The sequence below is a fragment of the Pseudomonas sp. AL10 genome (assembly GCF_029960685.1).
In the GTDB taxonomy this organism is placed as follows: Bacteria; Pseudomonadota; Gammaproteobacteria; order Pseudomonadales; family Pseudomonadaceae; genus Aquipseudomonas; species Aquipseudomonas lactis.
Window position 1 is genome coordinate 1 of sequence record NZ_JASBQZ010000026.1, and the last position, 57,671, is coordinate 57,671.

A 57,671-nucleotide genomic window follows, 5' to 3' on the forward strand; every position below is an offset into this window, starting at 1 on the left:
GCACCTGAACTTCGGTATCGACGTGATCAACCAGATCAAAATCGAAAACCCGCACTTGTGGGATGCCGAGATGAAGGAAGAAGCGACCCAGATGATTCTGCAGGGTACGCAGCTGGAGATCGAATACGCTCGCGACACCATGCCTCGTGGGGTGCTGGGTATGAATGCGGCGATGATGGAAGACTATCTGAAGTTTATCGCTAACCGTCGTTTGACGCAGATTGGTTTGAAGGAAGAGTACCCAGGCACCACCAACCCGTTCCCGTGGATGAGCGAGATCATGGACTTGAAGAAAGAGAAAAACTTCTTCGAGACCCGTGTGATCGAGTACCAGACCGGCGGTGCGCTGAGCTGGGACTGACGTAACGCTGTAGGAGCGAGCTTGCTCGCGAAGAACGTCAACGATAACGCGCTCATCCTGAATGAACGCGGCGCCCTTGGGATCTTCGCGAGCAAGCTCGCTCCTACCGTCAACGGCTTCAGTTCGACACCTGCTCCAGGAAAATCAACTGCAACGGCTCGCTGAGCAACGCATCCGCCGTGGCGGCAAAGCGCTGGAAGTAAGGCGTGGCAAAATGCTCATCCAGTGCCGCCTGGTTCTTGAATGCCTCGCGCATGTAGAACGTGCCGGGTTCGTCGCGTCGCTCGAACAACACGTAATCCAGATTGCCAGGTTCGGCCCGCGTCGGTTCGATCAGGCTCAGCAAGCCAGCTTTTAGAGCGTGCTCTTGGCCAGGTTTGGCCTTGAGTACGGCGAGGGATACCAGGGGTTTGGGCATGGCGATGTCTCTTTGAGTAGGTGGGTTGGAACAGCCGGCAACAGCGGTGAACATCACGGCGTACAGCCAGGCTTTGATCGGTGTTTTCATGGGTGTCGCTCGCAATGGATTGAAGCCATCGTTGCCCACTTGGCGACAAAGAAACACCGACTAAACACGCTTACACTTTCTTCAAAGGCTTTAAAATGCCGCACTCCATCAAGACCCCTTGCGTCGGCCTGTGCTCCACCGTCTACGGTGACCTGGTCTGTCGGGGCTGCAAGCGCTATCACCACGAGGTGATCCAGTGGAATGGCTATAGCGCCGAGGAAAAACAGGCGGTGTGGCTGCGTCTGGAACAACTGCTGGTGCAGGTGATGGCCAGCAAGCTGGAAGTGTTCGACCCGCACTGCCTGCGACAGCAGCTGGAAGCGCGCAAGATTCGTTTTATGCCGCACCAGTCGCCGTATTGCTGGGCATACCAGCTGATCGCACGGGGTGCGCGGGTGATTTCCAGGCTCGATGCCTATGGGTTGGCGTTGCTGCCAGAGTTTCGCGAGCGCCACCTGGCGGATTTGCGCGATGCGATAGATCGAGAGTTTTTTCTGCTGTCCGAGGCACATTACGAACGCTATATCGCCCCGGTATTCTTGAAAGAGTCATTCGGCCCGGCGCTGATTGCCACGCGTTGACCCACAGTTGTGTTTAAAATGCCGCCCGCCCGATGACTGACCCTTAACGATGAACCCAGACGCACTCGCTACCCTGCACGCCCACTTGCTCACTGCCCTGGCTGACGCGCCTGCGGAAACCCGGCGCCTGTTCCATGGCCGTGGCCGCTGCTGGCCGGGCCTGGAACAACTGACGGTGGACTGGCTGCAAGGGGTGGTGCTGGTGGCGTTGTTCAAGGAAACCGAGCACCTGCAGGCCCTGAAGCAGACGCTACTGCACATCGACTGGGCTGCTTTCGGCGCGCACACCGTGGCCCTGCAACACCGCTACCTGCCGCAAAGCACCACCGAATGGCTGGTGGGCGACGCCATCGACGAGCTGACCATCACCGAGGGCGGCCTGCGCTACCTGATCGACCTGGGCAAAAAACAGAACAGCGGGCTGTTCCTCGACATGCGTTACGGGCGCAACTGGGTGCGCGAACAGGCCCAGGGCCAGCGCGTGCTGAATTTGTTTGCCTATACCTGCGGTTTTTCCGTGGCCGCCATCGAAGGCGGCGCCGACCATGTGGTGAACCTGGACATGGCCCGTGGCGCCCTCAGCCGTGGCCGCGACAACCATCGCCTGAATGGGCATGACCTGAGCCGGGTGAGCTTCCTGGGCCACGACCTGTTCAAGTCCTGGGCCAAGGTGACGAACAATGGCCCTTACGACCTGGTGATCATCGACCCGCCCTCCTTCCAGAAAGGCAGTTTCCTGCTGACCAAGGATTACCAGCGCGTGCTGCGCCGCCTGCCGGACTTGCTCAGTGCCCACGGCACCGTACTGGCATGCATGAACGATCCTGCCTTGGGCGAAGATTTCCTGATCGACGGCGTGACCCGCGAAGCACCGGGCCTGCGCTTTGTGCAGCGGCTGGAAAACCCACCGGAATTCCCTGACATTGACCCACAGAGTGGGCTAAAGGCACTGGTGTTCCGTCAGGGCTGATGCCGAAACATCCTACGCTTGCTACGCTAACGGATACGCCGGGCGGTGAACCTTATCCTCCCCTTCCCGGTCGATACCTGCATTCCCTGGCCAGACTCGATGACGCTACGTCGTCGGCTGCCCCGTTTGACCTTTTGGAGAACCGCCCGTGATATCGACCCTGCATGTAGCCAGACTCAAAGCCTGGGGCGCCCACGGCTTTACCGCCACCGGTGTGGTACTGGCCTTTTTGGCCACCCTGGCGCTGCTGGAAAACTCCCCCAAGGCGTGCCTGCTGTGGCTGGGCCTGGCGCTGGTGGTGGATGGCGTCGACGGCTCGCTGGCGCGACGGGTGAATGTCAGCACGGTGCTGCCCAGCTTTGACGGCTCGGTTCTGGACCTGGTGATCGATTACCTCACCTACGTGTTCATTCCAGCACTGTTTATCTACCGCTACATCGACCTGCCCGATTTCACCCACCTGTTTGCAGTGTCGGTGATCCTGGTGTCGTCGCTGTTCTGCTTTTGCAACGTGAACATGAAGAGCAAGGACAACTACTTCGTCGGCTTCCCTGCCGCCTGGAACGTCGTTGCCCTGTGCGTCTATATCATCCAGCCGGATGCCTGGGTCACCTTGCTGACCGTGATCGGCCTGGCGCTGTTGACCGTGACGCCGATGAAGTTCCTGCACCCGTTCCGGGTCAAGCGCTTCATGCCGATCAACATCGCGGTGACCACGATCTGGCTGTTGTGCAGCTTCCTGATGGTGGTGGACTACCCCAACACCAACCCATGGACATTTGGCCTGTGGTCGCTGATGTCGGCCTATTTCCTGGGTATCTGCATCTGGCGCACGGCCGTGGAATGGCTGGGCGCGCACAAATAACGCTCTAGAACGCCCCGTTGTCGTGGGGTACGACATCGGGGAACACCGCCGCTACCTGCCACTGTTCAGCGATCTTTGCATGCGCATCGACTCTGAACAGGTCCCAGAAGGTGTGGGTTTGACCATTGACCCGCCCTTCTGACTGGACCGCGACAAACTCACCTTCAGCCACCATCTTCCTGATCGCGACATACTCCTTGTCGCTCACCGCCAACGCTTGCGTCAGGCAAGCGGCGCCATCGGCAATTTCCGTAATGTGCTGCGCCAACCCATGCTTGCTGATGAACTCGGGCAGGCGCTGATGCTGCTTGTCGACCAGTACCGTCTGGACGAAGGCTTTAGCCGTGTTTGCGCTCTGCTGCGTCATGCCTGCATGTTCAACCGTCGCCGGGCCGTCAAGCTGGGTGCGGCCGGAGGCAGAAATGCGCATCACGGGCACCGACGCATCCCAATGTTCCTGGATCTGATCATCCGCGACGCGGAACATGTCGACGCCGACAACAGCTTCGCCGCCGGTGAATACGCCGTTGAGCCAGTTGCGATGAATACCGTGCAACACCACCAGGTCGCCGTCGCTGAAGATCCGCACCAGCTCGTAGCTGTAGTCGTCTCGCAGGCTTGCCACTAACTGCTCAAGACCTTCTCGGCCGGTTTGCACATAGGGGCTGTGCTGCTTGTAGGTCGGGGCGACCCACTTCTGGATCACGGCCGGGTCCTTGGCGGTCATCAGTTCGGTCCACATCGTGGTTACCACGTCTTTTGCGTTCATGTTTCACCTCGTCTTTGCAATTGGGAACTGCCGCAGTCGCTACTTCGCGTCGCCGTCAACAGCGCGCGCCAGGCCGAAATCGCGCAGCGCGACGTAGGGGTCCCAATGTTCGCGATAGGTTTTGATCTTGCCGCCGTCCAGCGTCACGATCGAAATGTAGTTCTGCTCATAGAGCTTGCCCGAGCCCTTGATGGTGGCCGTGCCGGTGTATTCGTAAACGTAGGTATGCGGGGTCTTCAGCGTATGGATGATCCAATTTTCTACCGGTCCGATATCCAGATTTTCCATATAAGGCACGAGCGAGCTGAAGTAGCGCTTCATGGCCTCGGCTCCACGGACCTCCTTGAAGAACAGGCCAAACTCTATGGGCGCGAACGGAAATTCCCAACCGCCGTCCGGGGTGAAATAGGGAATCATCCGTGTCGGGTTTTCAGTCCAGCCGTTGACTGCATTGCAGACAAAGCGCGCCACTTCCAACGCATCGTCGGGGCCTTTGTAGGTGTGTTTCATGGTCTACCTCCAGGGGTCAGGTCATGCACGGGTGTGAATGGGATGGCTTCAGGTGATGGGGCGCAGTTCTCGCAGGAAGAGCGACAGCGCCAGGCCGATCTCGGCCGGAGAGTCTTCCTGCAGGCTATGAATGCCCGGCACGCTGACCTCGCGTTGATTGGCCCAGGTGCGGGCATAGGCCAGCGCACGCCCGGTGAGCACCGCGCCTGGCTCCCCGACGATCAGCAGCTTGGGCAGTGCCTCGGTCGCCAACCATGCGCCAGACGCCTCGATGATCTTGACGACATTGGCCGGTTCACCCTCGATAGGCAGTTCGCGGGGCCAGGCCAGGGTCGGCCATCGGTCTTCCCGGGTGGCAAAAGGCGCGCGGTAGGCGTCCATTTCCTCGACGCCCAGGGTGCGCAATGTGGTGCGAGGCAGGATCCCTTCGATGAAGAGGTTCTCCTCAAGGATCATCTGCTCGCCTGGTTCCGAGCGCAGGGCTTTGAAGAGGTCCTTGCCTGCGCCGGCGTAGTCGTCCCAGCTTCCCGGAAACACCACACCTTCCATATACACCAGCGCCTGTACACGATCCCGGTTGCGGTTGGCCCAATGCGCTCCCAGTGCAGTGCCCCAGTCATCGGTGACCAACACAACGTTGGTCAACCCCATGGCCTCGAACCAGGCATCGAGATAGCGGGCATGATCCTCGAAGCAATAGGCGCGAGTCGGCGACTTGCCCGAGAGCCCCATACCCACCAGGTCCGGCGCCAGGCATCTGCCGTGTGGCAGCACGTGAGGAATGATATTGCGCCACAGATAGGACCACGTGGGGTTGCCGTGCAGGAAGACGATGGGGTCGCCTGCGCCGACGTCCACGTAGCTCATGTCGGTGTCGAGGACGGCAACTCGCTGGCGTGGATGCGGGTCGCCATATTGCGCAAGATTGTCGGCGGTAAGCAGAGGCATGTCGGGGGCTCCTTGAGTGCCAGCTGATTCGGTGAGTCATCAGCCTAACCAAAGGACAATCATCACAATAGATGCTAGTTTTGAACCCTCTGTTACTTGAAACCGGACAATAGAATGGCCACCCAGGCTGTGCTGGAGGACCTCAACGATCTCTACTATTTCTCCATGGTCGCCGAGCACGGCGGGTTCTCAGCGGCGGGACGGGTGCTGGGCATCCCCAAGTCGCGCCTCAGCGCACGCGTCGCGGCGCTCGAACAACGCCTGGGCGCCCGCTTGTTCCATCGAACCACGCGCCACGTGTCCCTGACCGACCTCGGTGAGCGGTTTTTCATCCACTGCCGCGCCTCGATCACCGAAGCGCTCGCAGCCCAAGAGGTCATCGACATGGCCAGCGCCGCGCCGCGTGGGCTGGTGCGCATCAGTTGCCCGGTGCTGGCGACGCAGGTATTCCTGGCCCCTAACCTGCCGGCGTTCATGACCCTTTACCCCCAAGTGCGCGTACAGGTGCTTGCCACCGATCGCACGGTGGACCTGCAGGCAGAATCGGTGGACATCGCCGTGCGGCTGCGCCGGCCGGAGGACATGGACCCCGACCTGGTCGCCAAACCCCTGGGGATCAGCCGGCGCATCCTGGTCGCCAGCCCGGACTACCTCCATCGCACGGGGTCGCTGTCTCATCCGGACGAGCTGGCACAACGGCCAACGCTCTACTACGAAGCGGCGGATGAGCCGCAGCCACAATGGCTGCTGGTGGGCCCCGATGGTGCGCGCACCACCGCCAAGCTGCGGCCGACCTTGATGTGCAGGGAGCATGAAACGATCCTGAATGCGGCCATCCAGGGGTTGGGCATCGCGATGATGCCGGATGTTGCGTGCCTGCCCGCCCTAGCTCGACAGCAATTGGTGGTGGTGCTGCCAGAATGGAGTGCCCCCGAGCTGACGCTGCACCTGGCGTATTCGGCGCGGCGCGGCATGCTGCCTTCGGTCAGGGCGCTGATTGACTTTCTGTCCGAGCATCTGCCACAGATTGTGATGCAGAACTCGGTTCGGTGAGGCTGGGTGTCTACCCGCTCCCACAGAGGTTCTGTGCCAGGCGCAGATTTTGTGGGCAATACATAACCAATGTGGGAGCTGGCTTGCCTGCGATAGCGGTGGTTCAGTTGAAAATTCAGTGACTGACACTCCGCTATCGCGGGCAAGCCCGCTCCCACATTTGAATCGCCTAGACCCGCCACATCGCAGTAAGATGCTGGCTTTCTGCGGCCCTCCAACAATAAGCCCTGCCCATGCCTTTCGAACTCAGCGTTGACCTCACTACCCTGGCCATCCTGGCCGTTGTCGCTTTTATCGCCGGTTTTATCGACGCCATCGCCGGCGGTGGCGGTTTGTTGACCACGCCCGCCCTGCTCACCGCTGGCATGCCGCCGCATCTGGTACTGGGCACCAACAAACTCAGCTCCACCTTCGGTTCGGCCACCGCCAGCTTTACCTTCTACCGCCGCAAGCTGTTCCACCCACGCCAATGGGTGCACGCCATCGTCGGTACACTGATCGGTGCGCTGACCGGCGCGGTCGTCGCCCATTACTTGCCCGCCGAAACCCTGAACAAGATGCTCCCGGTGATCGTCTTCGCCTGCGGTGTGTACCTGCTGTTCGGTGGCACGCCCAAGGCGCCGCTGGATGCCGAGGCACCGATCAAGAAGAAATGGCAAGCCACCCAGGGCTTTGGCCTGGGCTTCTACGACGGCGTGGCCGGGCCCGGCACGGGGGCGTTCTGGACGGTCAGCACGATGCTGCTGCACCCTATCGACCTGGTGAAGGCCAGCGGCGTGGCGCGCAGCATGAACTTCGTCAGCAACGCGGCGGCGCTGACGGTGTTCATCATCAATGGGTCGGTGGACTGGATTGTCGGCCTGGCGATGGGGGTGTCGGTGATGTGTGGCGCGTTCTTTGGCGCACGCAGCGCGATCAGCGGCGGCGCCAAATTCATTCGCCCGGTGTTTATCACCGTGGTGCTGGGCCTGACCGTACGCCTAGCCTGGCAGCACTGGTTCAGCGTGGCCTAAGCGGCGGGCCACGTAGAGGTCGATGAGGTAACGCGCAATCGAGCGTGACGCCGGCAACGGCGGCAGCTCGTGGATATTGAACCACTGCGCATCTTCGATCTCGTCGGCCTGGGGCACGATATCGCCACCGGCGTATTCGGCATGAAAGCCCAGCATCATCGAGTGAGGGAACGGCCAGCATTGGCTGCCCATGTACTGGATGTTCTTGACCTCCACCTGCACCTCTTCACGCACTTCCCGGATCAGGCAGTCTTCGGCGGATTCACCCGGTTCGGCAAAACCGGCCAGGGTGCTATAGACCCCCGTGACGAAACGCGGCGAACGCGCCAGCAGGATCTCATCGCCACGGGTCACCAGCACGATCATGCTTGGCGAGATACGCGGGTAGCTGCGCAGGTCGCAGGCCTGGCAATACATCGCCCGCTCCCTCGGCACCTGCACCATCGCCTGGCCACAACTGCCACAAAAGCGGTGCTCCCGCGCCCAGGTGCCGATCTGCGCGGCGTAGCCCAGCACTTTGTACAGGGTGTGATCGCCTTGCAGCATAAAGCCGCGCAAGCCCTGCCAACTGCACCCTGGCACATCCGCCACCGAGTCGAGTTCCAGCAGGTACACCGGCTCGCCGTCGAGGTGGCCGATGCCGTGTTCGGCAAACACCGACAGGTCCTGGCGTTTGAGCCATTCGCGCGGGAACAGCGGGCCATTGGTGTCGTGTAAAAAGCCTTCGCGGCTGCGGGCGACGGCCCAGCCGCCAGGGGCGTCGTTGTCCAGCAGCGTTGTAGTAATCCAGCCTGGGGTCATGTCGGTCAATCCACGAATTCGGGTTTCTGCTTACTCATGTGGGCCGCGATGGCCACGCGCAGGTCGTTGGATTGCAACATAGCCGAGTTCCAGGTGGCAACGTATTCCAGGCCGTCATTGACTGTGTGGTCACGCATGTAGCTGATCATGGCCTTGGTGCCGGTCACGGCAATCGGCGACTTCGCGGCGATTTGCTGGGCGAGGTCCATGACACCCGCCAGCAGGCTTTGCTGATCAGCAAACACGCGGTTGACCAGGCCGATGCTACGGGCTTCTTCAGCGCCGAACTGACGGCCGGTGTAGGCCAGTTCACGCAGCATGCCGTCGCCGATAATGCGGGGCAGGCGTTGCAAGGTGCCGACGTCGGCGGCCATGCCGATGTCGATCTCCTTGATTGAGAATTGCGCGTCCTCGGCGGCATAGCGCATGTCGCAGGCACTGATCAGGTCGATGGCGCCGCCGATGCAATAGCCCTGGATCGCCGCCAGCACGGGCTTGCGGCAAGTGTCCACAGCGTTGAACGAGGCTTGCAGCTCGAGAATCTTGCGGCGTAGCAGACGCGCATTGCGCCCCACGTCCTTGCCAAAATCATTGGCGATCGAGGCCAGCATCATCAGGTCGATGCCCGAGGAAAAGTGCTTGCCCGCCCCGCTGAGTACCACGGCACGCACGGCGTCGGTTTCGTCGATCCATTGGAAGATGTCGATGATTTCGGTCCAGAACGCCGCGTTCATGGCGTTGATCTTTTCCGGGCGATTGATCTGCACATGGGCAACGTTGCCGCTGAGTTCGACAACGAAGGCTTGGTATTCGGACATGGCAGTGATCCCTGACTGGCGATTGAGAAAGGCCAGACTATATCAAGGGTGCGCCACGGCGCATCGGCCAAAAGCGGGACTGGCACCGGCGCAGGAAAAGACGCTGGATAAAACCCCGTACACACGCCATCCTTCGCGCTTTAAGCCGCACCGTGCGCGGCGTTCGACGTTTAAAGGAAATTCCATGCAACTTCATCCCCTCGCCCCTGCCGATTTCGACGCCATCGAGGCCACCCTGCTGCAGTACGGCGACGACCATTCAGTGCTGAACATGGCCGAACTCGACGGTTACTTCACCGCGCTGGTCTCAAGCCCCGCCCGAGTGGACGTGGCCGAGTGGTTCCCGGCTATCTGGGGCGGGCAGAACCCGAAATGGGACAACATGGACGAAGCCCAGGCTTTCCTTGATCTGTGCGTGCGTCATATGAATACCCTCGCCGCGCAGTTGGCCACCGACGCCCAGGCATTCAAGGCCCGTTTCGATGACACCGAGCATCAGGGCCAGGTGGTGACCCTGGCCGAGGAATGGTGCTTTGGCTATGTGCGCGGTGTGGCGATCGCCGACTGGCCGCCATTGCCCGCTGTACAAGCCGGGCAACTGGAGCGGATTTCCTGGTGCGCCGAGCAGGACAATTTCGAACTGCCGGCAGACCTGGATGTAAACGCCCATCAACAGCGGGTCAGCGAGATCGAACCGGCTGCGCGTGCGCTGCATGACTACTGGCTGAGCCAGCGTTAAGGCCGTAGGAGCGAGCTTGCTCGCGAAAAACTTACCGGCGCCGCGTTCATTCAGGAAGCACGCTTTATCGTTGACGTTTTTCGCGAGCAAGCTCGCTCCTACAGTTAGGGCAAGTCCCTCACACATTTGGGCACGCAAATCACCCGCTCACTCGACAAGCATGGCGTGTTTGCCTGATGATTCGGGTCCGCACGTCGGCCACTCCACGCCACCTCGCCTTGACCAGGAGCCTTGTACCTTGAGTTCGCAGAAAACCGTGACCGTTACACCGCCCAACTTCCCCCTCACTGGCAAGGTCGCGCCCCCCGGCTCCAAATCCATTACCAACCGTGCGCTGTTGCTGGCGGCACTGGCCAAGGGCACCAGCCGGTTGAGCGGTGCGCTCAAAAGCGATGACACGCGCCATATGTCGGTAGCCCTGCGGCAGATGGGCGTCACCATCGACGAGCCGGACGACACCACCTTTGTCGTCACCAGCCAAGGCTCGCTGCAATTGCCCGCCCAGCCGTTGTTCCTCGGCAACGCCGGCACCGCCATGCGCTTTCTCACGGCTGCCGTGGCCACCGTGCAAGGCACCGTGGTACTGGACGGCGACGAGTACATGCAAAAACGCCCGATCGGCCCGCTGCTGGCTACCCTGGCCCAGAACGGCATCCAGGTCGACAGCCCCACCGGCTGCCCACCGGTGACCGTGCACGGCGTGGGCAAGGTCAAGGCCAAGCGCTTTGAGATTGACGGTGGCTTGTCCAGCCAGTACGTATCGGCCCTGCTGATGCTGGCCGCGTGCGGCGAAGCGCCGATTGAAGTGGCGCTGACCGGCAAGGACATCGGCGCCCGTGGCTACGTGGACCTGACCCTCGATTGCATGCGTGCGTTCGGGGCGCAGGTCGACGCCGTGGACGACACCACCTGGCGCGTGGCCCCCACCGGCTATACCGCCCATGATTACCTGATCGAACCCGACGCTTCCGCCGCCACTTATTTGTGGGCCGCAGAAGTACTGACCGGTGGGCGTATCGACATCGGTGTAGCCGCGCAGGACTTCACCCAGCCCGACGCCAAGGCCCAGGCTGTGATCGCGCAGTTCCCGAACATGCAGGCCACGGTGGTAGGCTCGCAAATGCAGGATGCGATCCCGACCCTGGCGGTGCTCGCCGCGTTCAACAACACGCCGGTGCGTTTTACCGAACTGGCGAACCTGCGCGTCAAGGAATGTGACCGCGTGCAGGCCCTGTACGATGGCCTCAACGAAATTCGCCCGGGCCTGGCGACCATCGAGGGCGATGATCTGCTGGTAGCGAGCGACCCCGCTTTGGCTGGCACCGCCTGCACCGCACTGATCGACACCCACGCCGACCATCGCATCGCCATGTGCTTTGCCCTCGCCGGGCTTAAAGTCTCGGGCATTCGCATTCAAGACCCGGACTGCGTGGCCAAGACCTACCCTGACTACTGGAAAGCCCTGGCCAGCCTGGGCGTTCACCTAAACGACTGACACACAAACCTGTAGGAGCGAGCTTGCTCGCGAAAAACGCACAGGTTCCGCGTTTCTTCAGGAAACACGCGTTATCGTTGACGTTTTTCGCGAGCAAGCTCGCTCCTACAACTCTGCCGGGAGCGTCAATGACCCTTCGCCAACCCTGCCCACCCGGCGCCTGTGTCTGCAACCGTGAACAACTGCTGCAAGCGCCCGGCGCTGACCTGCGCATTCTCCAACTGACGCGCCAGCAGGAAAAAATCCTGCTGGCGCGCCTGGAAAACCTCAAGAGCCTGCAAGACCTCGAACACCTGCAACAGCGGATGTACGACCAACTGGGCATCCGCGTACACATCGCGCCCGGGCATACGGAGGTAAAAAGCATGCGCGGGATCCAGATCGTCATCGACGAACTGCCGGGCATGTGTCGCAAGACCCGCCAGTCGATCCCCGCTTCCATTCGCCGTGGCCTGGAGAAAAACCCAGAGATTGCCTACCGCTTGCTGGACGCCCACGACCTGTTTCGCGACGTCTGAATTATCTCGCCACTGCCTCTCGCTGGAACAACCCCTGCCCCACAGCTCGGGCCTTGTGCAAATGCACCTGGGCGGTGCCACTTTCCGAGTCCAGCAACAGCTCGGAGGTGAGTACCTGCGCCCCGCAATAATCAAAGATGCCGTAGTCGATCTGGGTGTTCATGGCCTTGGCATAACCGTGTCGGTCAAAGGCACTTTCGTCAGCCGCCCCCAGGGCCAGCAGATGCACCTGCAAATGCCGCAGTTTCTTCTGCACCGGTGTATCGGGGCTGTAATCAATCGCCCAGCCATTGACGAATACGCGGTCTACCCAGCCCTTGAGCAATGCGGGCATCGACCACCAGTAGATGGGAAACGCCAGCACCAGCGCATCGGCGCGGTCGATGCGAGCCTGTTCGGCCAGCACGTCGGCTGGCGGCGTGGCGCGGGTACGGTGAACCTGATGATCGGCGGCGGTATAGCGCGGGTCGAAACCTTCGGCGGCAAGGTCGGCTATTTCGAAGGTGTGGCCAGAGGCGCTCAAGCCCGCCCCCACCTCGGCGGCCACACTATGAGTGAGGGATTGCGGGTCGTGATGAGCAACAACGATCAATGCGTGCATGACTTTGACTCCGCTTCGGCTTAATCTACTTTTAGTAAGTTACGTCGAATAAGTTACTTTTGGTATATAAGCATGTCAAGCAGTGAATCCCCTGCCCCACGTCGTCGTTTGTCCCGTGAAGATCGCCTGCGTCAGTTACTCGACGTGGCCTGGCAATTGGTGCGTGACGAAGGCACCGACGCCCTGACCCTGGGCCGCCTGGCCGAGTTGGCGGGCGTCACCAAGCCGGTGGTGTACGACCACTTCGCGACGCGTGCGGGGTTGCTGGCCGCGCTGTATGCAGACTTCGACGCGCGCCAGGACCAGGTATTTGCCAATGCCATCGCCACCAGCAACGCGACCCTTGAGGACCGCGCGTGGGTCATCGCCTCGTCGTATGTCGACTGTGTGCTGTTGCAAGGTCGGGAAATTCCCGGCGTGGTTGCCGCCTTGAGCGGTTCGCCGGAGTTGGAAGCGTCCAAGCGTGAATACGAGGCGATCTTCCTCGATAAGTGCCGGGACGCGCTGTCGCCCTTCACCCACGGCGGCAGCATTTCCCAGGCCGGCCTGCGCGCCATGCTCGGCGCGGCGGAAGCGCTGTCCCACGCGGCGGCCAATGGCGAGATCAGCCGCGAGGAAGCTCAGCAGGAGCTGCTGGAGACTATCCTCGGGATGGTCAGGCGCGTCAGGCCGTAGGCAGACGGCCCTGGACGAACAGTTGCGCCTTGCGCGTCAACTGGTCCAGGTGCCGATCGCGCTGTTTCTCTGCGTCGACCATGGCGCGCTTGCCGTGTTTTTGCAGCAGGTAGGTGTGGATCTGCCGCACTTCCAGCGAACTGTAGATCGAGGCCACATCCAAAACCCCCATCAGCCCATCGGTGCCGTAGTTGCGGGTGTTCATCACAACCTGGGTGCCACGCGCACCGCGCACCTGGAACCCCAAGGCTTCGAACACCGCAACCTTCTCTACCGCACAGGCCAGTTCGGCGTGGGGATAACGCGCCAACACCTCGTCCAGCATGCTGCGCGCCACACCCTGGCGACGAAAGCCGGCCTGCACCGCCATAAACGCGATGCCACAGGCGTGCGGATCATCCTTCACCGGCAGATACAGGCAAAAGCCCACCACTGCGTCGTCTTCCATCGCCACGACCAACTCCACCGCAACGCCCTTTTCGCCATTCAACGCCTCAAGGTACAGGTGTACCTCAAACCCGATGGCGTACTGGTAGATGTTGTAGAGCAGGTTGCTCGGTGCCAGCGCCACGCTGCTGATGTCGGTGAGGTTGTCTACCACCATCTGCAGGATCTGGCTGTTGATCGGTTCGGGGCACGGTGTGGTGTAGCGGGTAAGGCTGAACATGCAAATTCCTGGGGTTTCGCGTCAAGGCAGCGGCGATTGTACCTGTTGCGGGCCGCTCATGGCCCGCACACCTCGCGCAAACAGGTGCGCAGCCAGCGATGGGCCAGGTCGGCGTCCTGTCGCGGGTGCCACAGCATCGCCACGGTAAACGGCGGCAACGTCACCGGCAGCTCAAAGCAGTGCAAGCCTCGAGGCGGCACGGTGATATAGCGCTCGGGCACGCTGGCGATCAGGTCGGTGCCCCGCGCCAGGGCGATGGCCGTGTTGAAACCGGCGACCACGATGCTGACCTGCCGAACCAGACCTTGCACCTCAAGGGCATCGTCGATCTGGCCACGGTCCTGCCCGCGCCGCGACACATAGACGTGTTGTCCCTGGGCGAAACGCGCTGCGCTCAAAGGGCCGCGACTCAGAGGATGGCCCGCGCGCACCACGCCCACCAGGCGGTCACGAAACAGCGCCTGGGTCAGCACCTCGGGGCTGGCGCCGACATCGACCACACCGGTTTCCAGGTCGACACCACCGTCGCGCAGCAACGCACTGTGCTTGTCGCTCTTGTGCACGAAACGCAAGCGCACCCCTGGGGCGTCCTGGGCGATACGCGCGAGCAATGCAGGGCCGAAGCGTTCGACGAACTCCTCACTGGTGCGCAAGGTGAAGGTGCGTACCACTTCACCCAAATCCAGGGTGTGCGCGGGGCGCAATACGGCGTGGGCGTCCTGCACCAATTGGCTGACCTGCTCGCGCAGTTGCAACGCCCGGGGCGTCGGCACCAGGCCGCGCCCCGCACGCACCAGCAACGGATCGCCCGTGGCCGCGCGCAAACGCGCCAAGGCCCGGCTCATGGCCGAAGGGCTCAGGCGCAAGCGCTGGGCGGCGCGAGCGACGCTGCCTTCGGCAAGCAGCACGTCCAGGGTGATGAGTAAATTGAGGTCGGGCATGTGGGCTCCTTATCAGGCGTTGGACGCAGCTATAACCTGCAACCCATGCGTCTTCCGCCATGTTAGGCGACGCCGTAGATTTGTGACAGGTGCATTCACTCAAGGAAACGCGCATGCAAACTTCCACACGCGGCGGCCTGGTCGCCTTGTCGCTGTCCATGTTGCTGGCCGCCCTGGGCACCAGCATTGCCAATGTCGGCCTGCCCAGCCTGGCGCACGCCTTCGGGGCATCGTTTCATGCCGTGCAGTGGGTGGTGCTGGCCTACCTGCTGGCCATCACCGCCGTGATTGTCAGCGCGGGGCGCCTGGGCGACCGTCTGGGGCGCCGGCGCTTGCTGCTGGCCGGGTTGCTGGTGTTTGCCCTGGCCTGCGCCGGGTGTGCCGCCGCGCCAACCCTGTCCTGGCTGATCGGCGCACGGGCATTCCAGGGCCTGGGCGCGGCGATCATGATGGCGATGACCCTGGGCATGGTGGGTGACACCGTCACGAAAGCAAATACCGGCCGAGTCATGGGCTTGCTCGGCACCCTGTCGGCACTCGGCACGGCCATGGGGCCGAGTGTCGGCGGGGTATTGCTCAGCCTGTGGAGTTGGCGCGCGCTGTTTCTGATCGGCCTGCCCTTGGCGGGCGTGGCTGCCGCCCTCGCCTACCGTTATTTGCCGGTGGATGCTGACCGCCGCGACGCTTGGCCAGGCGATACATTCTGGGCGCCCCTGCGCGATGCGCCGTTGCGCGCCGGCTTGGCCATGAGTGCCCTGGTGTCGGCAGTGATCATGGCCACGTTTGTGGTAGGCCCGTTCTACCTGTCCCGTGGCCTGGGCCTCGATCCCGCCTGGATGGGCTTGGCCATGGCCGTGGGGCCCGCAGTCGCGGCGGTTACCGGTGTACCGGCGGGTTACCTGACTGATCGCCTCGGCAGCCAGCGCCTGACGCTCATGGGATTGGGCGTGATGCTGTGCGGGGCCTTGTTGCTGTCGCAGGCGTCCGGGCTAGGCGTTTATCTCGCGGCGCTGATTGTGTTGACGGCCGGCTACAGCCTGTTCCAGGCGGCCAACAACACGGCGGTGATGAGCGATGTACAGGCGACACGCCGAGGCACGGTGTCCGGCCTGCTGAATCTGTCGCGCAACCTGGGCCTGATTTTCGGCGCATCGGCCCTCGGCGCGGTGTTCGCCCGCGCCACCCCGGATGTCAGCCACGCCGCGCCCCAGGCGGTGGCTGCCGGTTTGCACGCCACCTTCGCCATGGCAGCAGGTTTGCTGCTGATAGCCGCACTGATCGCCTGGAAACGTGCGCAAAGGCCGAGCAGCGCGAAGCAGACAAATATTGACAAGCTAAAATCGTAACGACTATTGTCTGACAACCTGATCACCAAGGTTTTCCCATGCTTGAGCTCCAGCGCCCCGATTCGCTTGTCGTGCGGGTTGTCAGCGCCATTCGCGCAGAAATCGAATCCGGCCAACTGGCCCCGGAGTCGCGCCTGCCGACCGAACAGCAATTGGCCGAACAGCTCAACGTCAGCCGCTCCGTGGTGCGTGAAGCCATTGCCCAGCTCAAGGCCGACGGTGTGCTCACCGCTCGCCGTGGTCTGGGTTCGTTTATTTCGCAGACCCCTGCGGGCACGGTGTTTCGGTTTCCGCAGCCCAACGGGCGACGACCTGACCTGGCGCAGATGTTCGAAGTGCGCCTGTGGATCGAAACCCAGGCCGCTTCGATTGCCGCCCAGCGCCGCGACAGCGCCGACCTGCAGCGCATGAAAAGCGCGTTGCAGGCCATGCAGGACAACCGCGACGACTTTGAAGCCGCAGCCCTGGCCGATGTGGAATTCCACCGCGCCATTGCCGACGCCAGCAAGAATGACTACTTCGTGGCCTTCCATGACTTCCTCAGGAGCCAGTTGGCCAGTGCGCGTAAAACCGCGTGGGAGAACTCGGCGTCGCGCTTTGCCACCGGCTCGGCCGATGCAACCGAAGAACATCAACAGCTCTACCAGGCCATCGCCGACGGCGACGCCCAACGCGCTGCTGCCAGTGCCGAGGCGCACCTGCGTGCCGCAGCGCAGCGCCTGCAACTGGAATTGCCGACCACGAACTGATGCAACCTGTGTGAAGCGTGTCCTTGGACACGCCATTTTTTTAACAAAAACATTAGTCTGACAACCTGATAAGCAGACTGAAATGTACAGCCTAGGTACCCCTGCAATGATTCATGACTTTTGCATTATCGGCGGCGGCATCGTCGGCCTGGCCACCGCCATGGAGCTGCTCAAGCGCCAACCCGGCGCGTCGCTGGTGATTCTCGAAAAAGAGTCGGTGCTGGCCAAGCACCAGACCGGCCACAACAGCGGCGTGATCCATGCCGGCATCTACTACGCGCCCGGTAGCCTCAAAGCCGATTTGTGCAAGCGCGGCGCCGAAGCCACCAAGCAGTTCTGCCGTGAACACGGGATCAAATTCGAGGTGTGCGGCAAGCTGCTGGTGGCTTCAAGCCCCCTGGAAATGCAACGCATGGAAGCGCTGTACGCCCGCGCCCAGCTCAATGGCATGCAGGTCGAGCGCTTGAATGCCGAACAGCTGCGCCAGCGTGAACCGAACATCGTCGGCCTCGGCGGCTTGTTTCTCGATGCCACCGGGATTGTCGATTACCGCCAGGTGTGCGAGACCATGGCCCAGGTGATTCGTCGCCACGGTGGGCAGATCTGCCTGGAACGCACCGTCACCGCCATCCACGAAGACACCGATACGGTCACCGTCAACACCGAGGGCGAGACCTGGCAGGCCCGCCACCTGGTGGTGTGCGCCGGCTTGCAGTCAGACCGCCTGGCGCGCCTGGCCGGCATCCGCATCGACCATCAGATCATCCCGTTTCGTGGCGAATACTTCCGCCTGCCCTCCGCCAAGAGCAACATCGTCAACCACCTGATTTATCCGATCCCCGACCCGCAGCTGCCCTTCCTCGGCGTGCACCTGACCCGCATGATCGACGGCAGCGTCACCGTCGGCCCCAATGCTGTGCTGGGCCTGGGCCGCGAGAACTACCGTAAGTTTTCGGTGAACTGGCGCGACGTGGCGCAGTACGCCAGCTTCCCGGGATTCTGGAAAACCCTGTGGCAAAACCTCGGTTCCGGCACCACCGAAATGAAGAACTCGTTATTCAAGTCCGGCTACCTGGAGCAGTGCCGCAAGTACTGCCCGTCCCTGACCCTCGATGACCTGCTGCCCTACGAGGCCGGTATCCGTGCCCAGGCGGTGATGCGTGACGGCAGCCTGGTGCACGACTTTCTGTTCGCCCAAACCTCACGAATGCTGCATGTGTGCAATGCGCCCTCGCCGGCCGCCACCTCAGCCATGCCCATCGGCGCGATGATCGCCGACCGCCTGTTCCACCCCCAGTAAGACCGCACCGCCCGTTCACCCAACAATAACTACAAAGACCCAGAAGGAAGTCCAGCATGTCGGCATCCGCCTCCATCCCCGGTACCGAAACGCCCGAACAAACCCGCAAGCGCCTACGCAAAGTAGCCGCCGCCACCATCTTCGGCTCGATGCTGGAGTGGTACGACTTTTACCTGTACGCCACCATGGCGGCGATTGTGTTTTCGAAGATCTTCTTCGATAACAGCGACCCGAAGACTGCCACGCTAATGGCCTTTTCGACCTTTGCCATCGGCTTTATCGCCCGCCCCTTCGGCGGCATCCTGTTTGGCTACCTGGGCGACAAGTTCGGGCGCAAGCAAGTGCTGGTGCTGACCTTCTGCCTGATGGGCGTGTGCACCACCTTGATCGGCTTGATCCCCAGCTACGCCTCCATCGGCATCTGGGCCCCGATCCTGCTGGTGTTTATCCGCATCATCCAGGGCCTGGGCGCGGGTGCCGAGCTGTCGGGCGCGGCGGTCACCTCCTACGAACACGCCTCCCAGGGCAAGCGTGGCAGCCAGGGCGCCTGGCCGGCACTGGGCCTGAACCTGGGCTTGTTGCTGTCCTCGCTGACCATTTACCTGCTGACCATCAACGGCAACGAGTTCCTGCTGGCCGGCGGCTGGCGTATTCCGTTTATCTGCAGCATCGTGCTGGTGGGCGTCGGCCTGTGGGTGCGCAACAGCATTCCGGAAACCCCGCAGTTCGAGGAGCTGAGCAAGGAAAAAGCCAAGGCCAAGCCATCGCCCCTCAAAGCCTTGTTCAAGAACGACCTCAAGGGCCTCGCCGTGGTGTTTTTTGTCGCGATTGGCTACAACGCCCTGAGCTACATCTTCAAGACCTTCTCCCTGGCGTACCTGACCCAATTCAAAGGCGTGGACGTGCATGTCACCTCGCTGTCGGTGACCATCGCCAGCCTGGTGGCCATCGTCGCCGTGCCCTGCTTCGGCTGGCTGTGTGACAAGTGGAGCAGCAAGACCGTGTTGATGCTCGGCGGGCTGTGCTCGCTGTTGTTCGCCTACCCGTTCCTGGCCCTGCTCAACAGTGGTGAAAGCCTGATGATTTACCTCGCCATCGGGGTGGGCACCGGAATCCTCGCGCCGATGATGTTCGCCCCCCAGGGTTCGTTCCTGAGCCGGCAGTTCCCGACGCAAACGCGCTCATCGGGCTTTGGCACCGGGCGGGAAATCGGCACTGCCATTGCCGGTGGCCTGGCACCGCTGGGTGCGCTGTCGATGGTAGCGGCCTCGGCCACCCACTCCACCGATGGCGTGGTGGTGATCCTCGCGATTTCTGCGTTGTTGGTGGTGGTGTTTGCCCTCTGCGATCAGGGCGCGAAACACTCGACATTCAAGAACTGAGCAAAAAAAGTTCGGACCAACGGGTGCATGGATGCACCTGGATCGCGCATCATGGGCACTTTCAAGCTCAAGGGTAACGTCCATGCGCGTTCTGTCATTGATGATGGGTCTTACGACGCTGGCCGCCACTACGGTGTTCTGCGCCAGCGCGATGGCGAATGAAGAAAGTCAGTTAGTCCAACAGATCAACCAATACCGCAGCCAGGTACAACGCTGCGGTGACCAGGGTTCCCAGGAGCTGCCGCCGCTGGCCAGCGATACACGGCTGGTGTTGCCGGCCTCCAATGTCGGCGATTTGCAGCAGTCGCTGGCGCGGGCTGCGTACCCGATGGTGAACGTGCAGGCCATCAGCCTGTCCGGGCCCAAGGATGCCGAGGCCGCAATGAAAGCGGTACGCGAAAGCTTCTGCCGCGTAGTGCTCGATCCGCAATTTGTCGACATCGGCGTCAGCAACAGCGGCCAGGACTGGCGCATCGTGCTGGCCCGCCCGCTGCTGACCAGTGGCCTGGGCGACTGGCAAACCGAAGGCAGAAAACTGCTCGACTTGATCAACACCGCGCGTGCCGAGCCACGCCAGTGCGGCACCCAGGCGTTCACCGCGACCACACCGCTGTCGTGGAACGACACGCTGGCCAGCGCGGCCAACAGCCACACGCGCAACATGGCCAATGGCAACTTCTTCGACCACCTGGACCACGACGGTCGTACGCCCGGTGACCGCGCCGAACTGGCCGGGTATATCGCGAAGAACATCGGCGAAACCATCGCCGCCGGCCTCGATACGCCGCGCAAGGTCGTCGACGGTTGGCTCGCCAGCCCCGGCCACTGCGCCACCCTGATGAACCCGCAATTTCGCGACTTGGGTGCCGCCTACGCGATGGACCCCAAGAGTGACGCGGGCATCTATTGGACGGGGTTATTCGGTACGCAATGAAGGTTGGGCGCCGGCCCAACCCGGCCAACAATGACGGCGTGCAAATAGACAGTGAAATCAAAGTGCTATCAGGGAGATAATCGCGCTGAACTGAATGCGGTCATTCCGGTCTGTTGCTAGTCGGTCGGGCTCTTCAAAGCTAAACAATACGTGGCAAGCAAGGTGTGAACCCAATGATGAATTGGCTGCAAGACAGCAGCGAAATGGCAGAGCGGGTTCGTCAGCATGATTGGGCCAATACGCCCCTGGGGCCACTTGAACACTGGCCCGACGTGTTGAAGACAACCGTTGCGCTGTCCTTCGCGTCGAGTTTTCCCCAGGCCATCGTCTGGGGGCCTCAGTTGATTACCCTCTACAACGACGCGTTCACGCCGATCCTGGGTAGCAAACCCGACGCTCTGGGCCGCCCGTTCAACGAGATCTGGCACGAGGTGTGGGACGATATCAGCCCTATCGCCGACGCCGCGTTCGACGGGCACGCCACCTATATCGAAAACTTCCCGCTGCTGATCCAACGCAACGAAGCGCCGGAACAAGCCTATTTCACCTTTTGCTACAGCCCGATTCGCAACGCCCAAGGCGTGGTGGTCGGTCTGCTCGACACGGTCACCGAAACCACTGCCACGGTGTTCTTGGCCCGTCGTCTTGAAGTGCTGGACGCCATTAGCAACTGCGTCACCAACGCCACCGACGCCGAAACCATCATGACGTCGACCACCCGCTTGTTGGCCCAGCACCTGCAGGTGTCCATCTGCGCCTACGCCGACATGGACGAAGACCAAGATGGCTTCACCATTCGCGGCGACTGGTCGGCGCAAGGCTCGCCGAGCATCATCGGCCATTACAGCCTGGCGGCGTTTGGCGAGTGCGCGGTCAACTGCCTGCGTGCCGGCGAGCCACTGGTAATACGCAATAATCTGATCGAGTTGCCGCCCCATGACGCCGCGAGCTTCCAGGCACTCGGTGTGACGGCCACCATTTGCATGCCCTTGATCAAAGACGGGCGGCTCACCGCACTGATGGCCGTACACGACAAAGTGCCGCGTTTTTGGTCGTCCTACGACATCGCACTGTTGGGCGAAGTCACCGAACGTTCATGGGCGCATATCGAGCGCGTGCGTGCCGACGCCGCCGTGCGTAAGGGCCTGGCCGCCTATGCGGAACTCAATGCCAGCCTGGAGCAGCGCGTGAATGAGCGTACCCGTGCGCTGGCCGAAGCCGAAGCTGCACTGCGCCAGTCACAAAAACTTGAGGCCATCGGCCAACTGACCGGTGGCGTCGCCCATGACTTCAACAACCTGCTGACCATTATCCGCTCATCCGTGGATTTCCTGCGCCAACCGGGCCTGTCCGAAGAGCGTCGGCAACGTTATATGTGCGCGGTGTCCGACACGGTGGAGCGGGCCAGCAAGCTCACCAGCCAACTGCTCGCTTTTGCCCGTCGCCAACCATTGAACCCGCAGGTGTTCGATGTCGGCCAGCGCGTGCAGAACATCGGCGAGATGCTCGAAAGCGTCACCGGCGCACGCATTCATGTGCAGGTGCAATTGCCCGATCGGCCCTGCTATGCACGCATCGACCCAAGCCAGTTCGAAACCGCGCTGATCAACATCGCCCTCAACGCCCGCGATGCGATGGACGGCCAGGGTACCCTGACCCTCAAAGTCGCCAGCGAGCAAACGCTGCCACGTATTCGCGGGGATGCCGAGTCGTGCATGCCCTACATCGCCATTTCTCTGGCCGATACCGGCACCGGGATTCCCAGCGATACCTTCGAACGCATCTTCGAGCCGTTCTTCACCACCAAGGCCGTGGGCAAAGGCACGGGCCTTGGCCTGTCGCAGGTATTCGGCTTTGCCAAGCAGTCAGGCGGCAATATCGATGTGGCCAGCACCCTTGGCCAGGGTACGGTGTTTACCTTGTACCTGCCGCAGGTCGAAGGCGAAGCGGCGCCGGATCAAGACCCGCATACAGACTTGCCAGCGCCGCAAGAGGCTGCTCATCAGCACGTGCTGATCGTCGAGGACAACCTTGAGGTAGGACGCTTCGCCAGCCAGATCCTCAAGGACCTGGGTTACCAGACCACGTGGGCGACCAATGCCGAACAGGCGCTGAACCTCGCCGGCACAGACGTCCAGGGGTTCGATGCGATTTTCTCCGACGTGGTGATGCCCGGCATGACCGGCGTGGCCATGGCCAAGCTACTGCGCCAGCGCCGCCCGGACCTGCCCGTGGTACTCGTCTCCGGCTACAGCGAGGAACTGGCGGACAGCGGCTATGAAGGCTTTGAGTTCCTCGCCAAGCCCTACTCCGCCGACCAGGTTGCGCGAGTGCTGGCAAAGGCGATGAGCAAGGATCAGTCGACAACCGCCACCTGATTGCGGCCCGATGCCTTGGCCTGGTACAGGGCCTTGTCGGCGCTGTTCATCAAGCCGTTCAAATCCAGAGGCTGAGCGTGGGTCGATGCCACGCCCAAGCTTGCGCTCACCCCTTGTACCGGGTCGGCGGGCAAGTGATAAATCGTCTGGAGCAACTGCTCGGCAATGCTGCGTGCGGTCTCCAATGAGGTATTGGGCAGCAACACCGCAAACTCCTCGCCTCCCAGGCGACCGTAGATATCGGTCTGGCGAAAGGATGCGCTGATCACCGCGCCAATCTGGCGCAACACCTGGTCACCGGCTTGGTGGCCGTAGGTGTCATTGATGGCTTTGAAGTGGTCCATGTCCATCATCAATGCACACAACGGCTGCTGCTCGCGAAGGCACTGGGCATACAGCAACTGAGCCTGTTCGTAGAACGCCCGACGGTTCATCAGCCCGGTCAGTTCATCGGTCTGAGCGGCGCGGGTGGAAATATGATGAGCGCGTTCCATTTGCCTCGTCAGGCGAAAGGCTTTTTCCAGGGCATCGGAGAGTTTGCGCGTGGCACCGGCCACAAACGAAGCAAACACCAGCACCGCCAACGCCACGCCGACCTGCATCGGCGAAGGCTGAAACAGCATCCATACCGTACAGGGAAGCAACACCAGCGCCATCGAGCCCAGCGTCATGTAGCGATAGGCTGAATAACAGGACACCGCGCTGACCGACATGCCCACGGTAAACAGCATCACCAGCACCTGGGATAAGCGGTCATCGACCGGCATCACCGCCAGCGCCCCGCCGCCCCAGATACCCGCCGACAGCATCAGCGTGACCCAGTAGCGGCGTTCCCAACGGGCGGGCGTGCGCGCCGCGTCAGGGCAGCGAAACCATTGCACGAACAGATGCAGGCGCACCAATGACGAGCCCGCCAACAGTACCAACCACACCAGGATGACCTGATGATCGAACCGATCCCAGCACAGCCAGCAGAGCATGACGGCGCCCAGGTAGCTGCCGAAGATCGCCGAGAATGATTGACGAAACAGCTGGTGCAAACGGTCGGTTCGCACCTGCTCTTCGATGAGGTGACCCTGATCTTGCCCAAGGTTATTCATGGGGTTGGCCTGTTTGACCGGCGACGGCAAAGGCGCCATTGTGGCACCTTGCCAGCAAGCCGAACAGCGGCATACGCCGCGCTAGAGCGTTTCAGGCTCTTGAGGTCGCAAAATCAGCACGCCCAGGGGCGGCAGGTTCAAAGACAACGACACCGGTTGCCCATGGCGCGGCTCATCTTGGGTAAACACGGCTCCGCCATTCCCGTAATTGGAGCCGGCGTAGGTATTGGCATCACTGTTGATCACCTCACTCCAGCGCCCGCCAAACGGCACACCGACTGCGTAGCCTTCACGGGGCACCGGGGTGAAGTTGGCAACCACCAACACCGGCTTGCCATCTTTGCTCCAGCGCAGCCAGGCATAGACGCTGTTGATCGCGTCATCACCGATCAGCCATTGGAAGCCCTGGGGCGCATCGTCCTGTTCATGCAACGCCGGTTCTTCGCGGTACAGGCGGTTCAGGTCGCCCACCAGCTTCTGCACGCCACGGTGCTCGGGGTACTGCAGCAAATACCAATCCAGTTGCTGGTCGTGGTTCCACTCGCGCCATTGGCCAAATTCGCAGCCCATGAACAGCAGCTTCTTGCCGGGGTGCATCCACATAAAACTGAGATAGGCGCGCAGGTTGGCAAATTTCTGCCAGCGGTCGCCGGGCATCTTGTCGATCAGCGAGTGCTTGCCGTGTACCACCTCATCATGGGAAATCGGCAGGATGAAGCGCTCGGACCAGGCATACACCAACCCGAAACTCAGCTCGTTGTGATGATGGGCGCGGTACACCGGGTCTTGCTGAATGTAATGCAGGGAGTCGTGCATCCAGCCCATGTTCCATTTGTAGTTGAAGCCCAGGCCACCCTGTTGGGTCGGCTGGCTGACGCCGGGCCAGGCTGTGGACTCCTCGGCAATCACCAAGGCGCCCGGCGCTTCAAGGGCAACCACGTCGTTCAGGTGCCGCAAGAAGTCGATGGCTTCCAGGTTCTCGCGGCCGCCATGACGGTTGGGCACCCATTCACCGGCCTTGCGCGAATAATCGCGATACAGCATGGAGGCCACTGCGTCCACACGCAGGCCGTCCACGTGGAAATGCTTGAGCCAGTGCAAGGCCGACGCGAGCATGAAACCGTGGACCTCGGTGCGGCCCAGGTTGTAGATCAGCGTGTCCCAGTCCTGGTGAAAACCTTCCAGCGGGTTGGCGTATTCGTACAGCGCGGTACCGTCAAATTGCGCCAGGCCGTGGGTATCGGTGGGGAAATGCGCTGGCACCCAATCAAGGATCACGCCGATATCGGCCTGATGGCAGGCATTGACGAACCAGGCGAAGTCTTCCGGCGAGCCAAAGCGCGCGCTGGGGGCAAACTGGGATAACGCTTGATAACCCCACGAGCCACCAAAGGGGTGCTCCATGATCGGCATCAGTTCGATATGGGTGAAGCCCAATTGTTGAACGTAAGGAATCAGCCGCTCGGCCAATTCGCGCCAGCCATATTGCCGAGCCACTTCACCGGCCTCGTCCAGCTCGCACTGCCAGGACCCCACATGCAGCTCGTAGATCGACAACGGCGCGGTGGATTTCTGCTTGTCGCCCCGCGATTGCATCCACTCATGGTCCTGCCAATCCACTTGCAAAGGTGCGGCAACTTTCGAGGCGGTGTCCGGCGGCAGTTGGGTGGCCAGCGCCACGGGGTCGGCCTTGAGCGGCAAAATGCCGTGGGCGCCGAGAATTTCGTACTTATAAGCCGCGCCCGGCTGCAGGCGCGGGATGAAGATTTCCCACACGCCCGAGGGATGGCGCAGGCGCATCGGATGACGGCGCCCGTCCCAGATATTGAAGTCGCCCACCACCGAAACCCGCCGTGCGTTCGGCGCCCAGACGGCAAAGCGCACGCCTTGCACGCCATCGACGCTGACCACCTGCGCCCCCAGGCAGTTGCCCAGGTCACGATGATTGCCTTCGGCAAACAGGTACAGGTCCATCTCCCCCAGCAGCAATTGGCTGAAGCTGTAAGGGTCTTCGGTGATCTGCTCACCGCCGGCCCACTGGATTTTCAGCAGGTAGGGCTGGCGAGTGCTGAAGTGCCCAATAAACAGGCCTGGCACCTGGGTGGCATCGAGGCTGCCAAACGGCTCGCCTGTGTCACGCGCCAGCACCTGAACACTCAGGGCCTCTGGCAGGAATGCGCGGATAAACTGGCCGCCCTGCTCGTCATCATGGGGCCCCAGGATCGAAAACGGATCGGGGTGCTCGGCGCGCACCAGCGCATCGACGTCCTTGGACGCCGGCAATGCAGTCAACTTGGGCTGCAGCGGTTCTCTCTGTGTAAAACTCATGACGTCTCCCCACCGCGTACAGGTTTAGATATAGGTGTCAGCCCGCTCAGCAAGCCGTGCAGCCCTTGCAGGGGCACCGGCAGCCAGGTCGGGCGGTTTTCTGCTTCGTAGGCCACTTCGTACGCGGCCTTTTCCAGGCTGAACAAGGTCAGCGCTGCGTCGTGGCCGTTGGCATCCTGCCAGTCATGCGCCAGTGTAGACGCAGCGGCCTGATAAGCCTGAGTAAATGCCTGCCGGGCTTCATTCAGGTAGCGGTCGGTCACCCGCTTGCGCGCCGCGTTCGCTTCTGGCGTGTGATCCACCCCTTGCACATTCAGCGCCATGGCCGCCGCATAATCGAAGGAACGCAGCACACCGCTCACATCCTTATAAGGGCTGTGCTTGCCGCGCCGCTCATGCAGCGGTCGCGCCGGTTCGCCCTCGAAGTCGATCAAGTAGGCATCGCCCTTGACCACCAATACCTGGCCCAGGTGCAAGTCACCGTGGACGCGAATGCGCAATCCGCCCGCCGTGGCTTTGGCCAACGCCTGGACAAGCGCCGCGATGGCTTTTTTCTGCGCCAGTAACTCACTGACCAACGCCTGGTCGGCGGGGTTCAACTGGCTTTGATGAAGCTTGAGCAACTGCAGGGCGCGCTCGATCTGGGCGCCGACATCCTTGGCCCAGGCTTGGGTGTCCTTGGCTGCGGTGACTTCGGGCTTGAAGGCTTTATCGCTCGTTGGTGCGCCCAATACCACGTGCATTTCACCCAGGCGCTGACCGAGCAAACCGGCAAAATCCGCCAGCTCGCCGAGGGCGTTGTAGTGCTGTTCCTGCTCAGAGATCGCGTCGGCCAGCTCGTCACGGATCGCCCGCTCCAGGTTGTTCTGGGTCCAGCTCCAGGCATCGCCCTGGTTGCTCAGGTAACCCTGGGCAATCATCAGCAGGTTGTCCTGCCCTTGCCCGTCGCGGCGGCTCATAAAGCCTAGCAGCGGCGAAATGTTCGGGTAGCCGGCGGCCGTCAGGTAGGCGCTCATTTCCAGCTCTGGGTGCACACCGGCGCTGACTTTACGAATCAGCTTGAGCACCAGGCTGTCACCCACCACCACCGAGCTGTTGGACTGCTCGGCAGACAGATAACGCACTGACGATTCACGGGTCAGTTGCAGTGCGGCCAGGTGTTCAGTTGCCTCAAACCGCAGATCGCCGTCAGGCGTATTGAGCACGGTGCCGGCCTGCATGGCCTGGATCACCTCAAGGATAAAATGTTCAAGGCTGAAGGCATCGGTTACCAGCCCTACCTGCCGGCTACGTCGCACCCGCGCCAGGGCCAATTGCTGGGGCAAGGCGCTGGTGAACTGGTCTTCGCCGAGGAAGCCCAAGGGCAGTTGGTAACGGTTGACCTGGCCAGCACTGGTTACTTCGATCTCACTGAGCAACACCGGATGTTGCGGGTCGCCAAAACGCACGCCGTAGGCGATGTGTACCGTGTCGATTGCCGTGTCTTTGCCGGCAAACCAGCGACGCTTGGGCAGCCAGGCGGGCAGTGAAGTGTGTTCCAGGCTGGTGCGGCAAGGTTCTTCCAGTAACTCTTCCATGCGTTTTTTCAGTACCAAAGTGGTGAAGTCGGGCATGCTCTGCGCCGGTTCCACATGCCAACTGGGCATCTGGTTTTCCGCGGCCAGCACGAACCAATAGAAACCATAGGGCGCCAGGGTCAGCAGGAAATTCAGCTGGCCGATGGGCGGGAAGGCATTACCGCCGAGCATCTCCACCGGCACCATGCCGGCGAAGGCCGACAGGTCCAGCTCCGCCGCCTGGGCGCTGCGCGACACGTTGGCCACGCACAGGATGATCTCGGTGTGACCGTCTTGGCCGGTGTATTCACGGGTGTAAGCCAGGATGCGCCGGTTAGTCGGCGAGAGCATTTTCAGGCTGCCACGGCCAAACGCCTTGGACTGTTTGCGCACCGCGAGCATGCGCCGAGTCCAGTTGAGCAATGAGTGCGGGTCCTGCGCCTGGGTCTCGACGTTGACCGACAGGTAGCCATATTGCGGGTCCATGATCGGCGGCAGTACCAGGCTGGCCGGGTCGGCACGGGAAAACCCGCCATTGCGGTCGATGGACCATTGCATGGGCGTGCGCACGCCGTCACGGTCGCCCAGGTAGATGTTGTCGCCCATGCCGATTTCATCGCCGTAGTACAAGGTCGGCGTGCCCGGCATCGACAGCAACAGGCTGTTGAGCAATTCCACCCGCCGACGATCGCGCTCCACCAGCGGCGCCAGGCGTCGCCGAATGCCCAGGTTGATACGGGCGCGGCGGTCTGCGGCGTAGTAGTTCCACAGGTAGTCGCGCTCTTTGTCGGTGACCATTTCCAGGGTCAGCTCATCATGGTTGCGCAGGAAAATTGCCCACTGGCAGTTGGCGGGAATCTCCGGGGTCTGGCGCAGAATGTCGGTGATGGGGAAGCGATCTTCCTGGGCCAACGCCATGTACATGCGCGGCATCAGCGGGAAGTGAAACGCCATGTGGCATTCATCGCCGTCGTCGCCCTTTCTGTCGCCAAAGTACAGCTGCGTGTCTTCCGGCCATTGGTTGGCTTCGGCCAGCAGCATGCGGTCGGGGTAATGGGCATCGATCTCGGCGCGGATCTGCTTGAGAACGTCGTGGGTTTCGGCCAGGTTTTCGTTGTTGGTGCCGTCCCGTTCGATCAGGTAGGGGATGGCGTCCAGGCGCAGGCCGTCGATGCCCAGGTCGAGCCAATAGCGCATCACCGACAGCACCGCTTTCATGACCTGCGGGTTATCGAAGTTGAGGTCCGGTTGGTGCGAGTAAAAGCGGTGCCAGAAGTACTGGCCGGCCACCGGGTCCCAGGTCCAGTTGGACTTTTCGGTGTCGAGGAAAATAATGCGTGTGCCGTCGTATTTCTGGTCATCGTCCGACCACACGTAGAAGTCCCGTGCCGCCGAGCCTGGTTTGGCCTTGCGCGCACGCTGGAACCAGGGGTGCTGGTCGGAGGTGTGGTTGATCACCAGTTCAGTGATCACCCGCAGCCCGCGTTGGTGGGCCTGGGCAATAAAGCGCTTGGCGTCGGCCATCGTCCCGTAGTCGCTGTGCACGCCGCGGTATTCGGCAATGTCGTAGCCGTCATCACGGCGCGGCGAGGGGTAGAACGGCAGCAGCCAGATGGTGTTCACGCCCAGGTCAGCGATGTAGTCAAGTTTGGCGATCAGCCCGGCAAAGTCGCCAATGCCGTCGTTGTTGGAGTCGAAATAGGATTTGACGTGAACCTGGTAGATCACCGCGTCTTTGTACCAGAGCGGGTCTTTGATAAAGGTGGCTGCCTTGGGTTTCTTGGCCATTGCAAACTCCTGAAAATACAAAGTTCTCGAGGATCGTTCCCACGCTCCGCGTGGGAATGCAGCCCCGGACGCTCCGCGTCCCAAGCGCGACGCAGAGCGTCAAGTGAGGCATTCCCACGCAGAGCGTCACGTGAGGCGTTCCCACGCAGAGCGTCACGTGAGGCGTTCCCACGCAGAGCGTGGGAACGAGCACTCAGGATGGGCTGATGCGCCAGATGCCGAACGGCATCTGCGGCTCCAGCCGGGTCCACTGGGTCTTGCCGTACCAGGTCCAGCGGTGGCCGTTCATCAAGTCTTCGCCCTGGGTCTGGGCATCGTCGGGCAAGCCCATCTCCCACAGTGGCAATTCGAAGTGGGCTTCCTGGGCGTTGTGCGGGTCGAGGTTGACGGCGACCAGAATGAAATTGCTGCCGTCTTCGCTGCGCTTGCCGAAATACAGGATGTTGTCGTTCCAGGCGTTGTAGAGCTTGAGCCCCAGGTGGGTTTGCAACGCCGGGTTCTGGCGACGGATGCGGTTGAGCTGGGCGATCTCGGCGATGATGTTGCCGGGCGCGGTAAAGTCGCGGGGGCGGATTTCGTACTTCTCCGAATCGAGGTATTCCTCTTTGCCCGGCACCGGCGCGGCTTCGCACAACTCAAAGCCTGAATACATCCCCCACAGCCCCGAACCCATGGTGGCCAGCGCGGCGCGGATCAGGAAGCCTGCACGGCCGGACTCATGCAGGAAACCCGGATTGACATCCGGCGTGTTGACGAAGAAATTCGGTCGGTAGCACTCACGCCAGGGCGACTGGTTCAGTTGGGTGAGGTATTCGCTCAGCTCAGCCTTGGTGTTGCGCCACGTGAAGTAGGTGTAGCTCTGGGAATAGCCGACCTTGCCCAGGCGCGCCATCATCGCCGGGGTGGTGAAGGCTTCGGCGAGGAAGATCACCTCCGGGTACTTGGCGCGCACGTCGCTGATCAGCCATTGCCAGAACGGCAGCGGCTTGGTGTGCGGGTTGTCGACGCGAAAGGTCTTCACGCCCTCTTCCACCCAGCCCACCACGATATCGCGCAGTTCGGTCCACAGACTCGGGATGGCGTCGGCCGCGTAGAAATCGACGTTAACGATGTCCTGGTATTTTTTCGGTGGGTTTTCCGCGTACTTGATCGTGCCGTCCGGGCGCCAGTTGAACCAGCCCGGATGCTCCTTGAGCCATGGATGGTCCTGGGAGCACTGGATGGCGAAGTCCAAGGCGATTTCCAGGCCGTGGTCGGCAGCGGCCTGGACCAACCGGCGAAAATCATCGCGCGTGCCCAACAGCGGGTGGATCGCCTCGTGACCACCCTCCTCACTGCCGATGGCATAGGGGCTGCCGGGATCATCGGGGCCGGCGATGAGCGAGTTGTTCTTGCCCTTGCGGTGGCTACGGCCAATAGGGTGGATCGGCGGGAAGTACAGCACGTCAAAGCCCATGTCATGGATCATCGGCAAGCGTGCGTGGACGTCGTTAAACGTGCCGTGCCGTGCAGGATCGTCGGTGATCGAGCGCGGAAACAGCTCGTACCAACTGGCAAATTGTGCGGCCTCACGCTCCACGTCAATCGGGTACGCGGGGCTGACGCTCAAATAGGCCCGATGGTCGGCCTGGGTCATCAGGTGTGCACTGTCTTCGTGCAGGAACAACGCCACCTGCTCGGTTTCCAACAGGCCGGAGAGCTCATGGTGCAACAACATCAAGCGGTCACGCAGTTCATTGTCACTGCGTTCGGCGGCCTGCAAGACCAGGCTGCGGCCCTCCTGTAACTCCAGGCTGACCGGCACGCCAGCTTCATGCTTCTTGCGCAGTTCGTAACAGAAGCTGGCAAAGGTGTCGATCCAGGCTTCGATGCAGTACTCATGGCGGCCTTGACGGGCGACGGTAAACGCGCCCTCCCAACCATTGTTGCCGATATCCAGCATGACCACGCTGTGCCAGCTTTCATCTCCCAGCGCGCGCCAGCGGATCAACACCGCCAGTTTATCGTGGCCATCGGCGAACACTTTGCTGGTCACATGGACCCGCTGACCCACCACCGCCTTGACGGCAAACTCACCGTTGTCGATGACCGGCATGGTGCTTTCGATCGCGATCCTGGGTAACAGCAGCGCCTGGGACAACGGCAGCACGGAGTCTTCTGGAACCAGTGTTTCAGCAGTCATCGAGCATCTTCCCCTTACGCCCTGTGGACGCTCTTGGCTTGATCCGAATTCAGAAACGGCGACGCTCTCCCTGAGCAGGGCCGTATAAGGTCCGAGCCTGGGCGCTGTTCAAAAGTTCAGGTGGATATACCGCCACTGGGCGGGAATCATTTCCCGCAGGCAAGGGTCCACCGATAGAGCAAAGCACAAACGAGGCCATACCAATGAATATCCCGATACCCCCTGAACCCGAAGATCCAAATATCGACGAGCCCCCGCTGCCGCCCACAGAACCCCGACCCGTTCCTGAACAAGAGCCCCCTGAAAACGAGCCACCGCCCGTGCAGGAACCCCCCGCAACGATGCCGCCCGTTATCGTCTGATTTACAGGCCCGCGAACGCTTGCTTGCGAACCAAATATCGCGGGCAGGCGATGCTGAGTTTTCCCACTCGCTTTACAGACATCACCGAGATCACCCCCTCGAAGGCCAAGATAGATTCATTACTCGTGCGCTGACCCGCCTTTTTGCTGGCCGCAGACTATACCGTCCGTAACGCGAGTACCTTCTATGTCCATTTCGCTACTGCCACCAACGCCCGATATGCATGGCCTACAACAACGTCCGGTCAGCGATGATCGACAGAAACTGAACGATTTATTAAGGGCCGGCCCCAGCGGAATCATGCGCAGGAAAGAGCCTGACAGGCATCCATCGGACCTCCCCAGGGCGCCGCAAGCTTCTACCCCGCCCAACCCTAGCCCCTCGACAAGCCTAAAACAGCAGGCGCCCGGTACCGATGCGCCCGAGGAGCAAGCCTCAACTGCGCCCACCACTGCACCGACTACAGACGTGGAGCCGCAGGCGCCCGGTGCAGACGCCCCCCGGCTCGCCCAACTTCGTGCGCTCGCCAGCCGGGAGAGTATTACCCAGATGCTGCGCGAGCCAAACTCGCAGGAGAGCGCCCAGAAGTTGGCCGAGATCGGTAGCCTGTTAAGCAAGGAAAATGTCAAGTCGATGCTGCATGGCCCGGATGCAGACGAAGCGCGCAAACTGATTACCAAAGTGAAGGAGCGTCTAGGTCAGTCAAGCCTGCAGATGATTCATGAGCAATCCTCGCATATCGAGCGACCGGGCTTGAGCCCTCAAGAGATCCGCGCCCGCACCGCCAGTTCTGACCCCGAGGAGAGTTTCAGCCAATCCATGCAAGTCTTAGATGAGCTACGCGTTGAGGAATCCTATGCCCAACAGCGAGTGCGCCAGAGTACGCCACTCGCCTCGGCCCTCTTCGAGATCGGCAAGGAAGTGGACCTCGGCGAGCCGACCCCGCAACCGGACAATTCATCGGCTGAGGCAGACAGCCTCAAACCCGACAACAACAGCAACAGCAACAGCAACAGCAACAGCAACGATTCCAGGATTGACATTGGTCAGACCTTCACCTTCCACAGTATCCGCGACTCGAACTTCGATGCGCCTCAGGAGGTGATGGATTTTGACCACAACAGAGACAAGCTCGATGTAACGGCCATTCGCAAGCAACTCGGCAACAAACCTTTGAAATCGGTAGAAAATTTCTCAGGCGCCAGTGGCGAAGTGCAGGTTCACTACAACCCGGCCAATAATACGAGCGTGGTAATGATTTCCGGCAACCCGGGAGAGCCGCCCTTCGTGGTGAAAGTCTTCGGTGAGGTCAGGTACAGCAACCTCACCACCTGACCCTGTCACTCATCCTTGTCCAGCAGCTTGACGACCCGGGGCATCACACTGAATACCACCAACGCCAGCAGCGTACTGAGTACCGCTGTCGATTCACGGCCCATGCCCGCCGCCACGCCAATGGCGGCGGTCATCCACAACCCCGCCGCCGTGGTCAGGCCCTTCACATGCTGGCCCTCCTCGTCTTCCTTGCCCTTGAGGATGGTGCCAGCACCGAGAAAGCCAATGCCCGCAATCACCCCTTGAACCACACGGCTCATGGCATCTGCCTGGTTGCCGGACATCTGCGGCACCAGCACGAACAGCGCGGCGCCCAGTGCCACCAGCATATGAGTACGCACCCCGGCCGCCTTGCCCTTGTGTTCACGCTCAAACCCCAGGATGCCGCCGAGGATCGCCGCGATCAGCAGGCGCACGGTCACTTGGGTGAGTTGCCGGGCATCGCCGATGTCCGCGAATTCGGCTTGCAGGGTTTGCCACACCAGATGCCACCAGGCGTCCATGGATGCGCTCCTTTTTATTATGGATAGATAAAGGATGGACAGCGCAGACCGCCAGTCAGTTGCCTGGAACCGGCCCGCATGGCGGCCGCCTAACGCTGCATAGCCCACAAAACGGAGATTGTCATGACCGTACGCATCGAAAATCATCTGTGCTACTTCACACTCGACGACAACGGCCAGGAACAAAGCCTGCCAGCCACCCGGGTGACCATCCTTACCGACAATGACAAAGCCATGTCCTGTGTGGACTTGGCTGGCAAACGGATATACATCACTGAAGCTGAGGCCGACAAACTTACGGTTGAAGGGGCCACGGACAGCCGTAACCATGTGAAGGCGGCAGCACCTGGTTCGGTAATTTAATTGATCTGTATCATCGAACCCACTGACTCCCTGCCCCCCTAGGCCCTGGGGGTGCAGCACATTGACGCACACGAACGCGCCAAACCTATCTGATCCGCTTTTTATCATTCCACCTGAGTCTGTTATGCAAACAGCCCGTCGCCCATAGTTCATCGGCCTGATGGAGGCTGATGAGCGAACGACCATGAGCGAACGAATCCCAACCGTGGAAACCTTTGAGCCCATTCACCCAAAGAAGGTGAAGGCCACATCCAGCGACAACCTGATCCATACCCGCAGTTTTACCGGGCTGTTTCGCACCTTGCGCGTGGGCGGTGCCGGCCTGCTGTTCCTGGCTTTTTTCGGCACCGTGTGGCTGAACTGGGGTGGGCGCCAAGCCGTACTGTGGGACCTGGCCGAGAGCAAATTTCACATCTTTGGTGCGACGTTCTGGCCTCAGGACTTCATCCTGCTTTCAGCGCTGTTGATCATCTGTGCCTTCGGCCTCTTTGCAATCACGGTGTTTGCCGGCCGCGTCTGGTGCGGCTACACCTGCCCGCAAAGCTCGTTCACCTGGCTGTTCATGTGGTGTGAAAAGGTCACCGAGGGTGAACGCAACCAGCGCATCAAACTGCAGGCCGCACCCTGGAGCCTGAATAAGCTGGCACGCCGCTCGGCCAAACACACGATGTGGCTGGGCATCAGTGTGTTGACCGGGCTGACGTTTGTGGGCTATTTCACCCCCATCCGTCCCTTGGCCGCTGAATTGCTGACGTGGCAGATGGGCGGCGTGAGCCTGTTCTGGGTACTGTTTTTCACCGGCGCCACCTACATCAATGCCGGTTGGCTGCGCGAAGCGGTGTGCATGCACATGTGCCCCTATGCACGGTTCCAGAGCGTGATGTTTGATAAAGACACCCTGACCATTTCCTACGACGCCGCCCGTGGCGAGCAGCGTGGCCCGCGTAAACGTGACGTGCAGCCAGCCGAAGTTGGCCTGGGCGATTGCATCGACTGCCAACTGTGCGTGCAGGTATGCCCCACCGGCATCGACATCCGCGACGGCCTGCAAATGGAATGCATCGGCTGCGCAGCCTGTATCGACGCCTGTGATTCGATCATGGACAAAATGGGCTATGCCCATGGTTTGGTCAGTTACACCAGTGAGCATCAATTGCAGGGGGGCAAGACTCACCTGCTGCGGCCACGCCTGATCGGCTACAGTGCCGTGCTGCTGGTGATGATCGCGGCATTGGTGGTGGCGCTGATTGAACGGCCGATGGTGTCGCTGGATGTGACCAAGGACCGTGGTATGTTCCGCGAAAACAGCCAGGGCTTGATCGAGAACATCTACAGCCTCAAGGTGATCAACAAGACCCAGCAGCGCCAGGACTACCGCCTGGAACTGGTGGACGCCGAGGGCTTCCAGTTGCAAGGCAAGACCCAGGTCAGCCTGGCGCCCGGGGAAATTGTCGATGTGCCGGTGTCGGTGGCGTTGCTGGCGGACACACCGGCCAGCAGTTCCCAAACTATCCGTTTTAAAGTGACGGATGTGGATGAGCCGTGGATTTATACCGCTGCCGACAGCCGCTTCGTTGCGCCCTTGAATCGCTGATATTTCATCAACAATAAAGATCAAATGTGGGAGCTGGCTTGCCTGCGAAAGCGGTAGTGCAGTAACAGATGCACTGACTGACACACCGCCTTTGCAGGCAAGCCAGCTCCCACAGTTCGCCTTGCGTACACATTCAAAAAGCAAATTAGGCCGCCATGAAACGCTACGAAAAATTCGCCGACGACATCGCAGAACTGATCCGCTCCGGCGTCCTCGGCCCCGGCCAGCGCGTGCCATCGGTGCGCTATGCCAGCCAGGCCTACGGCGTCAGCCCGTCCACCGTGTTCCAGGCCTATTACTTGCTGGAGCGTCGTGGCCTGATTCGCGCCCGCCCCCGCTCTGGCTACTTCGTCAACACCCATGCGCCCAGGCCGTTTTCCGAACCGGTGGTGAGTGAGCAGGTGCATGAGTCCACCGATGTGGGCGTGAGCGAGCTGGTGTTCTCGGTACTGGACTCGATCAAAGATCCCAACACCGTGCCCTTCGGCTCGGCCTTCCCCAGCCCCATGCTGTTCCCGCTGCCGCGCCTGGCTCGCTCCCTGGCCAGTGCCAGCCGCGAAATGGACCCACGCCTGGTGGTCACCGACATGTCGCCAGGCAACCCGCAACTGCGCCGGCAGATTGCCCTGCGCTATATGGTCGGCGGCCTGATGCTGCCAATGGAGGAGCTGCTGATCACCAACGGCGCCCTCGAAGCGCTCAACCTGTGCCTGCAGGCCGTGACCGAACCGGGCGACCTGGTCGCCATCGAAGCGCCGGCGTTCTACGCCTGCTTGCAAGTGCTTGAACGCTTGAAGCTCAAGGCCGTGGAGATTCCGGTGCATCCGCGTGACGGTATCGACCTGAACGCCTTGGCCCAAAGCCTTGAGCGCTATCCGATCAAGGCTTGCTGGACCATGACCAGCTTCCAGAACCCCATGGGCGCCACGCTGCCTGAGGAGAAAAAACAGGCGCTGGTGGAGCTGTTGCGCAGCCATCAAGTGCCGTTAATCGAAGATGATGTATATGCCGAGCTGTATTACGGGCAACAAGCCCCAAAGCCGGCCAAGGCCTTCGATACCGAAGGGCTGGTGATGCACTGCGGCTCTTTTGCCAAGAGCCTGGCACCGGGTTACCGCGTGGGCTGGGTCGCCGCCGGGCGCTTCGCGCAGAAGGTCGAGCGGTTGAAACTGATGACCTCACTGTGCCCATCGATGCCGGCCCAGGCGGCGATTGCCGATTACCTGCAACACGGCGGCTATGACCGGCACCTGCGCAAACTGCGCTACGCCCTGGAAGAACAGCAAAGCGCCATGCTGGCGGCCATCGCCCGCTACTTTCCGGCGCAAACCCGGGTCAGCCAGCCGGCAGGAGGCTATTTTCTGTGGTTGGAATTGCCGGAGCAGACCGACTCGCTGAAACTGTTCCAGATGGCCCTGGCCCAGGGCATCAGCATTGCGCCGGGGCCGATCTTTTCCGCGACCCAGCGCTTCAGAAACTGCATACGCTTGAACTATGGCAGCCCGTGGAACGAAGCCTCGGAGAAGGCCATGGAGACATTGGGGCGGATTGTGCGCTCGTTCTAAATGGAACCTACCGTCGCGTCTTAACGACTCAGAGGCCTCCACAGACCGAATAACGAGACCTGCGTGATCACCTGGAAAAACTGCTCGCTGCCAACACGTGTGCCTCGCAACCTGAGGCCTTTTCCCGTCCCTCGCCACTATATGCGCTGGGCGGAACAACAGCAGGTGCGCCAGATGACAGGCCCGAACGGACGCCCTGCCGGTGATCATCGCTCGGCAGAGGCGATCATCGAGCACAGTAGCGTGACAAAAAACTTCCTCAAAGGCTGCGATTTCTATCAGGTCGTCGATGACCTCAAGCGACAGGTCGGTGACTGGACAAACGCTAATCCAGACCCCAAAGCTCGAGCCAATGCGGCCTACGACCTAGATAAAGTGCTGCGTTTTCTCGATAACGTCGATGACCGAACCCTCAATGGCAGCGATAGCCGTAATGGCCATATCGAGGGTTTTTCCAACTGCGGCTATCGCGTGGTGAAGCACTCCGAAGCCGACCTGCTCCGGCAATTCTCATGGTACGGCTACGAGGTGCTGCGCACGCTGCGGACCTGATCGGCCAGCGCCTTAACGGCCACCGCCCAGGTCAATGAACGTTCCGGTGGAATACGACGCCTTGTCCGACAGTAACCAGATAATGGCCTCCGCCACTTCATCCGGGCGCCCGCCACGCGCCATCGGGATTCCGGACTCCAGCTTGCTGACCCGGTCCGGGTCGCCGCTCAAAGCATGAAAATCGGTAAAGATATAGCCAGGGCGTACCGCGTTGACACGGATGCCCTCACCTGCGACCTCTTTCGATAGGCCGATAGTGAAGGTATCCAGCGCCCCCTTGGAGGCAGCGTAGTCAACATACTCACCCGGCGAGCCCAGCCGCGCCGCCACCGACGACACGTTGACGATACTGCCGCCCTGCCCGCCATGGCGGGGCGACATGCGCAACACCGCGTGCTTGGCACACAGGATCGGGCCCAGCACATTGGTCTTGAGGATTTTGAGGATACGAAACTCGGACATCTCATCGACCCGTGACTTGTGCCCCACGGTGCCAGCGTTGTTGACCAGCGCAGTGACCCGACCCAATTCCGCATCAACGCGATTGAACAGGCCGATCACTTCATCCTCATTGCTGACATCGGCCCGCACGGCAATCGCCTGGGCGCCCAACGCACGCACCTGTTCAAGTACACGGTGGGCCGCGCCTTCATCCGCCTGGTAGTTGATGCAGATGCGATAGCCCTGGCGAGCGGCGAGCAATGCTGTCTGGGCGCCAATGCCACGGCTGCCCCCCGTGATGATGACGACTTTGTCCATGGCTGCGGCCTCCTGATTCAACCGGATGTTTAAGGTTGGATCCAAGAATACCTTTCACTTAATGCTTTTGTCAGGCGCTACCGGCTCTTCGGTGCGCCGGATATTGGCCATGAAGCTGTCGGCTGGCAACGGGTGCCCCAACAAGAAACCTTGCAAGGCGTCACATCCCAGGCGGGTGAGGAAGTCCTGCTGCATATCGGTCTCCACGCCTTCAGCGACAATTCGCAGGCCCAGGGCCTGGCCCAGGGCCACGATGGCCGAGACGATGGCCGCGTCGTCGCTGTCGTGTTCCAGATCACGCACAAAACCACGGTCGATCTTCAACTCGTTGGCCGGCAGGCGCTTGAGGTACATCAGGCTGGAGTAACCGGTGCCAAAGTCATCGATGGACAGGTCCACGCCCATATCCGAGAGCTGCTGCAACACCGTCATGCTCGCGTCGGCATCGCTCATGGCGGTGGTCTCGGTGATTTCCAGCGTGAGGCTGTTGGCCGGCAATTGATGACGCTCCAGCGCGGCCGCTACGCTATTGACCAAGCCGGCGTGGCAGAACTGCAACGCCGACAGGTTGACGGCGATGCGCCAGCTCTCATAACCCTGGGCGTACCACAGGCGCATCTGGCGACAGGCTTCATCGAGTACCCACTCGCCGATGGGAATGATCAGCCCGGTTTTCTCCGCCAATGCGATAAACGTAGCGGGCATCAGCAAGCCCTGTTGCGGATGCTCCCAGCGCAACAGCGCCTCGGCCCCTACGGCAAGACCACTGACGGCGTCGAACTTGGGTTGGTAATGCAAACGAAACTGCCCCTGCTCCAGGGCATTGCGCAGATCCTGCAGCAATTGCAGTTGTTTGCGCGCATTGGTGTTCATCGACACATCGAAGAAGCTGTAGCCGTTCTTGCCCATGCCCTTGGCGTGATACATCGCCGCGTCGGCGTTCATCAGCAGTTCCTGGGGGTTATTACCGTTGCCCGGGAACATGGCGATACCGATGCTCGCCGAAATCTGCAACTCATGTTCGGCCACCGTGAAGGTGCGATTGATCAGGCTCACCTGGCGCTCGGCCAAGCCCATGGCATCGTCGGGCTGGGTGAGCTGCACCAGCAACACAAACTCATCACCGCCGATGCGGGCCAGGGTGTCCTGGCTGCGCAAATCCTCGCGCAAGCGCAAGCCGACCTCGCGCAGCAACTGGTCGCCCAGGTGATGGCCAAAGGCATCGTTGACCGGCTTGAAACCATCCAGGTCGATAAACATCAAGGCAAAGCAACCGCCCCGCTCGTTCACCGCCTGGATGCCTTGTTGAATGCGATCAGCCAACAACGTGCGATTGGGCAGGCCGGTGAGCATGTCATGCAGGGCCAGGTGGGTAAGTTCCTGATTGGCCAGGGTCAGGGAATCGGCGAGTACGGCGGTGCGCGCTTCCAGCCGCGCATCCAGCACCGAGGTCAAGAGCGCAATGACCAGCACCGCCAGCGAAGTGACCAAGACCAGGTTATCCAGGCCCTTGCCGCTCAAGCCGGTCAAGGCGGCGCCGCAGAAGCTGCCATCGGCAAAGCGCGCCGCAGCCATCCCGGTGTAGTGCATCCCCACGATAGCCACGCCCATCACCACGGCGGCGCCACCCCGTGCCAGCCGTACAAAAGGTGTGTTGCGCCGTAGGTTGAAGGCAATCCACAGGGCGGCGCCGGACGCCACCACCGCGATCACCAACGAAGCGCCGAACAAGGTCGGGTCGTAATCAATGCCGGGTGTCATGCGCATCGCGGCCATGCCGGTGTAGTGCATGCTGGCGATACCGGCGCCCATCACCAGCGAGCCAAATGCCAGTTGCCAGGCCGGTAAGCGTGGCTGGCTGACCAGCCATAACGCAAACCCGCTGGATAACACGGCGATCAACAGCGAAAACAGGGTAATGGCTACGTCAAAGCCCAGGGCAAACGGCAGGCGCAGGGCCAGCATCCCGATAAAGTGCATGGACCAGATGCCGATGCCCATCGCCACTGCGCCGCCAGTAATCCATAGGTAAACAGCCCGCCCCTTGGCGGTTGCGATACGCCCGGCAAGGTCCAAGGCGGTGTAGGACGCCAGGATGGCCACGCACAGGGAAATCACGACAAGGGAGGTTGAATAGCTACCGATCAGCATGGGACGTCTCGCAGGCGACCGGCGCAAAGCCCGTGCCGGGTGGCAAATCGGGCGATTGTAGCGAGTATGAATCCGAGGCAGGTGATTAATTGATCCGTTAGCCATTACGCAGTTTTTGGCGTCAATCGGCTGGCTTCAGCAGGTGTTTTCAACGACGTCACGGACATCAAAATGCGGGGTTTGCGCAAATCCCCTGTGGGAGCGGGCTTGCCCGCGAAAGCGGTGTGTCAGTCACCCCATCTGCTACTGCACTAACGCTTTCGCAGGCAAGCCAGCTCCCACAGGGAGCTGTGCTTAACTGACTGACATTGGGGCAAGCCCACACATTGGGTCTTGCTCCCACAGAATGCGCGGCGCACCCGGTTATTCCTTTTCAGCCAGGGAGGTCTGGCCGTCCCAACCTCCGCCCAAGGCGGCGATCAATTGCACACTGGCCACCAGCCGCGATTGCAGCAAGGTCAACACGGTGCGCTCGTTGCTCAGGGCCGTCGCCTGCACCGTGACCACATCCAGATAGGCAATCAACCCGGCCTTGTATTGGTTTTCGGTCAAGCGCAAGGATTCACGCGCCGCTTCCAGCGCTTCATTGCTGACCACCGCCTCATCGGCGAGCACCTTGAGCTGGACCATGTAGTTTTCCACCTCACGAAAACCGTCCAGCACGGTCTGGCGGTACTTGGCCACGGTCTCGTCATAGCTGGCCACGGTACGGTCAACTTCCGCCGAGCGCTGGCCGCCATCGAACAGGGTCATGGCCAGTTTCGGCCCCACCGACCAGAAGCGGTTCGGCAGGCTGATCCAATCTTCATAGGTACTGCTGGAGTAGCCCCCCGCCAAGCTCAAGGTCAGGTCAGGGTAATAGGCCGCCTTGGCCACGCCAATATTGGCGTTGGCGGCGATCACCGAGCGTTCGGCCGAGGCGATATCGGGGCGACGCTCCAGCAATTGGGACGGCAGGCTCACCGGTATCTGCGGCAGGGCCGGGATGTCTTTGCTCACCGCCAAGTTGAAGTTGGCTGGCGCCTCGCCGATCAACACCGCAATGGCGTTTTCCAGCTGGGCGCGCTGCCAGATCAGGTCAATCAGGCTGGCCTGGGTGGTCTTGAGCTGAGTTTGCGCCTGGGCGATGGCATCCTTGCCGGCCACACCGGCACGGTACTGGTTTTCGGTCATTTTCAACGAGCGCTGGTAGGTGTCCAACGTGGCTTGCAGCAGGCGCGTCTGCTCGTCCATGACCCGCAATTGCAGGTAGCTTTGCACCAGTTCCGACTGTTGGCTCAGGCGCATTGCGGCCAGGTCGGCCGAGCTTGCCTCGGCGCTGGCTTCGTTGGCCTCCAGGCCACGGCGCAATTTGCCCCAGATATCGGCTTCCCAACTCACGCCTAACTGGGCGTTAAGGGTGTCGCGAATTCCGCTACTGGAACTGCTGAGACTGGCACTGCTGCTGCCGGTGCCCTGGCTGGCGCGGGTTTTGCCAACGCTCAGGTCAACGCTGGGGTAAAACGCCCCGCGTGAGCTGCGCACCAGGGCCTTTGCCTGACGAAAACGCGCTTCGGCCTGGGCGACGGTCTGGTTGGAGGCGTTGAGGCGCACCACCAGGTCGTTGAGTTGACGGTCACCGTACAGCTCCCACCAGGCGCCGCGGGCCAGGGAGTCGCTGGGGTTGGCCTGGCGCCAGCCCTGGGCCTCCTTGAATTGCACCGGCTCGATGACCTCCGGGCGTTTGTAGTCAGGGCCAATGGCGCAGGCGCTGAGCAACATAGCCAGGCCCACTGTAGGAGCGAGCTTGCTCGCGAACGCCGTCAACGATAACGCGCTCATTCTTGATGAGCGCGGCGCATGGGCGTTCTTCGCGAGCAAGCTCGCTCCTACAGGGGTTGCAGGGGCGTTGGTTGGGTCGGTCATAGCGCAGTGTCCAGGGCAGCATCGGTACGCACGCCGCGCCAGGCGTTGAAGCGGTGGCGCGCGCGGTCCAGGTAAAGGTAAACCACCGGGGTGGTGTAAAGGGTCAGGATCTGGCTGAACACCAGGCCGCCAATGATGGTCAGGCCCAGCGGGTGACGCATTTCCGCGCCGTCGCCGCTGCCGAGCAGCAACGGCAAGGCACCGAGGATCGCGGCCAGGGTCGTCATCAGGATCGGCCGCAGCCGCAACAGGCAAGCACTGCGGATCGACTCCAGCGGGCTCATGCCGTCGTTGCGTTCCAGTTGCAGCGCTAGGTCGATCATCAGGATCGCGTTTTTCTTCACCACGCCGATCAACAGGAACAAGCCCAGCAAGGAGATCAGGCTGAACTCGCCGCCCAGCAAGTAGATCGCCAACAACGCACCGACACCGGCCGACGGCAACGTAGACAAGATGGTCAGCGGGTGAATGTAGCTTTCATACAAAATACCCAGCACCAGGTACACCGCCACCAGCGCGCCGAGAATCATGAACGGCTGGCCTTTCTGGGTCGCGGCGAACGCATCGGCAGTGCCTGCCATCTTGGCGATCACGTCTTCGGGCAGCCCGACCTTGGCAATCGCACGCTCGATGGCCGCCGTGCCCTGCTCCACCGTGACCCCGGGCGCCATGTCGAAGGCGATATTCTCCGAAGCAAACTGGCCTTCATGGCTGACGCGGTCGTCGGCCAGGCTGTTCTCATAATGGGCAATGGTCGACAACGGCACCCGTGCGCCGTCGGCGGTGATCACCTGCATCTGGTTGAGGGTGATCGGGTCCTGGGCGTATTTGGGGTTGACCTCCATCACCACCTGGTACTGGTTGAGGCTGTCGTAGATGGTGGAAATCTGCCGCTGGCTGTAAGCGTTGTTGAGCACCGCCGTGACCATGTCCATGTCGATACCCAGGCGCTTGGCCTGGTCGCGGTCGACAATCAGCGTGACCTGGGCCGCGCCCCGGCCTTCGCGGGCGTCGATGGCGGTCAGCTCTGGCAATTCACGCATGGCTGCCACCACTTTCGGGTACCACAGGCGCAGCGCGGCCAAGTCACCGCTTTGCAGGATGTAGGAATACTGCGCGCTGGTCTGGTCGCGGCTGCCACCAAATTGCAGGTCCTGGTCGGCCATCAGGAACAAACGCCCGCCCGGCACCAGCGGTACCTCTTTGCGCAGGCGCTCGATCACTGCCTGGGCGGAGATCTTGCGTTCACTGATCGGCTTGAGGCGCACCAGCATCACCGCGTTGTTGGTGCCGTTATTACCGCCGATAAAACCGGCCACGCTGAGCACCGCCGGGTCCTTGAGCACCGCCTGGCGAAAGATCTCCATCTTGGGCTGCATCACGCTGAACGACAGGCCATCGTCACCGCGCACAAAACCGATCAACTGGCCGGTGTCCTGCTGGGGCATGAAGGTTTTGGGCACCACCACGTACAGCGCGATATTCACGCCCACGGTGACCAACAGGCTGAGCAAGGTCAGGCGCCGATGGCGCAGCACCCAGTCCAGGCTGGTGGCGTAGCCGGCGACCATACGGTCGTTGACCTTCTGGCTCCAGCGCTGCAAACCGGTCTGCCGGTCCTTCACATGCGGCTTCAACCAGCGGGCGCACAGCATGGGCGTCAGGGTCAGCGAAACAATCAGCGAGACGATGATCGCCGCCGACAAGGTGATGGAAAACTCACGGAACAGGTTGGTGACGATCCCGCCCATGAACAGAATGGACAGGAACACCGCCACCAGCGACACGTTCATTGACAGCAAGGTAAAGCCGACTTCCTGGGCGCCCAGGTAGGCGGCTTTCATCGGTGGCACGCCCTCGTCGATGTGCCGGGAAATGTTCTCCAGCACCACGATGGCATCGTCCACCACCAGCCCGGTGGCGAGGATCAGCGCCATCAGCGAAAAGTTGTTCAGCGAAAAACCGTACAGGTACATCACCGCAAAAGTGCCCACCAACGACACCGGCACCGCCAGGGTCGGGATCAGCGAAGCACGGAAGTTACCCAAGAACAGGTACACCACCAGGATCACCAGCCCCACGGCAATCAGCAGGGTCATTTCCGCTTCATGCAGGGTGGCGGTGATCACGGGCGAGCGGTCCATGGCCAGGCTGAGCTTGACGCTGGACGGCAACACCGCCTGCAACGCCGGCAACTGCGCCTTGATCTGCCGTACGGTTTCGATGATGTTGGCGCCGGACTGGCGGTTGATCACCAGCAACACCGCCGAATCATTGTTGAAGAAGCCGCTGTTGTAGCGGTCTTCAACGCCATCAGTGATCTTCGCCACGTCCTTGAGGCGCAGGGCGGCGCCGTCTTGGTAGCGAATCAGCAGGGGCTCATAGTCCTTGGCTTTTTCCAACTGATCGTTGGCCTGGATCTGCCAGTTGCGCTCGCTGTCTTCCAGGGAGCCTTTGGGCCGGCGCTGGTTGGCGTTGGCGATGGTGTTGCGCACATCGTCCAGGGCGACGCCGTACTGATCGAGGGCCTTGGGTTCCAGCTCGATGCGCACCGCCGGCAGCGAACTGCCGCCGATCTGCACTTCGCCCACGCCCGGCACCTGGGACAGGCTCTGGGACAGGATGGTCGAGGCCAGGTCATACAACTGCCCTTTCTGCAGCACGTCGGAGGTCAGCGACAGCACCATGATCGGCGCCTGGGACGGGTTGATCTTCTTGTAGGTGGGCATGCTGCGCATGCCGCTGGGCAGCAGGTTGCGCGATGCGTTGATGGCCGCCTGCACTTCCCGCGCCGCGCCGTTGATGTCGCGGTCGGAATCGAACGCCAGAATCACCCGGGTAGAGCCCTGGCTCGAGGAACTGCTCATGGTGGTGATACCGGCAATCGCGCCGAATGAGCGCTCCAGCGGCGTGGCCACCGTGGAAGCCATCACCTCGGGGCTGGCACCGGGCAAGCTGGCCGACACCACAATCACCGGGAAGTCGATCTGCGGCAATGGCGACACCGGCAACAGGTTGAAGCTCACGCCACCGAGCAACATGATCGCCAGGCTCAGCAGCATGGTGGCTACCGGCCGGCGGATGAAAGGTCCGGACAGGTTCATGGCTCAACCGGCTCCAGGCGTTGCGGCTCTTTGCGCCAGCGCCGGCCAAGACGATCGAAGTACAGGTAGATCACCGGCGTGGTGAACAGCGTCAGCACCTGGCTTACCAGCAAGCCACCGACCATCACCAGGCCCAGGGGCTGGCGCAGTTCGGCGCCGGAGCCACTGGCGAGCATCAACGGCACCGCACCGAACAAGGCCGCCAGGGTGGTCATCAGGATCGGCCGGAAGCGCAACAGCGCGGCCTGGTAGATCGCCGTCTGTGGGTCCAGGCCCTGGTTGCGTTCGGCGTCGAGGGCGAAGTCGATCATCATGATCGCATTCTTTTTCACGATACCGATCAACAGGATGATGCCGATGATCGCGATCATGCCCAGGTCATTGCCGCTGAGCAGCAACGCCAGCAAGGCCCCCACTGCCGCCGACGGCAAGGTCGAGAGGATAGTGATCGGGTGGATATAGCTCTCATAGAGCACACCGAGCACGATGTACATGGTGACCACCGCCGCCAGGATCAACAGCAAGGTGCTCGACAACGAGGCTTCGAACGCCTGGGCCGCCCCCTGGAACTGGGTTTGCACGCCCACCGGCATGCCGATGTCCTTCTGGGTCTGGTTGATCAGCTCCACGCCTTTGCCCAGCGCCACGCCGGGCGCCAGGTTGAACGACATCATCACCGCCGGGAACTGGCCGATATGGGCAATCGCCAATTGCGCCTGGCGCTGTTCCACATGGGCCAGGCTCGACAGGCGTACCTGGCCACCGTCGGTGGTTTTCACATGGATCTGGTTGAGGGCCGCCGGGCCGAGGGTTTCGCCGGACTGGGCCTGCAACACCACCCGGTACTGGCTGGCCTGGGTGTAGATGGTGGAGATCTGGCGCTGGCCGAAGGCGTCATACAGCGCATCGGTGATGGTCGAAACACTCACGCCCAGGCGCGAGGCCGCATCGCGATCAATCACCAGGTACACCTGCAAGCCCTTGTCCTGCAGGTCACTGGCGACGTCGGTGAGTTCCGGCAACTGGCTGAGGGCGTGCACCAGCTTGCCGCTCCACAATGCCAACAACTCGGCGTCCGGCGAGGACATGCTGAACTGGTACTGGGTACGGCTGACCCGGTCCTCGATGGTGAGGTCCTGCACCGGCTGCATGAACAGGCGGATGCCCACCAGCTTGTCGATCTGCGGTTGCAGGCGGGTGATCACCTGGGCGGCGCTCAAGTCGCGCTGGCCGTGGGCCTTGAGGTTGATCAGCAAGCGGCCGCTGTTGAGGGTGGCGTTATCGCCGTCCACACCAATGTAGGACGACAGGCTCTCGACCGCAGGGTCGGCGAGGATGATCTTCGCCAACTCCTGCTGGCGTTGGCTCATGGCCGCAAAGGAAATCGACTGCGGCGCTTCGGAAATGCCCTGGATCACCCCGGTGTCCTGCACCGGGAAAAAGCCCTTGGGCACCACCAGGTACAGCACCACCGTAAGGCCCAGGGTGGCGATGGCCACCAGCAACGTCAGCGGCTGGTGCTTGAGCACCCATTGCAGCTTGCGGCCGTAGGCTTCAATCAGCCAATCAATCCAGGCGCCGCTGGCTTTGTAGAAGCGGCCCTGCTCTTCTTCCTTGGGTTCGCGCTTGAGCAGGCGCGCGCACATCATGGGCGTGAGGGTCAGGGACACTACCAGGGAAATCAGGATCGCCACTGCCAGGGTGATAGCAAATTCGCGGAACAGCCGCCCGACCACATCAGCCATGAACAGCAGCGGGATCAACACCGCAATCAGCGACAAGGTCAGGGATATCAGGGTGAAACCGATCTGCTTGGCGCCCTTGAGCGCGGCCGCCATCGGCGTCTCGCCTTCCTCGATATAGCGCGAGATGTTTTCCAGCATCACGATGGCGTCGTCCACCACAAACCCGGTGGCGATGGTCAGGGCCATCAGTGTCAGGTTATTGATGGAGAATCCGGCCAGGTACATCACGCCAAAGGTGCCCACCAGGGACAGCGGCACGGCGATGGACGGAATGATCGTGGCGCTGACGCGGCGCAGGAACAGGAACGTCACCATCACCACCAGGGCAATGGCGATCAGCAATTCGTGCTGCACGTCTTTGACCGAGGCGCGGATGGTCTGGGTGCGGTCGGTGAGCACCGTCACGTCCAGGCCGGCCGGCAGGTTGTCGGTGATGCTGGGCAGCAGGGCCTTGATGCGGTCCACCACCTCGATCACGTTGGCGCCTGGCTGGCGCTGGATATTGAGCAGCACGGCCTGGTTCTCGTTGGCCCAGGCGGCAAGACGTTCGTTTTCGGCACCGTCGACGATCTGCGCCACATCCTTGAGCCGCAGCGGCGCACCATTGTTGTAGGCCAGGATCAGTTCGGCATATTGCTCAGGCGAAACCAACTGGTCGTTGGCATCGAGCATCGACACGCGGGTGGGGCCGTCAAAGTTACCCTTGGGCTGGTTGACGTTGGAGGCGGCGATCAGGGCGCGCACGTCCGAGAGATTCAAGCCATTGGCCGCCAGGGCCTCGGGGTTGACCTTGATGCGCACGGCCTGGCGCTGACCACCGGCGATGCTGACCATGCCGACGCCGCTGATCTGCGCGATTTTCTGCGCCATGCGCGTGTCGACCAAGTCATTGAGCTTGGGCAACAACATGGTCTTGGAGGTGATTGCCAGGGTCAGCACCGGGGTATCCGCCGGGTTGACCTTGTTGTACACCGGCGGCGCCGGCAAATCCTTGGGCAGCAGGTTGGTGGCGGCGTTGATCGCAGCCTGCACCTGTTGCTCGGCGACATCCATATTGATGTCGAGGTTGAAACGCAGGGTCAGTACCGAGGCACCGCCGGAGCTGGTAGACGCCATCTGGGTCAGCCCGGGCATCTGCCCGAACTGACGCTCCAGCGGTGCGGTGACCGCGCTGGTCATCACATCGGGGCTGGCGCCGGGGTACAGGGTCATCACCCGGATGGTCGGGTAATCCACCTGGGGCAACGCCGATACCGGCAGCAGGCGGTACGAAATGATGCCGGCCAGGACAATGGCCAGCATGCTCAGCGTGGTGGCGACCGGGCGAAGGATGAACAGGCGCGACAGGTTCATGAACCGACCTTTTGCGCCTTGCCGGCGTCAGCACCGGTCTCCCCTTTCGCTGCGGGCTTGCCTTGCAGGTGTTCGGTCGGGGTGGTCGGCACCTCGCTGCTGGCGTTGACCACTTCGATCTCGCTGCCGTCCTTGAGGCGGTCGGTGCCTTCCAGCACCACGCGGTCGCCAGCGGCCAGGCCTTCCTTGATCACGGTGTTTTCGCCGTCGGTGTCGCCCACCACCAGCGGCTGGACCTTGACCTTCTTGTCGCCGTCGAGCTTGTAGACAAAGGTGCCATTGTTGCCGAACTGGATCGCCGCGGAGGGCGCCAGCACTACGTTGTTCAAGGTGTCGGCCAGCAGGTGCACATTGACGAACTGGTTGGGGAACAGCGCCTGGTCCTTGTTATCGAAACGCGCCTTGAATTTCAGCGTGCCGGTAGTCACGTCAATCTGGTTGTCCAGGCTTTGCAGTACACCGACCGCCTGTTTTTTCACGTCGCTACGGTCCCAGGCTTCCACGGGCAACTTGTTGCCTGCGTGATAACGGGCCAACACGGTTTCCAGGGTATTTTCCGGCAGGGTGAAGGCCACGCTGATCGGCTGGGTCTGGGTGATCACCGCCAGGGCGGTGGTGTCGTTGGCGGCGACGAGGTTGCCGACGTCAAGCTGGCGCAAACCGACGCGGCCACTGATGGGCGCGCGGATCTTGGTGAATTCCAGGTTGAGCTTGGCGTCGTCCACCGCGCCCTGGTTGGTCTTGACCGTGCCCTGGTATTGCAGAACCAGCGCTTCGGCGGTGTCCAGAGTTTGCTTGGCGATACTGTCCTGGGCGTACAGGTCGCGGTAACGCTGTACATCGACCTGGGCGTTCTTCAACTGGGCCTGGTTCTGCAGCAAGGTGCCCTGGGCCTGGAGCAAAGCGTTCTGGTAGCTGCGCGGGTCGATTTCTGCCAGCAGGTCGCCGGCCTTGACCATCTGCCCTTCCTCGAAGGCGATCTTGACCAGCTCACCGCCCACCCGGCTGCGCACATTAATGGTGTTCAGCGCCGTGACCGTACCCAGGGCCTTGTAGTACACCGGAAATTCCCCCAGCACCGCCGGCGCCACACGCACCGGTACCGGCCCGGTGGAACCACCGAAGCCCGGGCGCGCCATGCCGGTCTTGCCCGTGTGCCCCGCCGGAGCATCTTTATGGGCTGCGCCACTGGGCCAGAATTTCCAGCACAGGCCGGCGATAACCAGCAGCACGAGCAGGCCAAACAGCCAGCGGCGGGAGTTGCGGGAGGAGGATTGCATGGAGTGATCAACCATTGGGGGTGAGAGCTTCTTCTTCGGGAGGCTGAAAGATAAGCACTGGGGTGCGTTTAGAAAAGCACCTTTACCGGCTATTTACCTTAGGCTTACAACGTTTAACTTTTTGATCTTAGTCCACCGGCTATTTCGCTAAGCCGCTGACGCTCAAATAAAAACGGCCTGGACTAGGCCAGGCCGCGATCATGCATCATACGTGTTACTGCCAAACGACAGTCATACGTAGAAACAGTTACTTCAACACAGCCAGGGCGGCGTCGTAGTTTGGCTCTTCAGCGATTTCCTTGACCAACTCGCTGTGCAGCACGTTGTCGTTTTCGTCCAGCACCACGACAGCGCGAGCGGTCAGGCCCTGCAGCGGGCCGTCAGCGATGGAAACACCATAGTCAACGGCGAAGTCGGCGTTGCGGAAATCCGACAGGTTCTTAACGTTTTCCAGGCCTTCGGAACCACAGAAACGCGCTTGGGCGAATGGCAGGTCGGAGGAGATGCACAGCACCACGGTGTTGGCCACATCGTTGGCCTGGGCGTTGAACTTGCGCACCGAAGTGGCACAGGTTGGGGTGTCAACGCTTGGGAAGATGTTCAGCACTTTGCGCTTGCCGGCAAAGGTAGCCAGGGTGGCGTTGGACAGATCGCCGGCGGTCAGGGTGAAGTCTGCAGCTTTGGCGCCGACTTTCGGCAGTTCGCCTTCAACCTGGACCGGGTTGCCTTTAAGGGTGACTTGAGCCATGAACGGAATCCTTATGCTGGGTTTGGTTAAACGAATTCGAGAGGCGGAAGTTAACCACAAAGTGCCGAAGCTACCTACCGCCAGACACAAATTGTCATGTCCTCACGCATGATCAATACCGACACCGTCTGGAATCGGGCGCGAACACGTGCTTACCCGCCGAAATTGCGCTGATTTAGATTCAGTTCGATAGACAGGAAATGCCGGGCACCGGAGGTGCCCGGCAAGACGTTGGCGCTCGCGAGCTAGATGCTTACGGCATGCGTCGCTATTGCCCGATCATCGGGTCCGGACATATCAAAGATAAACTCTGCCCTGAACGTTACCGTCTGAGTCCCGCTCGGAATCGCTACTGACTTGTAGTTTGACCAAGTATGCCACTGCCCATCCTGCTTACGGTCATCGGGCGAGTCCAGGTCCCATACCGTGTTGTTGCCGACCTTGACCTCGTAATTAATATTGGCTTTGTTACGTGAACTATCGCCGCTGATCATGTACTCCTCGGTGGTCAACGTCAGCGTGTTACCTGAGCGCTGAAACCTGATACGCAAATTGCCGCTATAGCCGGTAACACCCCTTGTCAATGTGACGTTATGCCAATCAGCTTTAACCGCGTTCCCCTTGTTGGTTTGTTCATGGTCATCCATGGTAGGCACCTCCTAAAAACGATTTGATGAGTTTCCGACCGCCCTACATCCGGAAAGCTGTAGCGAACCTAACACCCTGCACAAGCCGCGATAACTGTGAACGTTGACAGGCCACAAGCTCATTTCGCAATTAAAAACCACGCATTAATCAGCATTTGCTCGCAAGGCTTGTTGCGACGCAAAAGTATGATTTAATCATTCGCTTTTTAAGGCCCGCCGACGGCACGAAGGACTCATTTCATGCATCAACCCGCCACCAAAGTCCTGGTCATTGGCTACGTCTGGCCCGAGCCCCGCTCCTCGGCAGCGGGCGGGCATATGATGCAAATCCTTGAGAGCTTTCTTACGCAAGGTTGGGACATTACCTTCAGCAGCCCCGCCACCATTGGCGAGCACAAGGCCGACCTGCCCGCACTCGGAATCGCCGAACGCGCCATCGAACTGAATAACAGCAGTTTCGATGACTTTGTCCGCGAACTGGCCCCGGACATCGTATTGTTCGACCGTTTCATGATGGAGGAGCAATTCGGCTGGCGCGTGGAACAATGCTGCCCCGACGCCCTGCGGGTGCTGGAGACCTCCGACCTGCAAAGCCTGCGGGACGCTCGCCACCAGCGTTTCAAGGAGCAGGTGAAAGCCAACCCCGACAGCGACGACTTCAGCGCCCTGTTCGCGCCGGCATTGGAGGACGAGTTCCAGCGCATGGCCGATACCGACTTGGCCAAACGCGAAATCGCCGCCATCTACCGCTGTGACATCAGCCTGATGATCTCCGACGTGGAAATCCGCCTGCTCACCGAACAGTTCAAGGTGCCGGCCGCCCTGCTCCACTGGTGCCCGTTGATGCTGCAACCGCCCACCGACGCATTTGCGCCCTTTGAAGACCGTGCGCATTTCCTCAGCATCGGTAACTTCCGCCACGCGCCCAACTGGGATGCGGTGCTTTGGATGAAGCACAGCCTGTGGCCGCTGATTCGCCAACAACTGCCGGGCGCGCAGTTGCACATCTACGGTGCCTACACGCCGCCCAAGGCCACGGCCCTGCACAACCCGGCGCAGGGTTTCCATGTGATGAACTGGGCCGAAGATGCGCTGCAAGTCATGACGGCCGCGCGTATCTGCCTGGCACCACTGCGCTTTGGCGCCGGCATCAAGGGCAAGTTGGTGGACGCCATGCTGTGCGGCACGCCCAATGTCACCACCCCCATCGGTGCCGAGGCCATGGGCGATGACCAACCCTGGCCCGGCGTAATCGCACAGGACGCCCCGGCCCTGGCCGCCGCTGCCGTGGCCCTTTACCAAAGCCGCGAGCGCTGGACCCAGGCCCAGGAACAAGGGCGCCAACTGCTGGCCCGGCGCTATGACCAGGACGTGCACGGGCCCGCCTTGGTGGAATGCCTGGAACGTTGCCGCAGCAACCTTGCGGCCCATCGCCGGGACAACTTCACCGGCAGCATGCTGCGCCACCACGCGCATAAAAGTACCCAGTACATGTCCCAGTGGATCGAGGCCAAAAACCGCACCCTATAAACACTGGCGCTGGCGAGGTCGCGCGCGACGGGGCATTATCCTACGCAGCAACCACAATAAAGCGACGGCAGCATGACCCGAGCAACGCGCATCACCGACCCTTCCTACGAGTTGATGGACGACCACAACGGCCTGTCCATCATTTATCGCCAGCACGGCTTCCCCTGCCCCCTGGTGCGCTGGCATTTCCACAAGGAATACGAACTGCACCTGATCGTCGCCAGCTCCGGCAAGGTGTTTATCGGCGACTACATCGGCAACTTCTACCCCGAAAGCCTGTTCCTCACGGGCCCCAACCTGCCGCATAACTGGATCAGCCAGGTGGAAGAAGACGAAATCGTGCCCAAGCGCGACATGCTGGTGAACTTCACCGATGAATTGTTCGAACACGGCAGCCACATCTTCACCGAACTCAAAAGCCTGGCGCCGCTGCTTGAACGTGCGCAATACGGCATCGAATTTCGCTGCAAAAAAACCATCGCCCACGCCATGACCCTGATGCAACGTATCGAAGACGCCCAAGGCATGGCACGCCTGGGGCACTTCTTCATCCTGCTGGAAGTATTAAGCGCCTGTGAGGACTACCAGTTACTGTCCGGCGTCACCACGCCACAGCAAGCCGACGAACACAGCATCGACCGCACCAACCGCGCGGTGGACTACATCTTTGCCCACTACGCCCGGGAGCTGCCGCTGGAAGAAGTGGCGGAGTACCTGGGGATGAAGCCAACGTATTTTTCCAGGGTGTTCAAACAGGCGACCGGGCGCACTTTTATTGAATTCGTCAATCGGCTGCGCATCAGCAAGTCCTGTGAATTGCTGGCCGATGGGGACAAGGCGGTGACGGATGTGTGCTTTGAGTCGGGGTTCAATAATATTTCCAACTTCAATCGGCGGTTTCAGCAGCTTAAGGGGATGACGCCGTCTCACTATCGGCGGTTGGCGGTGCAGCGGTTGACGGAGCAAAATCTGGCTTAAGCGGGGCATCCACTGGTCAGAACTGTCGATTCTGACAGTGTCGTACAGCCAGGAGGTTAGCCATGCTGGGGTTCTGGCATCCGAGCGGAATTCGCCATGAAAAAGTCGACGACTGTTTTTGCTATCAACGAATCCACACGTTTCGATATCCCAGGGGACACTTGGAGCTGGACCGGTGAGGGCGAGATATATGAGGACGATTACGACAATCAATACCGCTGGTTCTCCAGAGCGGTAGCCAGAGATTGGGGCCGGGCATTGACCGGACTTGAAGACATTCAGTTGACCATTCGGCTACGTGGCGAGCAAACGGGCGAAACACTCATTGCCACTCATCCGGGAGGCTCGGAAGAACTGCATAATATAACGCCTGGAAAGCCTGCCCTTTACCGGTTCTACCTCCGGTCCACAGTGACCGGCGAAGTTTCAGTGCGCCTTAATTTCAAATCCAACCGGATCATGGTGATCGATACGATCAATGTGATAGGGCCGGTCAGTCCGTGGCGCCGTATACTTGGACGTTTTTTCCGCTTGTTCAACAGTCATAAGGCATAAAGGGGGCGCATTTATTTCGGCTTAAATAAATGCGTGCCCTTTTTCAGTATTCCACGCTTTTCTACGTTAAAGATAAATTTTGCTGCTGTACTAAGGATGACCTCGGTTGATTAACGAAAAAACCAACGTTTTAATCTGCATTGTGGATGTGTACTGAAAGGACACTTTCAGATTTGGGAAGTTAATCTGATCCAGCGAATAAGTATCAAAGCCACCCAATACGGTATCCAAAGGCAGCTTCGTCAGGCCTTGTGATTCCATGGGCATACCGAAAGCTGCTCGCACCTCTGACTTGGATGCTAATAACGCGAAAGGCTTGGGAAGTTCACCCTTGTACTCTGTTGAACCTTCAACAGTAGAGCGCAGGGTGATAAAGAGTCGCTCGTACCTCCTCGTCTCAGCCCAGAAGCTTAACTCCAGGCCGTCAGCTGATTTTTTCAGCGATAACCAATCACGCCCGTTATAGAGCTCAGTGAGTGGCAGGTCTGGAATAATCCCATGAAAAATTAAATCCTCATAGAGCCATCCTAGATGTTTGATCCAACGCTCAATTGTCACGACGCCCATCAATACCATCCTTATTTTTGACTGTTATCGTCTATCTGAGAAAGAGCGAATTCTGTTCTTGGCCACACGTAAAATCATGGGAGACTTGCTGGAGCAAACAGCTAATTGCCACTGGCGATCATGTTGGCAATTCGACGCTCCATAGCTATAGCAAGCCTCTGTGAGAGCTCAATCGTGTCCGGAATCAATCAAAGAGAAACTGATATTGTTAACTCTAAGATTTTCCAGATAGCTGAGAGCTACCATCACGTTGGGATGTACCTTTTGGTCCAAGTAATATATGTCTGCTCCGCCCCGCACGCCCAATCCACCGGGCAGTTTTACGGAGGGCTTGGATTTAGTGGGCACACCTAAAACCTCACGTACGTATCGTTGATCCATATCTAACTTGAACGGTTGAGGTAATTGCCCGGCATAGACAGGCTGCCCGACTGTTTGAATCAGGACGATCATTACTTGTTCCAGCCGTTTTGTTTCTGCCCAGAACCATAATTTCACGCCGGGTTCTGGATTTTGAATCAGCTCCTCGTTATCAGACGTATCAAAGAGCCGCTTGAGCAGTAAATCCTGAATGAGCCCTTCGCTCACCAATTTTTGATAAGGAAAACCAAGCCCTCCAACTAAACGACTGATCGCACCGGCGCCCACCAGTACCCTCCTGAGTTTGGTTAATGTCATCGCTGCTGACGAGAGGCTCCAATACCGAACTCATCACCTGCACTTGATTAAAATCAAAGAAGCACTATCTGCGCTTGGCGTTGCAGCGGCTAACTGAGCAGAAACCGGCTCGAAACAAGTCAAACTAACTGGCTTATTCTCCGCTGCACAATGCAAAAGTTAGCGTTTCGACCATCATTTCGGCATTGTAGCTGAAACCTACACGGACGCCGGGATGGGTTTCTTGATGCAGTCGATATGCGTCCCATCCACCACTTTTTTTGCTACCACTACCGGGCAGTTTGCTAGGACCTATAGATTTATATGGCATACCTAGTTCGCTACGAACGCTGAACTGATTCATCTGGCTAACGAAGGGGGACGGTAGACCCCCTTTGTAAACGTGATCGTTTTCGTCGCGTTGAATAAGCGTTAATAATACCTTCTCAAATATCACATTTTTTTTGCAAACCAGAGCTCTACGCCTTCGACCGGAAACTGGACCCACTCTTCGTTTTCCGCGGTATCCAACAACGGCATCAATGAGCCTCTGAAAATCAAGCCCTCACTGATCAATTCGGCGTAAGTGCGTCCCAGCCGACTGATCAACTTGTTAATCGCTGCAGCATCCATTAATACCACCCTTGTTTCTGATTGATATCGTGCCGGCGAGAATGATCAACCTCTATGCCTTGGCGACTTGCTTGATCGAATGACTAATCTCCACAGGCGAACATTGTCTCCTATCGAGGATTAAGGACAGCACAGAGCAAGCGATCACCAGTTTGCAACTGGCGATCATATTGGCAGTTCACCTGCTCCATGCTTGAGGCAACACGCTTCTAATTTATCACCGAGAAACTGATATTGTTTACAGCATAGCTTTCAAGATAACCAATTATAACTTTTGCATTCGGATGCCATTCGTTGGACAACTTATATGCATCCCACCCTCCCCGTATACCCAGCCCCCCTGGAAGCCTGGCACGACCTCTCGAATCCATAGGTTCTCCCAAAGCACTACGCACACTTTGCTGATTAATCAACAGGGAAAATGGAGCGGGTAACCCTCCAGCATAAACCGGTTGCCCGACCGTCGGGATGAGTGTGATCAGAATCTGCTTCAGGGACTTGGTCCTGTCATTGAAGAGCAACTCCACTCCCTCTACTGGACGCATGGTCGGCCAATCGCTGTCCTCAAATGGCTTCATCAGCGGTTGATTGGGAACCTTCCCACTTGCTACAAGTTCGGTAAAACCGAGTCCTAAACTCTCCACCCACAACTTAATCGTTGGCGCGTCCATTAATACCACCCCATTTCTTTATTGATTTTATGCATCTTGGTCCGCGCATCTTCAAGGTCCGCTTCTTTGAACCCTTCCTCAAGCATGTAGGGCTTTATTGCATTAAAATTTCGCTCTACCGCACCTCGTAAATCAGCTGCATCCACCTGTCGTTTGAATTTTGTGTTTCTGCCTCCGAAGGTCTCACTGTATTTCTGATGAACACGAGATGGTATCGCGATGCTCACAGCGTTTTTCA

Annotated in this window: 51 protein-coding genes (1 of these 51 running past the window's edge); 24 read left to right on the forward strand and 27 right to left on the reverse strand. The window is 60.5% G+C overall.

Features of this window, described 5'->3' with window-relative positions; genetic code table 11:
* On the forward strand, nt 1-361 hold a 361-nt coding region (locus tag QK296_RS20345), incomplete at its 5' end, for a ribonucleotide-diphosphate reductase subunit beta (protein WP_282391228.1).
* A gap of 118 nt (nt 362-479) precedes the next feature.
* Here the strand turns inward: QK296_RS20345 and QK296_RS20350 are convergent.
* On the reverse strand, nt 480-779 hold the full coding sequence (locus QK296_RS20350) for a putative quinol monooxygenase (protein WP_032901053.1): 300 nt from the start codon (nt 777-779) through the stop codon (nt 480-482).
* A 185-nt stretch (nt 780-964) separates the two neighbouring features.
* Between QK296_RS20350 and QK296_RS20355 the strand changes: the two genes are divergently transcribed.
* From QK296_RS20355 to pcsA, 3 genes are all read left to right on the forward strand, one after another.
* On the forward strand, nt 965-1,450 hold the full coding sequence (locus QK296_RS20355) for a DUF1289 domain-containing protein (RefSeq protein WP_003191019.1): 486 nt from the start codon (nt 965-967) through the stop codon (nt 1,448-1,450).
* Nucleotides 1,451-1,499: 49 nt separating this feature from the next.
* Entirely contained in the window at nt 1,500-2,420 is a 921-nt protein-coding gene (locus QK296_RS20360; protein ID WP_282391229.1) for a class I SAM-dependent methyltransferase, read from the forward strand.
* Between the two features lie 148 nt (nt 2,421-2,568).
* On the forward strand, nt 2,569-3,285 hold the full coding sequence (gene pcsA / locus QK296_RS20365) for a phosphatidylcholine synthase (RefSeq protein WP_003191017.1): 717 nt from the start codon (nt 2,569-2,571) through the stop codon (nt 3,283-3,285).
* A 4-nt stretch (nt 3,286-3,289) separates the two neighbouring features.
* Here pcsA and QK296_RS20370 read toward each other — a convergent pair whose 3' ends face one another.
* From QK296_RS20370 to QK296_RS20380, 3 genes are read right to left on the reverse strand one after another with little or no spacing between them, the layout of a single operon-like run.
* Nucleotides 3,290-4,054, reverse strand: a complete 765-nt coding sequence (locus QK296_RS20370) for a nuclear transport factor 2 family protein (RefSeq protein WP_282391230.1) — start codon at nt 4,052-4,054, stop codon at nt 3,290-3,292.
* Nucleotides 4,055-4,093: 39 nt separating this feature from the next.
* The gene (locus QK296_RS20375; protein ID WP_137203826.1) at nt 4,094-4,564 is read right to left on the reverse strand and encodes a nuclear transport factor 2 family protein; all 471 of its coding nucleotides are present in this window, start codon (nt 4,562-4,564) and stop codon (nt 4,094-4,096) included.
* A 48-nt stretch (nt 4,565-4,612) separates the two neighbouring features.
* The gene (locus QK296_RS20380; RefSeq protein ID WP_282391231.1) at nt 4,613-5,512 is read right to left on the reverse strand and encodes a haloalkane dehalogenase; all 900 of its coding nucleotides are present in this window, start codon (nt 5,510-5,512) and stop codon (nt 4,613-4,615) included.
* A 114-nt stretch (nt 5,513-5,626) separates the two neighbouring features.
* Here QK296_RS20380 and QK296_RS20385 point away from each other — a divergent pair, with 114 nt between their 5' ends.
* Nucleotides 5,627-6,565: a LysR substrate-binding domain-containing protein gene (locus QK296_RS20385; RefSeq protein WP_003191013.1), complete on the forward strand. Its 939-nt coding sequence runs from the start codon at nt 5,627-5,629 to the stop codon at nt 6,563-6,565.
* 233 nt (nt 6,566-6,798) lie between these two features.
* Entirely contained in the window at nt 6,799-7,578 is a 780-nt protein-coding gene (locus QK296_RS20390) for a TSUP family transporter (RefSeq protein WP_003191011.1), read from the forward strand.
* Here the strand turns inward: QK296_RS20390 and nudC are convergent.
* Together nudC and QK296_RS20400 are read right to left on the reverse strand one after the other, a co-directional pair.
* Nucleotides 7,546-8,379, reverse strand: coding sequence for an NAD(+) diphosphatase (gene nudC / locus QK296_RS20395; RefSeq protein WP_003191009.1), 834 nt, complete (start codon nt 8,377-8,379; stop codon nt 7,546-7,548). The two genes, QK296_RS20390 and nudC, sit on opposite strands and share 33 nt — an antisense overlap.
* Nucleotides 8,380-8,384: 5 nt before the next feature.
* Nucleotides 8,385-9,197 (reverse strand): crotonase/enoyl-CoA hydratase family protein, encoded by an 813-nt coding sequence (locus QK296_RS20400; RefSeq protein ID WP_003191008.1) that lies wholly within the window; start codon nt 9,195-9,197, stop codon nt 8,385-8,387.
* Between the two features lie 184 nt (nt 9,198-9,381).
* On the opposite strand from QK296_RS20400, the gene QK296_RS20405 reads away from it, so the two are divergent.
* From QK296_RS20405 to QK296_RS20415, 3 genes are all read left to right on the forward strand, one after another.
* Nucleotides 9,382-9,936, forward strand: coding sequence for a UPF0149 family protein (locus QK296_RS20405; protein ID WP_034135518.1), 555 nt, complete (start codon nt 9,382-9,384; stop codon nt 9,934-9,936).
* A 238-nt stretch (nt 9,937-10,174) separates the two neighbouring features.
* Entirely contained in the window at nt 10,175-11,431 is a 1,257-nt protein-coding gene (locus QK296_RS20410; RefSeq protein ID WP_282391232.1) for a 3-phosphoshikimate 1-carboxyvinyltransferase, read from the forward strand.
* Between the two features lie 128 nt (nt 11,432-11,559).
* Nucleotides 11,560-11,949: a hypothetical protein gene (locus tag QK296_RS20415; RefSeq protein WP_282391233.1), complete on the forward strand. Its 390-nt coding sequence runs from the start codon at nt 11,560-11,562 to the stop codon at nt 11,947-11,949.
* 1 nt (nt 11,950) lies between these two features.
* On the opposite strand, the gene QK296_RS20420 is transcribed toward QK296_RS20415, so the two are convergent.
* Nucleotides 11,951-12,550 (reverse strand): NAD(P)H-dependent oxidoreductase, encoded by a 600-nt coding sequence (locus QK296_RS20420; RefSeq protein WP_282391234.1) that lies wholly within the window; start codon nt 12,548-12,550, stop codon nt 11,951-11,953.
* A gap of 72 nt (nt 12,551-12,622) precedes the next feature.
* Between QK296_RS20420 and QK296_RS20425 the strand changes: the two genes are divergently transcribed.
* Nucleotides 12,623-13,225, forward strand: a complete 603-nt coding sequence (locus tag QK296_RS20425) for a TetR/AcrR family transcriptional regulator (RefSeq protein WP_034135514.1) — start codon at nt 12,623-12,625, stop codon at nt 13,223-13,225.
* Here the strand turns inward: QK296_RS20425 and QK296_RS20430 are convergent.
* On the reverse strand, nt 13,215-13,892 hold the full coding sequence (locus QK296_RS20430; RefSeq protein WP_034135513.1) for a GNAT family N-acetyltransferase: 678 nt from the start codon (nt 13,890-13,892) through the stop codon (nt 13,215-13,217). The genes QK296_RS20425 and QK296_RS20430 overlap by 11 nt on opposite strands.
* Before the next feature lie 56 nt (nt 13,893-13,948).
* On the reverse strand, nt 13,949-14,833 hold the full coding sequence (locus QK296_RS20435; protein ID WP_282391235.1) for a LysR family transcriptional regulator: 885 nt from the start codon (nt 14,831-14,833) through the stop codon (nt 13,949-13,951).
* 113 nt (nt 14,834-14,946) lie between these two features.
* Here QK296_RS20435 and QK296_RS20440 point away from each other — a divergent pair, with 113 nt between their 5' ends.
* The 6 genes from QK296_RS20440 to QK296_RS20465 all read left to right on the forward strand — a co-directional run bounded on the left by QK296_RS20440 (nt 14,947) and on the right by QK296_RS20465 (nt 22,922).
* On the forward strand, nt 14,947-16,179 hold the full coding sequence (locus tag QK296_RS20440; RefSeq protein ID WP_003190997.1) for an MFS transporter: 1,233 nt from the start codon (nt 14,947-14,949) through the stop codon (nt 16,177-16,179).
* A 38-nt stretch (nt 16,180-16,217) separates the two neighbouring features.
* Nucleotides 16,218-16,928 carry a FadR/GntR family transcriptional regulator gene (locus QK296_RS20445; protein ID WP_003190996.1) on the forward strand — a complete coding sequence of 237 codons (711 nt, stop codon included), beginning with the start codon at nt 16,218-16,220 and terminating at the stop codon, nt 16,926-16,928.
* 106 nt (nt 16,929-17,034) lie between these two features.
* Entirely contained in the window at nt 17,035-18,228 is a 1,194-nt protein-coding gene (gene lhgO / locus QK296_RS20450; RefSeq protein WP_003190995.1) for an L-2-hydroxyglutarate oxidase, read from the forward strand.
* A 56-nt stretch (nt 18,229-18,284) separates the two neighbouring features.
* Nucleotides 18,285-19,610, forward strand: coding sequence for an MFS transporter (locus tag QK296_RS20455; RefSeq protein ID WP_003190993.1), 1,326 nt, complete (start codon nt 18,285-18,287; stop codon nt 19,608-19,610).
* Between the two features lie 82 nt (nt 19,611-19,692).
* Nucleotides 19,693-20,544, forward strand: a complete 852-nt coding sequence (locus tag QK296_RS20460) for a CAP domain-containing protein (protein WP_034135509.1) — start codon at nt 19,693-19,695, stop codon at nt 20,542-20,544.
* Between the two features lie 173 nt (nt 20,545-20,717).
* A complete protein-coding gene (locus QK296_RS20465) occupies nt 20,718-22,922 on the forward strand; it encodes an ATP-binding protein (RefSeq protein WP_282391236.1) in 2,205 nt (734 codons plus the stop codon).
* Here QK296_RS20465 and QK296_RS20470 read toward each other — a convergent pair.
* From QK296_RS20470 to QK296_RS20485, 4 genes are all read right to left on the reverse strand, one after another.
* Nucleotides 22,901-24,061 (reverse strand): sensor domain-containing diguanylate cyclase, encoded by a 1,161-nt coding sequence (locus QK296_RS20470; RefSeq protein WP_032901616.1) that lies wholly within the window; start codon nt 24,059-24,061, stop codon nt 22,901-22,903. The two genes, QK296_RS20465 and QK296_RS20470, sit on opposite strands and share 22 nt — an antisense overlap.
* A 42-nt stretch (nt 24,062-24,103) precedes the next feature.
* The gene (gene glgB / locus QK296_RS20475; protein WP_282391237.1) at nt 24,104-26,350 is read right to left on the reverse strand and encodes a 1,4-alpha-glucan branching protein GlgB; all 2,247 of its coding nucleotides are present in this window, start codon (nt 26,348-26,350) and stop codon (nt 24,104-24,106) included.
* Nucleotides 26,347-29,694, reverse strand: coding sequence for a maltose alpha-D-glucosyltransferase (treS, locus tag QK296_RS20480; RefSeq protein WP_282391238.1), 3,348 nt, complete (start codon nt 29,692-29,694; stop codon nt 26,347-26,349). Before treS ends, glgB begins: the two co-directional genes overlap by 4 nt.
* Before the next feature lie 193 nt (nt 29,695-29,887).
* The gene (locus tag QK296_RS20485) at nt 29,888-31,876 is read right to left on the reverse strand and encodes an alpha-1,4-glucan--maltose-1-phosphate maltosyltransferase (protein ID WP_282391239.1); all 1,989 of its coding nucleotides are present in this window, start codon (nt 31,874-31,876) and stop codon (nt 29,888-29,890) included.
* 548 nt (nt 31,877-32,424) lie between these two features.
* Here QK296_RS20485 and QK296_RS20490 point away from each other — a divergent pair.
* Nucleotides 32,425-33,573 (forward strand): M10 family metallopeptidase C-terminal domain-containing protein, encoded by a 1,149-nt coding sequence (locus QK296_RS20490; protein ID WP_282391240.1) that lies wholly within the window; start codon nt 32,425-32,427, stop codon nt 33,571-33,573.
* A 5-nt stretch (nt 33,574-33,578) separates the two neighbouring features.
* Here QK296_RS20490 and QK296_RS20495 read toward each other — a convergent pair whose 3' ends face one another.
* Entirely contained in the window at nt 33,579-34,076 is a 498-nt protein-coding gene (locus QK296_RS20495) for an MgtC/SapB family protein (protein WP_003190981.1), read from the reverse strand.
* 123 nt (nt 34,077-34,199) lie between these two features.
* Between QK296_RS20495 and QK296_RS20500 the strand changes: the two genes are divergently transcribed.
* The 4 genes from QK296_RS20500 (at nt 34,200) to QK296_RS20515 (ending at nt 38,150) form a co-directional block, all read left to right on the forward strand.
* Nucleotides 34,200-34,439, forward strand: a complete 240-nt coding sequence (locus QK296_RS20500) for a DUF3203 family protein (protein WP_057709922.1) — start codon at nt 34,200-34,202, stop codon at nt 34,437-34,439.
* Nucleotides 34,440-34,623: 184 nt separating this feature from the next.
* Entirely contained in the window at nt 34,624-36,033 is a 1,410-nt protein-coding gene (gene ccoG / locus QK296_RS20505; protein ID WP_094775045.1) for a cytochrome c oxidase accessory protein CcoG, read from the forward strand.
* Between the two features lie 155 nt (nt 36,034-36,188).
* Entirely contained in the window at nt 36,189-37,598 is a 1,410-nt protein-coding gene (gene mapR / locus QK296_RS20510) for a GntR family transcriptional regulator MpaR (protein ID WP_282391241.1), read from the forward strand.
* Between the two features lie 63 nt (nt 37,599-37,661).
* On the forward strand, nt 37,662-38,150 hold the full coding sequence (locus QK296_RS20515; protein ID WP_244175822.1) for a hypothetical protein: 489 nt from the start codon (nt 37,662-37,664) through the stop codon (nt 38,148-38,150).
* A gap of 12 nt (nt 38,151-38,162) precedes the next feature.
* Here QK296_RS20515 and QK296_RS20520 read toward each other — a convergent pair whose 3' ends face one another.
* From QK296_RS20520 to QK296_RS20555, 8 genes are all read right to left on the reverse strand, one after another.
* Nucleotides 38,163-38,909: an SDR family oxidoreductase gene (locus QK296_RS20520; protein ID WP_034135501.1), complete on the reverse strand. Its 747-nt coding sequence runs from the start codon at nt 38,907-38,909 to the stop codon at nt 38,163-38,165.
* 54 nt (nt 38,910-38,963) lie between these two features.
* Nucleotides 38,964-41,060, reverse strand: a complete 2,097-nt coding sequence (locus tag QK296_RS20525; protein WP_282391242.1) for an EAL domain-containing protein — start codon at nt 41,058-41,060, stop codon at nt 38,964-38,966.
* A gap of 363 nt (nt 41,061-41,423) precedes the next feature.
* Nucleotides 41,424-42,965, reverse strand: coding sequence for an efflux transporter outer membrane subunit (locus QK296_RS20530; RefSeq protein ID WP_094775048.1), 1,542 nt, complete (start codon nt 42,963-42,965; stop codon nt 41,424-41,426).
* Nucleotides 42,962-46,069 carry an efflux RND transporter permease subunit gene (locus QK296_RS20535; protein ID WP_003190971.1) on the reverse strand — a complete coding sequence of 1,036 codons (3,108 nt, stop codon included), beginning with the start codon at nt 46,067-46,069 and terminating at the stop codon, nt 42,962-42,964. Before QK296_RS20535 ends, QK296_RS20530 begins: the two co-directional genes overlap by 4 nt.
* Nucleotides 46,066-49,167: an MdtB/MuxB family multidrug efflux RND transporter permease subunit gene (locus QK296_RS20540; protein ID WP_003190970.1), complete on the reverse strand. Its 3,102-nt coding sequence runs from the start codon at nt 49,165-49,167 to the stop codon at nt 46,066-46,068. Before QK296_RS20540 ends, QK296_RS20535 begins: the two co-directional genes overlap by 4 nt.
* Nucleotides 49,164-50,462 carry an MdtA/MuxA family multidrug efflux RND transporter periplasmic adaptor subunit gene (locus tag QK296_RS20545; RefSeq protein WP_003190969.1) on the reverse strand — a complete coding sequence of 433 codons (1,299 nt, stop codon included), beginning with the start codon at nt 50,460-50,462 and terminating at the stop codon, nt 49,164-49,166. Before QK296_RS20545 ends, QK296_RS20540 begins: the two co-directional genes overlap by 4 nt.
* A gap of 232 nt (nt 50,463-50,694) precedes the next feature.
* Nucleotides 50,695-51,195, reverse strand: a complete 501-nt coding sequence (gene tpx / locus QK296_RS20550; RefSeq protein WP_003190967.1) for a thiol peroxidase — start codon at nt 51,193-51,195, stop codon at nt 50,695-50,697.
* Between the two features lie 245 nt (nt 51,196-51,440).
* On the reverse strand, nt 51,441-51,842 hold the full coding sequence (locus QK296_RS20555) for a hypothetical protein (protein WP_032900599.1): 402 nt from the start codon (nt 51,840-51,842) through the stop codon (nt 51,441-51,443).
* A gap of 240 nt (nt 51,843-52,082) precedes the next feature.
* Here QK296_RS20555 and QK296_RS20560 point away from each other — a divergent pair, with 240 nt between their 5' ends.
* From QK296_RS20560 to QK296_RS20570, 3 genes are all read left to right on the forward strand, one after another.
* Nucleotides 52,083-53,372, forward strand: coding sequence for a glycosyltransferase (locus QK296_RS20560; RefSeq protein WP_137203840.1), 1,290 nt, complete (start codon nt 52,083-52,085; stop codon nt 53,370-53,372).
* A gap of 72 nt (nt 53,373-53,444) precedes the next feature.
* Nucleotides 53,445-54,350, forward strand: coding sequence for an AraC family transcriptional regulator (locus QK296_RS20565; RefSeq protein WP_094775050.1), 906 nt, complete (start codon nt 53,445-53,447; stop codon nt 54,348-54,350).
* 96 nt (nt 54,351-54,446) lie between these two features.
* Nucleotides 54,447-54,905: a hypothetical protein gene (locus QK296_RS20570; protein WP_032900598.1), complete on the forward strand. Its 459-nt coding sequence runs from the start codon at nt 54,447-54,449 to the stop codon at nt 54,903-54,905.
* A gap of 90 nt (nt 54,906-54,995) precedes the next feature.
* On the opposite strand, the gene QK296_RS20575 is transcribed toward QK296_RS20570, so the two are convergent.
* The 5 genes from QK296_RS20575 to QK296_RS20595 all read right to left on the reverse strand — a co-directional run.
* Complete coding sequence (locus QK296_RS20575) at nt 54,996-55,472, reverse strand: DUF6392 family protein (protein WP_032900597.1); 477 nt, start codon at nt 55,470-55,472, stop codon at nt 54,996-54,998.
* A gap of 168 nt (nt 55,473-55,640) precedes the next feature.
* Nucleotides 55,641-56,120: a DUF6392 family protein gene (locus QK296_RS20580; protein WP_003190963.1), complete on the reverse strand. Its 480-nt coding sequence runs from the start codon at nt 56,118-56,120 to the stop codon at nt 55,641-55,643.
* Between the two features lie 462 nt (nt 56,121-56,582).
* The gene (locus QK296_RS20585) at nt 56,583-56,762 is read right to left on the reverse strand and encodes a hypothetical protein (RefSeq protein WP_050547337.1); all 180 of its coding nucleotides are present in this window, start codon (nt 56,760-56,762) and stop codon (nt 56,583-56,585) included.
* Nucleotides 56,763-56,971: 209 nt separating this feature from the next.
* Nucleotides 56,972-57,433: a DUF6392 family protein gene (locus QK296_RS20590; protein ID WP_032900596.1), complete on the reverse strand. Its 462-nt coding sequence runs from the start codon at nt 57,431-57,433 to the stop codon at nt 56,972-56,974.
* Nucleotides 57,433-57,671: the 3' portion of an S-type pyocin domain-containing protein gene (locus QK296_RS20595; RefSeq protein ID WP_192001812.1), read on the reverse strand. It continues 1,225 nt past the right edge of the window; only the last 239 of its 1,464 coding nucleotides appear in the window; its start codon lies off the right edge, out of view; the stop codon is at nt 57,433-57,435. The genes QK296_RS20590 and QK296_RS20595 overlap by 1 nt, the downstream gene beginning before the upstream one ends.

What these genes read in the sequence shown, in the direction of transcription:
- QK296_RS20350 (WP_032901053.1), bottom strand. Translation starts at nt 779, where the DNA reads ATGCCCAAACCCCTGGTATCCCTCGCCGTACTCAAGGCCAAACCTGGC.
- QK296_RS20355 (WP_003191019.1), top strand. Translation starts at nt 965, where the DNA reads ATGCCGCACTCCATCAAGACCCCTTGCGTCGGCCTGTGCTCCACCGTC.
- QK296_RS20360 (WP_282391229.1), top strand. Translation starts at nt 1,500, where the DNA reads ATGAACCCAGACGCACTCGCTACCCTGCACGCCCACTTGCTCACTGCC.
- QK296_RS20370 (WP_282391230.1), bottom strand. Translation starts at nt 4,054, where the DNA reads ATGAACGCAAAAGACGTGGTAACCACGATGTGGACCGAACTGATGACC.
- QK296_RS20375 (WP_137203826.1), bottom strand. Translation starts at nt 4,564, where the DNA reads ATGAAACACACCTACAAAGGCCCCGACGATGCGTTGGAAGTGGCGCGC.
- QK296_RS20380 (WP_282391231.1), bottom strand. Translation starts at nt 5,512, where the DNA reads ATGCCTCTGCTTACCGCCGACAATCTTGCGCAATATGGCGACCCGCAT.
- QK296_RS20385 (WP_003191013.1), top strand. Translation starts at nt 5,627, where the DNA reads ATGGCCACCCAGGCTGTGCTGGAGGACCTCAACGATCTCTACTATTTC.
- QK296_RS20390 (WP_003191011.1), top strand. Translation starts at nt 6,799, where the DNA reads ATGCCTTTCGAACTCAGCGTTGACCTCACTACCCTGGCCATCCTGGCC.
- nudC (WP_003191009.1), bottom strand. Translation starts at nt 8,379, where the DNA reads ATGACCCCAGGCTGGATTACTACAACGCTGCTGGACAACGACGCCCCT.
- QK296_RS20400 (WP_003191008.1), bottom strand. Translation starts at nt 9,197, where the DNA reads ATGTCCGAATACCAAGCCTTCGTTGTCGAACTCAGCGGCAACGTTGCC.
- QK296_RS20405 (WP_034135518.1), top strand. Translation starts at nt 9,382, where the DNA reads ATGCAACTTCATCCCCTCGCCCCTGCCGATTTCGACGCCATCGAGGCC.
- QK296_RS20415 (WP_282391233.1), top strand. Translation starts at nt 11,560, where the DNA reads ATGACCCTTCGCCAACCCTGCCCACCCGGCGCCTGTGTCTGCAACCGT.
- QK296_RS20420 (WP_282391234.1), bottom strand. Translation starts at nt 12,550, where the DNA reads ATGCACGCATTGATCGTTGTTGCTCATCACGACCCGCAATCCCTCACT.
- QK296_RS20425 (WP_034135514.1), top strand. Translation starts at nt 12,623, where the DNA reads ATGTCAAGCAGTGAATCCCCTGCCCCACGTCGTCGTTTGTCCCGTGAA.
- QK296_RS20430 (WP_034135513.1), bottom strand. Translation starts at nt 13,892, where the DNA reads ATGTTCAGCCTTACCCGCTACACCACACCGTGCCCCGAACCGATCAAC.
- QK296_RS20435 (WP_282391235.1), bottom strand. Translation starts at nt 14,833, where the DNA reads ATGCCCGACCTCAATTTACTCATCACCCTGGACGTGCTGCTTGCCGAA.
- QK296_RS20440 (WP_003190997.1), top strand. Translation starts at nt 14,947, where the DNA reads ATGCAAACTTCCACACGCGGCGGCCTGGTCGCCTTGTCGCTGTCCATG.
- QK296_RS20445 (WP_003190996.1), top strand. Translation starts at nt 16,218, where the DNA reads ATGCTTGAGCTCCAGCGCCCCGATTCGCTTGTCGTGCGGGTTGTCAGC.
- lhgO (WP_003190995.1), top strand. Translation starts at nt 17,035, where the DNA reads ATGATTCATGACTTTTGCATTATCGGCGGCGGCATCGTCGGCCTGGCC.
- QK296_RS20455 (WP_003190993.1), top strand. Translation starts at nt 18,285, where the DNA reads ATGTCGGCATCCGCCTCCATCCCCGGTACCGAAACGCCCGAACAAACC.
- QK296_RS20460 (WP_034135509.1), top strand. Translation starts at nt 19,693, where the DNA reads ATGCGCGTTCTGTCATTGATGATGGGTCTTACGACGCTGGCCGCCACT.
- QK296_RS20465 (WP_282391236.1), top strand. Translation starts at nt 20,718, where the DNA reads ATGATGAATTGGCTGCAAGACAGCAGCGAAATGGCAGAGCGGGTTCGT.
- QK296_RS20470 (WP_032901616.1), bottom strand. Translation starts at nt 24,061, where the DNA reads ATGGCGCCTTTGCCGTCGCCGGTCAAACAGGCCAACCCCATGAATAAC.
- glgB (WP_282391237.1), bottom strand. Translation starts at nt 26,350, where the DNA reads ATGAGTTTTACACAGAGAGAACCGCTGCAGCCCAAGTTGACTGCATTG.
- treS (WP_282391238.1), bottom strand. Translation starts at nt 29,694, where the DNA reads ATGGCCAAGAAACCCAAGGCAGCCACCTTTATCAAAGACCCGCTCTGG.
- QK296_RS20485 (WP_282391239.1), bottom strand. Translation starts at nt 31,876, where the DNA reads ATGACTGCTGAAACACTGGTTCCAGAAGACTCCGTGCTGCCGTTGTCC.
- QK296_RS20490 (WP_282391240.1), top strand. Translation starts at nt 32,425, where the DNA reads ATGTCCATTTCGCTACTGCCACCAACGCCCGATATGCATGGCCTACAA.
- QK296_RS20495 (WP_003190981.1), bottom strand. Translation starts at nt 34,076, where the DNA reads ATGGACGCCTGGTGGCATCTGGTGTGGCAAACCCTGCAAGCCGAATTC.
- QK296_RS20500 (WP_057709922.1), top strand. Translation starts at nt 34,200, where the DNA reads ATGACCGTACGCATCGAAAATCATCTGTGCTACTTCACACTCGACGAC.
- ccoG (WP_094775045.1), top strand. Translation starts at nt 34,624, where the DNA reads ATGAGCGAACGAATCCCAACCGTGGAAACCTTTGAGCCCATTCACCCA.
- mapR (WP_282391241.1), top strand. Translation starts at nt 36,189, where the DNA reads ATGAAACGCTACGAAAAATTCGCCGACGACATCGCAGAACTGATCCGC.
- QK296_RS20520 (WP_034135501.1), bottom strand. Translation starts at nt 38,909, where the DNA reads ATGGACAAAGTCGTCATCATCACGGGGGGCAGCCGTGGCATTGGCGCC.
- QK296_RS20525 (WP_282391242.1), bottom strand. Translation starts at nt 41,060, where the DNA reads ATGCTGATCGGTAGCTATTCAACCTCCCTTGTCGTGATTTCCCTGTGC.
- QK296_RS20530 (WP_094775048.1), bottom strand. Translation starts at nt 42,965, where the DNA reads ATGACCGACCCAACCAACGCCCCTGCAACCCCTGTAGGAGCGAGCTTG.
- QK296_RS20535 (WP_003190971.1), bottom strand. Translation starts at nt 46,069, where the DNA reads ATGAACCTGTCCGGACCTTTCATCCGCCGGCCGGTAGCCACCATGCTG.
- QK296_RS20540 (WP_003190970.1), bottom strand. Translation starts at nt 49,167, where the DNA reads ATGAACCTGTCGCGCCTGTTCATCCTTCGCCCGGTCGCCACCACGCTG.
- QK296_RS20545 (WP_003190969.1), bottom strand. Translation starts at nt 50,462, where the DNA reads ATGGTTGATCACTCCATGCAATCCTCCTCCCGCAACTCCCGCCGCTGG.
- tpx (WP_003190967.1), bottom strand. Translation starts at nt 51,195, where the DNA reads ATGGCTCAAGTCACCCTTAAAGGCAACCCGGTCCAGGTTGAAGGCGAA.
- QK296_RS20555 (WP_032900599.1), bottom strand. Translation starts at nt 51,842, where the DNA reads ATGGATGACCATGAACAAACCAACAAGGGGAACGCGGTTAAAGCTGAT.
- QK296_RS20560 (WP_137203840.1), top strand. Translation starts at nt 52,083, where the DNA reads ATGCATCAACCCGCCACCAAAGTCCTGGTCATTGGCTACGTCTGGCCC.
- QK296_RS20565 (WP_094775050.1), top strand. Translation starts at nt 53,445, where the DNA reads ATGACCCGAGCAACGCGCATCACCGACCCTTCCTACGAGTTGATGGAC.
- QK296_RS20570 (WP_032900598.1), top strand. Translation starts at nt 54,447, where the DNA reads ATGAAAAAGTCGACGACTGTTTTTGCTATCAACGAATCCACACGTTTC.
- QK296_RS20575 (WP_032900597.1), bottom strand. Translation starts at nt 55,472, where the DNA reads ATGGGCGTCGTGACAATTGAGCGTTGGATCAAACATCTAGGATGGCTC.
- QK296_RS20585 (WP_050547337.1), bottom strand. Translation starts at nt 56,762, where the DNA reads ATGGATGCTGCAGCGATTAACAAGTTGATCAGTCGGCTGGGACGCACT.
- QK296_RS20590 (WP_032900596.1), bottom strand. Translation starts at nt 57,433, where the DNA reads ATGGACGCGCCAACGATTAAGTTGTGGGTGGAGAGTTTAGGACTCGGT.